The sequence below is a fragment of the Bradyrhizobium sp. AZCC 2289 genome (assembly GCF_036924615.1).
Lineage (GTDB): Bacteria > Pseudomonadota > Alphaproteobacteria > Rhizobiales > Xanthobacteraceae > Bradyrhizobium.
In genome coordinates this window covers 5,838,763-5,896,433 of the sequence record NZ_JAZHRY010000001.1, presented here as the reverse complement: position 1 = coordinate 5,896,433, position 57,671 = coordinate 5,838,763, and the positions used below count along the sequence as shown (strand labels likewise).

The window sequence follows — 57,671 nt, the reverse complement described above, 5'->3', positions numbered from 1 at the left end:
TTCTCCACGTTAGGGTTGGGGTTAGTGTCAGGACGTCAGAACTTTTCTTTGAATGGGCGGACGTCTAGCTCTTGCGTCCAGGCAGACGGATGCTGGAGATGTAGCTGCCAATAGGTCTCAGCGATCGCCTTGGTATTGAGTGCGCCGTTCTCCCCCAGCTGCTCGAAGATGCCCGGGAACAGCGATCGAACCCGATCGCCCTCGATCGCACCGTCGACGATGACGTGCGCGACATGAATCCCCTGCGGGCCGAACTCGCGTGCCATGCTCTGCGAGATTATGCGCAGACCCGCCTTGCTCGCGCCGAAATGGGCAAAGCCCGGCATACCGCGAAGCGAACCCGAGGCTCCTGTGAAGAAGATGGAGCCTCGACCGAGCGGCACAAAACGGCGTGCCGCCTCACGGCCCACCAGAAATCCACCGAGAGTGTTTGTCCGCCAGAAGTCCTCGAAAGTTGAGGCTTCCATTTTCCGAAAATCGATCTTCTGGTTCAGGCCGACGTTATAAGTGACGAGGTCGGCGGGACCACCATCCTTGTCCTCGGTCATTGCTGCCTCGAATAGCCGGATGACATCCTTTTCCTGCGTCGTGTCGACGGCATAGGCGGCCGCGCGGCCACCGCTGTGCCGGATCGCGGCTGCAACTTTCTCCACCTTTTCGAGCGTGCGTCCGGCGACCAGGACGTGTCGGCCATTGGCGGCGTAGCAACGGCTCAACGCCGCTCCAAGACCGTCCTCGGCACCGACACCCACAACGACGGCCTTGGCGGGTGACTCCTTTTCCTCGATTGCCTGCGCCATTTCGTTCTCCTTCGACCCACTCCTGGGTCGACTAGCGGTTGAGCAATCCGACTCAACCTTATATGACGATGTCGATCACAATTGTCTTTGTTGGAAAGTTCCGCTCCGACTGTCAAGCCCCTTGTCTGCTCCTTCGTTCGCGTGACTGTGTTTCGAAAGGACGTTAAGCGCTGCGCCACGAAATAACTGGACGAACGCCCTCCTCCCTCTCAGCCAAAATCTTGCGAGTAAACCCCGATTATCGATTGTATTCACAATCGTGATATGTGAACTTGAGACTGTTAGTGGTGACGATTCGAGGAGAAAGCGTTGGGCGTGTCGAGAGAACGGGCTGCGGAAAACCGCCTCGCGATTGTTGCCGCAGCAACGCAGCTATTCAGAGAACGCGGAGTAGAGGCCGTCGGGCTGAACGAACTGATGAAGCATGCCGGCTTTACACAAGGTGGCTTCTACAACCACTTTGAGTCGAAGGCCGCCCTCGTTGCCGAGGTGCTTGCTTCGGCGATGGTTGAGGGGATTGCCGAACTCGCCGAGAGCGCAAGAGAACCCGTCGATGAATCGACCACCGCTCTTCGGCGCTACATAAATCGTTATCTGTCGCAGACCCACCGCGACGACATCGCCCACGGCTGCCCCGTCGCTGGATTTGCTGGCGATGCTCCTCGCTTGGGCGTCGGAGCACAGTTGCATTTCGCGGGCGGATTGGACGATCAGATAACGATCCTGGCTGGGCTGATCGCCGAAAGTGGATCTATAGCTGCGGCAGGCGAGCGAAGGACGTTGCGCGATCAGGCAATCAGCTTGCATTGCGAAATGGTGGGTGCCCTGGTCCTGTCACGGTCTGTCGCGCAGGCAGCGCCAGCGCTCTCGAACGAGATTCTGGAGAACGCTAAACGAGATGTACTCGCATCTCTGGATCAGCGTTCGAGCTAGACTCGCAAGCCGCACAACAAAAAGTCGTCCGGCGCGAGTATCAGCCCGGTTGGGCTTCAGATCCAGATTCTCGATGATATGAATCCCAAGATGAGCGATCAGAATGAGGTTAAGTTCGAGCGTAATGTCGTGATGGCGCATAAGCTCAAACGCAGCGGTATCGGATCCCAGGGCAAATGTCGCGAGCCACCGACCAGCTTGCACTCCCGGCACAGGCGGAAATCAGGCCGAGATAACGAGCACTAACCCTCGTGTCCTAGAAGGTGGCAAAAATGGCGTTTCCCGCTACTGGGGATCGATCTAGTTGATTATCGGTCGTGAGAAAGCGAATTTGGGAGCGCGCAAGGCGATCTCGCAAGCGACGAAGTTTCGCCGTCTCTCGTCCCGAGAAAGATTCCCCAAACTGAGTCGACAAAACGAAGACCTGTGTCTGTTACTTTAGGAGAAACCGATGGGTGTGGTTGAGGCGGTCAATTTCTCGGGTTATGGCGGGCTGCGGCAGTTTGAATTGCCCAAGCCGCAGCCGGCGAAGGACGGTGTATTGGTCCGCATCACGGCCGCCGGCGTCACGCCGCTCGATCATACGATCCTATCGGGCGGACACCCTCGGGCCAAAGCGCCGCTGGTGCTCGGCAATGAGGGCGCCGGCGTCATCGAAGACCCCGGCGACTCCACCTTTCCGGTGGGCAGCCGCGTCATGTTCACAGGGCCCTATGGCGTTCGTGAGAATGGCGCTTGGCAGGAATGGCTGCTGGTCAGACCCGAACATCTGGCGTTGGTGCCCGAGACGATCGACGATGTGGTCGCGGCCAGCCTTCCCGTAGCCTATCTGACGGCGCAAATCACACTGACGCTCGCCGGGTTCGCACCCGGCAAGACGGTGCTGGCTCCGGGCATCGGCGGGTCAGTCGGCAACGCGACCTATCAGCTCGCGCGGGCACAGGGCGCAGGCAAGGTGATTTCGACGGCCGGCAGCGCTGCGAAGGCAGCGAGGGCTCGGGAGCTTGGCTTCGAGAACGTTATTGACCTCACTACAGAGGGCCTCGCCGAGGGTGTTCGCCGGATAACGGCGGGCGCGGGCGTCGACATCGTTATCGAGAGTATCGGCGGCTCCTTGACTGGCGAGGCCCTGAGCAGCATCGGTCTCGGGGGTGTCCTGATCACGTTGGGTTATTCCGCCGGACGTAAAACCGCCATCGATGTGACAGACCTGATCTGGAAAGGCGCGCGGATGGCCGGCTTCTCTCTATTTGCCCAGTCGCCGCTTGCCGTCGCTACCGCGTGGCGGGAGGTCATACCGCTGATCGTGGGCGGATCCGTCAAGCCCATCGTGGAGCGGGTCTATCCCCTCGGCGAGGCTGGGGAAGCCTTGCGCCATCTGATTGAGGATCGGCCGTTTGGCAAAATCGTCTTGAAGGTTTAACCGAATTGATGAACTTATCGACTCCGGTGCGAGCGGATCGTCCAGTGAAGCTTTTCTCCATGCATCGGAGCACTGGTTGATAGAGAGTGTTGCGTTCGGGTTCGGTCGCCGCCCGGAGATCGCGATCGCAGCGCCTGCCTTCATCAACCGATGTTGACGATCGAAAAGCTCGACGCTGGTAATGCCGATCAACCCACTTGGTGTCCGCCGCAATATCACCGGACCGTGGCATGCCTCAGCTTGGTGAACTTATCGGATCATCCACAGCTAGGCAGGAGATCACGTAGAAAACCGAGCCGCGATTGATGATCTCGCGCTTGCGAGGACGTCGGCCGACAGTTCATGGTTCGACACCGTTGCACGAGCCATCACGATGCCACCGACCATCGCAGCGACTATGCCGATTGCGTGTTTTTTCGCCTGCAGTCTGGAAACGCCATCGTCGACGAGACGACCGGCAATTCTTTCAATATAGTCGGCGACGCCGCGCGCATATTCTCTCTGAACTGCCTTGCCCTGGTTATCGATCCCCGAGGCAAAGGCCGGCATCGGGCACCCCTTTCCGCGGTTGTCTCGGTGCGCGGCCGAGATGTAGCGATCCAGATAAGAGCTGAGCGAAATATCACTGGTCCACGCGCTCAAACGATCTTCAAATGCGATGCGGCAGGCGCTGGCGGCGAGATCCGCCTTGGAACGGAAATGGCCGTAGAAGGCACCATGCGTCAATCCAGCATCGATCATGATTTCGGAAACACTCGGTGCGTCGAAACCACGCTCGCGAAAATGCCGCGAGGCCGACTCCAATATCGCCCGATAATGTTCTTCCGATTTTTCTTTGGTTACTTTCAGGCGGTTTTCTCCAGCGCCGGGTGGGGAGATGATTTTGACTCCACAACCATCGCCACAAACATTACCGACGTAATCATATTCGGTAAGGACGGTCAGCGCAAGCCAATCTGAGGAATTGAAGCTTTGCGTCGTCGTTGAATTCACTGAATCAATTGGTCTGATTCCACTTCCTGCTCCGTGTTTTCCTTTTCTTAGAGCTCCACAGGGGGGTGCTTTGCTTCAATGTCCCGAGAGGCTGTTTTTAAGCCACGCAGGTTCTTGACTACAATGATTATTGATATCATATATACACTTGGGCGTATAATCCTCCCGCGCCAGCGGTCCTCCCCGCCGGCTGCGAGACTACACGCCCGAGACCTCCAGGCTTGGCCGCTGCGGGAGCCCCCCGCGGCGGTCGTTTTCTTATGGTCGGCCTTACCGCCCTCACATATTGAAGCGCGCGAAGAGAACGACCCCAAGTGCTTGATTTCCCGAGCACGCTACAGTGGTCCTTGCTGCAAATCGCGGGGTCATCGCTGCGCTTCAACGAGAAACCGGCAACCCTTTGAAGAGCCGGAGCTTCCTTCGAAACGACAGAAAGTGGTGCTTAGAATGATGTATTTATGTTTGACCGGCGAACCAAACCTTTGACTTCGAAAATTCACTTTCGAGGAACCGCCCGACCTCCCTGGACAGTTTTCTGAGATCGCTCTCCCTTCGGTGCAACAACCAGACATTTACCTTCGCCGATTCTTGCGGTAGGACCCGCACGAGCCCCTCAGCCAGGGCAAACGGCACCGCGAGAAACGCCAATCCGATCCCCTCCGCCGCAGCGGCGAAGTGGTTGGCCATAGGTGCTACCCGGATCACGCTCCTTGCCTCCGGCGCCGCGAAGATGCTTCTAAACATCTTCATTTGGCGAGCGCCGTCATTTTTGAACCCAGGAAATTCCGCGGTCTGTCCGATTATGTGGTGATCGTTTAGTTCGGCAAGCGTGCGCGGCTCCGGATGTTTTGCCAAGTATTCTGCGGACCCGAATATCCCGAATGAAACGTTAGCAACCTTTTTCCCCACCAGTTCATCTTCACCGGGATCGCCCATCCTGATGACGAAATCGAGATCGCTCGTTGCGACGTTTTGCTGATGGAGGGTCGAGACGATTTCGAGCTGCACGCGGCTGTTCAATTCCCTCAAGCGCTTGACGCGAGGCAGCAGCCAATGCTTCGTCAGACCTTCAGTTGCGGATATTCTTACCACGGAGGCTCTTTGGCCGACTTGTGACCGCAGGCGATGCTGAAGCGATTCGAAGGCGACCATCATAGTGCCGGCCGACCGCCGCAACTTTTCGCCTTCCTGCGTGAGGCTGACTCCAGAGGAGGCACGGTAGAACAGGGGCGCTCCAATATGTCGTTCTAACTCCCGCAGACGCCTACTCAATGTCGGCTGGCTCATTCCAAGCTCGTGCGCAGCGCGGTTTACGCTCCCGGACCGAGCGACTGCGAAAAAAAGTCTAAATAGATCCCAATTCGCTTCCGCCAATGTCCATTCCGTGGTTGCATCAGGGTAACAATTTAGGAGACAGCCGTCGTCTCAACTTATTCGGCTTCGACATCTCTGCCAATGCTGTTCGCGATGCTCTGGTTTGAAACCTTGTTCCACTTGCCTTCTCTAGGTTGCGCCGGCTTTTTGAGCGAAACTCCAAGCCGCCCGCGCAAGCGGGACAGATAGCGCCGCCGATTCGGCAGCTTTGTCGCTCGCCGCGGTACCTTCCCTGATCCGCGCGGCAATCCCTTGCGTGATGCCGGCAAGCCGGAAAAGATTGTAGGAAAAGTACCAATTGATATCGGGAATTGACGACTGCCCAGAGGCCCTGCAATAGATCTCTTCCGCCTCTTCGATCCTGGGAATATTCAGTTGCTTTAGATCTGCGCCCTCCAACCCCGGCATCACCCACTGCATCAACAAATAAGTGAAATCGGCCATCGGATCACCAAGTGGGGAGAGCTCCCAGTCCAGCACGGCGACGACGCGCGGTTCATTCGCGTGGAAGATCATATTATCGAGCCGGTAATCGCCGTGCACGACCGACACGCGTTCCTGCTTCGGCACCGTGGGTGGAAGCCACTCAATCAGGCGATCCATTTCCGGAATGACGTCGATTGCCGACGCGCGATACTGCTTGGTCCACCTTCGACCTGGCGGGCGAAATAATTGCCAGGCTTACCGAAGTTGCCAAGGCCTAGCGTTTCCGGGTCGTAACTGTGAAGCTTTGCAAGGGTCGTGATCTTGTCGGTGAAAATTAGTGACCGCTCTTGCGGTGGCTGACTTGGCAGTGTCGGATTCCAGAACACTCGCCCTGGTTCCATCGACATGATGTAAAAGGCCGACCCGATAACTTCATCGTCGACGCAAAGTGCGTAAGGCCGCGCGACCGGAAAGCCCTGCTTGTACAAGGCTGCGATGACCCTGAATTCACGATCGACGGCGTGTGCCGACGGCAGCAGTTTGCCGAATGGTTTGCGGCGCAAGACGTAGGAAGCGCCGCGCGTGTTGAGCCGATAGGTTGGATTCGACTGACCGCCCTTGAACTGAAGGACCGTAAGCTGTCCCAGATACCCGTCAATATTCCCGCGCATCCAGCGATCGAGGCTCGCCTCATCAATGCGATGACGCTCCTCGACCGGCTTAACGCCCGCATATTCCTCGTCCCGCTTTATGCTGTGCGCCACGCGCCCATCCGCCAGGCTATGGAAGCGCCGCGTTGGCGTATTTGCGCAGCTCCAAGCGTGCAATGGCCCGATTGTGAACTTCGTCGGGGCCGTCCGCGAGGCGCAACGCGCGGACACCTGAATAAGCTTTGGCCAACCCCGCTTCGTCAGAGACGCCAGCCCCCCCGAATGCCTGGATCGCATCATCGATGATCTTCAGCGCCATGTTGGGTGCGGCTACCTTGATCATCGCAATTTCGAGTTGCGCGGTCTTGTTGCCCACTTTGTCCATCATATCGGCAGCCTTAAGGCACAGCAGGCGCGTCATTTCGATATCGGTTCGGGCCTCGGCGATCCGCTGCTCCCAGATCGAATATTCAATGATCTTCCTGCCGAACGCCGTGCGCGACGACAGTCGCCTCACCATCTTTTCCAACGCTGCTTCCGCCGCGCCGATCGTACGCATGCAGTGATGGATACGTCCCGGACCGAGGCGGCCCTGGGCTATCTCGAAGCCTTTGCCCTCGCCGAGCAGTATATTGCCCGCCGGGACACGGACGTTTTCGAGCAGAATCTGCCCGTGTCCGTGCGGGGCATCATCGAATCCGAATACTGGAAGCATTTTTTCAATCTTGATACCAGGCGTGTCGAGCGGCACGAGAATCTGCGACTGCTGCTGATGCCTCGGCGCGTTCACATCTGTCTTACCCATGACGATTGCGAGCTTGCAACGCGGGTCGCCCGCGCCTGACGACCACCATTTGCGACCGTTGATGACATATCGTTCACCATCACGCTTGATGCTGGTCTCGATATTCGTCGCGTCGGACGATGCGACCGCGGGTTCGGTCATTAGAAACGTGGAGCGGATCTCGCCGTCCATCAACGGGCGTAGCCACGCCTTTTTTTGCTCCCGGTTGCCATAACGTATCAGCGCTTCCATATTGCCCGTGTCCGGCGCGGAGCAATTGAAGACCTCCGAGGCCCAATAGACGCGGCCCATCTCCTCGGCCAGCATAGCGTATTCGAGATTGGAAACGCCGGCGCCGCGAAACTCTTCATCCTCATGCGACGACGGCGGCATGAACAAGTTCCAGAGGCCTTCGGTCCTAGCCTTCTTCTTCAGATCTTCGACGACCTTGATTACTTTCCAACGGTCGCCGGCGGCGTCCTGCTCCTTATAGATCTCTTCCGCAGGGCGCACGTGTTTTTGCATGAACGAAGAAACACGATGCAACCATTCACGCTGGCGATCAGACATCGAGAAGTCCATCAGGCTATCCTCACTTTTGACTCTTTGAAATTTGTCGCGGCGTTTGGAGCCTCGTGGCCACCGCCTATGACACGTTTGCCGCACCGTCCCGTTCTCTCCGCGACGGAAGCGAAACCATCACTCCCCCGATCGCCGTAGACCCAGCGTAGGACTTTGCCTCGTCCCTGCGATCGCGACCGTAATGTTCGAGATGGAGAAAGGTCGCTCGCAGCAGTTGATTGTGTCCGGCCTCGGCAAGAGAAGCGGGCTCCAATCTACAATCGCTTTCCTTGACTTTCCTTCGGACGCGGCGCCAAGGCCCATTTTTGGATTCTTCAGTTGCTCACTTGATTGTTTCTCCCATTCCGATTCCAGCTTGGGGAGGTCGATTCCGCGCCGCACCAGAGTCAGTTCACACTCAAAGCTTGCGAACAGCGCCAAAATACCCGTGCCGGCGGCGGCGCCAAGCCTATCGCGCCGAGCATACGGTTGCAGGCACTTGCGCGAAACGTCGTATTCACCACCTTTTAGGACATCATCGAGGCGATCCACGCGACGTGCCGGTTTACTATTTTCACTGGTTTTCAGGTCATCTGCTCCGGCGCAATCCAGGCCTCGGAAGAGCAAGCAGGACGCTTGCGCGACAGTTTTATGTTGTACGTGTGCTGTCAGACGCCGACGATCCCAACAACTCGATTGGAGCGGAATTGCAAACGCAGACATTGGACCATGATCCCTTCGGCACCATCATCCTTTCTAACCATTAGATTGATAATGAATGCCAACGAGTATCGACGACTGGCTTTGCGGGTGCCGACGCGTCGTGTCACCCACCAGGAGTTCGCCTTTGCTCCCTGCAGAATGTACCCTCCTGCCCTAGTCATCGTTGAATAGCCGTGATGCAATATTTTGGTAGCAGGACGTTCGCGCGGGCTGCTCTGTTGGTGGCGGCACGCGCTCGTCACCTTCAACGTTTGCGGCGGAGTTCTGCTGCGAAGATGAAGCGCCAGGAACCTCGTGGACGTTTGGGTTTTCACGACTTTCGTCTTCTTCGACGACGCCTGGGCCTATTTTCAATATGAGTCGCGACACGACCAAATGAACACAGGAGAAAACACGGCATGAGCACGACGACGGCTCCGGTGGGGCAAATCCGAACCGAGGTGCACGGACACGTGCTGAAGATCATAATCGACAACCCGGCCAAGAAGAATTCCTTCAGCCCGCAGATGATGTTTCAGATGTCGGACGCCCTCACGCTTCTGGATAAGACAGATGAATATTGGGTTGGTGTCGTTTGCGCGGAAGGTGGCGACTTCACGGCGGGCCTGGACATGCCGAAATTTTTCGGCCCAAAGGCCGAGAACTGGGACTTGAGGGAGGGGACTATCGACGTCTTCGCACTCGCCAACAGGTGTCGCAAGCCGATCGTCACCGCCGTACAGGGTATCGTCTTCACGATTGGCATCGAGATGATGCTTGCAGGCGATATTGTCATTGCCGCCGATGACTGCAGATTCTGCCAGATGGAATCCAAGCGCGGCATCGCGCCGTTCGGGGGAGCGCACTTTCGCTTCCTGACAAGGGCCGGCTGGGGTGACGCCATGTACCATCTTTTCTTATGTGACGAGTTTACCTCCGAACGGGCGTACAAGATCGGTCTCGTGCAGGAGGTTGTGCCGGCAGGCCAGCAGATCGAGCGCGCCATGGTGGTCGCGGAAACAATCGCCAAGAATGCGCCTATCGGAATTCAGGTTACGAAGGAAGCGGCGTTGAAGTTCATCGAGAGCGGCGAGCGGGCGGCCGTCGACTATATTCCGAAAATCAAAGATCGCGTATTCAACAGCGAAGATTTCAAAGAGGGAATACAGTCATTTGTCGAGCGGCGAGCGGCCGTTTTCCGCGGCCGATAGACGTATCAGGGTCGTTCAACTGCTTAGATTAAGGACAAGACATGGGTAGCATAAAGAAAGCTTTTGACCTTGCCGGAAAGACCGCACTTGTCACCGGTGGGTCACGCGGGCTCGGATTGCAGATTGCGGAGGCGCTCGGCGAGCAGGGAGCCAAGATGATTCTGTCGTCACGCAAGACGGCCGATCTGAAGCAGGCGCAGGAGCACCTCGCGGGTCTGGGCATCAAGTCTGATTGGATCGCCGCCGACAATGCCAGGGAGGATGACGTCAAGCGGCTTGCGGATGAGGCAATCGACAAATTGGGCAAGGTCGACATTCTGGTCAACAACGCGGGCGCGACCTGGGGCGCATCCACGGAAGATCATCCCATCGAGGCCTGGGACAAACTGATGACTCTCAACATCCGATCCCTGTTTCTGCTCAGCCAGCGGATCGGGAAACTGTCGATGATTCCGAACAAATACGGCCGCATCATCAATCTCGCATCGATTGCCGGCCTTCGTGGCGGCAACGGCGATATGCAAATGATCGCCTATCACACCAGCAAGGGCTCAGTGGTGAATTTCACTCGCGCGTTAGCCGGCGATTGGGGACGCCACGGGATCACCGTCAACGCGCTCGCACCGGGCTTCTTTCCGTCGAAAATGACGAAGGGCACGCTCGAGGCGGTTGGCGCGGACAAGCTTGCGGCGAGTGCGCCGCTGCGTCGTATCGGCGACCAGGACGATCTCAAAGGCGCTGCGATCTTGTTCGCAAGCGATGCCGGCAAACACATCACGGGACAGATACTTGCCATTGACGGCGGTTTGACCGCCGTCTTGCCGGCTGCCTAGCTAGAGCATGATCCGGACAATTGGGAACCGGTTTTCCGGATCATGCTCAAACAAAATGATAGAGCGTTTGAACACCGGCGTTTCCTGCCGACTAAAAATGCCCAAGCAATGGTTCCGAAAACCACCGCGACGCCAGCCCCTATCATCCGTCAAAACGAGAACCACCTGTCATGACTGAGATGACGCTTGATAACGTAGAACACTTTGTCGGCAAGAACCTCGGAACCTCGGATTGGATCGAGGTCGACCAATCCAGAATAGACCAATTCGCCGAATGTACCGGCGACCGACAATGGATCCACGTAGACGTCGAACGCGCAAAAAGAGAAAGTCCGTTCCAGGCGACGATCGCGCACGGATATCTCAGCCTGTCCCTGGTTACCGCGCTTGCAATGGATTTGGGCTTTGCGCCCAAGGACGCCTCGGTCATCGTCAACTATGGGCTCGACAGGGTGAGGTTCATCACGCCGGTCAAAGCAGGCCAGCGGGTTCGGTTGAAACTCGCTATGGCCGGCATCGAACCTAGGGATAATCGACAGTTCGTGATCAAGAGCACAGCAACACTGGAAATTGAAAACAACCAAGCTCCCGCTCTGGCGGCCGAAATTTTGGTCCTGGTCGTACCCTGACCCGGACTATCGTCCCGCAACGGTATCGACATGATCGGAGGCAACCGGTAGTATCGAATACTCTCGTGCATCCGCACCGGCGCAATTCAGGCCTGAATAGGGGTTTTCTTCTATGTCATGCCTCCATATTGGCGCCGCCGATCGCCGCCCGCGAGCCGCGTGGAAATACGCGCTCGGCAACCACCCTGCGCGACTGGCAAAAGCGGCACCGCAAATTTGCGCAATAACGCGTTTCGGAACGCATATGCGAGTCGACGAGAGCGTGCCGGAAGGCAGAGAGAATAGGCAGCAACGGTCTCAATTACGAATTTGCGCACCAGTGCGCTCAATTCGGTATTTCCGGCGCCCGCGATCCGATGAACGCTCCCTGCAACGACCAACTAAAACCTGGTCGCCACCTTATGCAGCAGGGTTGCCCAAGATGTCCTTGGCAGCTTGCCTTAACCTGACTTTGTCGACTTTGCCGGTAAGATTTCGCGGCAGTACGGAGATGTACTCGATGCGGCGCGGTACTTTGTAGTGCGCCAGTTTCTCGCTGCAATATCCAACCAGAACCGTTGGGTCGACGTCCATTTGCTCGCGCAGCACGACGAACGCAAAAACGTCCTCGCCAAGTTTTTCATGCGGCACGGCGAGAACCGCGGCTTCTCGCACGGCGGGATGCTCGACAAGAACGTTTTCGACCTCGACCGATCCAACCTTGAAGCCCCCCCGGATGATCATATCCTTCATCCGATCGACGTGATAGAAGTAGCCTTCGGTATCCATATATCCGAGGTCGCCGGTGTGAAGCCATCCGCCAGCGAGTGCTTGCGCGGTCGCTTCGGGATCACGGTGGTAGCCGCGCATGACACCTGGTCCGCGAATGAGGATCTGCCCAATCTCGCCCGCCTTGACGTCATGGTCGGTCGCGTCGGCGATTCGCATCTCGCACAGAACCGGTCGTCCTACCGATCCGAGATGTTCGTTGAAAACCTCCGGCGAGAGATAGGAGCCGACAGTTGACGATTCCGTCATCGAATATATCTGGGCCATTTTTATCCACGGGAAGCGAGCATTCACCCGATTCAGCGCCGTCACCGTGATCGGCGCCGAGCCGAAGCAAAACAACCTGACGGTCTCCAGCGAATGCCTGGTCGGGTCGAATTGCTCGGTCATGAAGATGAGGATTGAGGGCACCACCAGCAGGACCGTAGTGCCCTCGGCGCGCGCCCGTGCAAAAGTGATCTCAGAGTCAAACCGGGGATCAATTACCAGCGCTGCACCGGCACAGAACGATCCCATTCTTGCGACAAAGCAGCCGGCGCTGGTGGTGAGCGGTATCGGTGACTGTACGATGTCGTCAGCACGAATTCCCCAGCCGCGGGCCATCGCAAAGCCGCCCGCGATACTATTCGCATGAGAGAGTGTAACGGCTTTAGGTCGCCCTGTGGTACCCGACGTCATGATGACAAACGCGTCGTCTGAAGCGTCTGGGGACGGATGTGTTCTTTCGAGCGGACACGGCGGTGTGAGGAGTTGATCCCACCTGAGCGCACACGGCACACCTGGCGGGGCAACTTCGAACACCGGACCCAAGCCCGGCAGCCGCGCGCGGAGCGCGACGACTTCGGCGGCACACTCCTGTCCGCTTATCACTACCCGGCATTCCGTAAGGCTCAACGTATGCAGCAACTCGTCGCGTTTTGACCCAGGGTTGATCAGAACCGCCACGGCGCCCAGACGAAGGCAGGCAAGCTCCGTGAGCACAAACTCATAGGCTGCGGAGTTTCCCAGAGCGATTCCTACGCGATCACCTTTGACAATGCCGCATTCATGCAGGCCAGCCGCCACATCTTCGGCCCGGCTCGCGAGTTCTTGGTAGGTGAGCCGCTTCACGGCACCGTCGACTGACGGCGCGACCAGCGCAAGCCTCTCCGGATATTGCCTCGCGTTCTCCCGAACGACTTCGACAGCGGTTTGCCATTTGATGTCCTCCGGCATCGGGACAACGGCCTGCAACCGGTCATCTCGCATGTCCATCATGACGCCCTGCCCAAAGCCGGTATGCGCTGGTTGCTGAACGCTGCCATCGCATCGCGATGATTGTCGGCGTCATCGGTCATCAGAAGTTCGTAGCCGACGCCCGCGTCGAGCATGGACGACGCGGGCTGCGCCACGCGCACGTCACGCTCGTCGGCACGTACCGCATGATTAATAAATCCGATGCGGGCCGCCTCTGTTGCCGTCATCGTTCACCTCCCCTACTGTTCGCGAACATCGAAGGGCGTTTGAAGGGCGTTTGCAAAGCAATCGACGCGAATATTACAGAGGTCGATAGTTCCAAAGAAGCGTCATCGGTGTTGGACGGCTGTTCACAATTGAACAATGGCGTTCGGTAGCCCGCGCCCATCGCGCCCGCTGGAAACGCTCATGCTGCCGTGTGTAGTCAGCCCAGGATCAAGTTATTCAGATGGGAATAGTCAATCATCAGGTTTGGTGTTGCCTACGGCGACAAATCTAAACTACCTACCCATCATACGAAGCCGTTGCGTTGAGCGCGACGCGATCATTGACGACCAAAGCAAATTCGGTGGTTGCTGGCCCTGTCGACGCGATCTCGCCGGAACAGTCCTGAAACATGCGGGATGAGAAGTCCCGCTTACGAGGATGCCTATGCTGGAAAATGGCGTGAGCGGGGTTGTGAAAACGGAAATTCGCGACGGGCTCGCGATCCTCACGATCGATAACCCCCCTGTCAACGCGCTAAGCATAGACGTGCGCCGCGGTTTAAGCCAAGCCATCGAGAATGTATCCGAAGATACCCAAGTTCGAGCCGTGGTTATCACCTGCGCCGGTTGCACCTTCATCAGCGGCGCCGATATCCGCGAATTTGGGAAACCGTTCCAGCCCCCGAATTTGACCGACGTGATCAGCCAAATCGACGGTTGCAACAAACCAGTGATCGCCGCCATTCACGGGGTTGCCCTTGGTGGCGGCCTTGAGGTGGCGCTCGGCTGTCATTTCCGGATCGCCACCAAAGACGCAAAACTGGGGCTGCCAGAGGTAAAGCTGGGTTTGCTTCCCGGAGCTGGCGGAACGCAACGTCTGCCGCGCGCGGTTGGCCCGGAATTGGCCGTTAGAATGATCGTGAGCGGCGAGCCCATCTCCGCGGCGGCAGCACTGAACAGCGGCCTCATCGACGAAGTCGTCGATGGCTCGGCTGCTACGGGTGGAGAGACCTTTGCTCGCACCATCCTCGCGGAGGAGATTCCGATACGGCGACTTCGTGATGACGATTCCAAACTTCTTGCAGCGAGGAACAACCGCACGATATTCACGGACGCCGTGGCTGCTGTGAACAAGAAGAATCGTGGTTTAGAAGCTCTGGTTGCAGCTGCCGATGCGGTCGGTTGGAGCCTCGACGTTCCGTTCGACGAGGCGCTGACGCGCGAATCCAATGTGTTTCTCAAGCTGATGAGCGGCGATCAGTCAAAGGCCCAACGCTACGCCTTTTTCGCGGAGCGTGACGCAGCAAAAATCGTTGACCTTCCGGCGGGTACAGAGCCGCGCAGGGTCGCGACCGTGGCGATCATCGGGGCTGGAACCATGGGCGGCGGGATTGCGATGTCATTTGCGAATGCAGGTGTACCTGTCACGCTCCTCGAACTGGCGCAAGAACCGCTCGATCACGGCCTGAACATCATTCGCAAGAATTACGAAGCGACTGCTGCACGGTCTGGCCTTTCCGCAGATTGGGTTTCCGAACGCCTCAACTTAATCAACGGCGCCGTCGGTTTGGCCGAAGCGAAGGATGCCGACCTTGTCGTTGAAGCGGTCTACGAGACGATGGTAGTCAAGCTGGATGTATTCAAAAAGCTGGATCAACTGGCGAAGCCCGGCGCTGTGCTCGCAACGAACACCTCGTTCCTCGACGTTAACAAAATTGGGGCAGCGACGAAGCGGCCCCAGGACGTGATCGGATTGCATTTCTTCAGTCCGGCGAACGTGATGAGGCTTTGCGAGATTGTCAGGGGCTACAAGACCGCCCCCGACGTCTTGGCGACCGGCGTGGCGATCGCGCGACGCATCGGAAAGGTGCCCGCGGTCGTTGGCGTCTGCCACGGGTTCGTGGGCAACCGCATGCTCATGGTTCGGGGCAAACAGGCCGATAAGCTGCTGCTTGAGGGGGTGTTGCCGCAGCAAGTGGATGCCGTGATCACCAAATTCGGGATGCCGATGGGGCCGTTCGCGATGCTCGATCTTGCCGGACTTGATATTGGCTGGCGATCGCGCAAGGACCGCGGTGAGACTTCAGAAATCGAGGATGCGTTGTGCGAAGCGGGGCGGTTCGGTCAAAAGACTGGCAAAGGCTACTACCGATACGAGCAGGGCTCTCGGTCGCCGTTGCCGGATACAGATGTAGAAAATCTCATCACCAACACTTGGGCTCGTCGTGGCCTGAAGCGGCGGGCAGTCAGCGACGACGAGATACTCGATCGCATCTTGTACCCGATGATCAACGAAGGTGCTCGGATTCTCGAAGAAGGAATAGCCGCGCGCGCCAGCGACATCGATGTTGTCTGGCTGTACGGATACGGCTGGCCGATTCATCGAGGCGGTCCCATGTATTACGCCGATGAAATCGGCCTGGCTCAGGTCGCCGAGCGGCTATCTTACCAATCCGCAATCGACGGCGACGCCTCACTGCGGCCGAGCTCACTACTTAGCCGATTGGCATCATCGGGACAGACCTTCGCATCATTTAATCGGTCTAGGGATCATTGAGGTCCGCGCGCACGGGGTTCATCGCGCGCCGCCGAAGACTCATCATGTCCCCCGGGATACCGTAATTGGGTATTGCGTAGCATGACGTCCATAATATATCATCTGCAAAATACCCATTGGAATATCGATCCACCGGGTGGCGTCATTATAGATGGTTGGGGTGGTCCGATCATGACTAAGGCAGTGCCTTGACAGAAGTGATGCGCCCGACGATTTCTTCATCAAGCTGGCCGCGATACAATCAAGATCGTTCGGCATGGTCGTTCCTCAGCGAGTTGCGTCCCTTTGGAGAAAAATGGTGAGAGCGAAGCATTTCCACCTGCCGCCTCGGGGCTTCTTCCCGCACAGTGGAGACAGCGATGCGCTATGCCAAGGGGCATAAGGATCGTACTCGGGGCCGAATCGTCGAAAGTGCGTCCCTAGCTCTGCGCGAAGAGGGCGCCAACGGAGTGAGCGTTGCCGCCTTGATGGATCTCGCTGGTTTGACCCATGGCGGGTTCTACGCCCACTTCGAATCACGCGAGGCTCTCGTCGTCGAGGCGATAGCGATGGCTATGGATCGAACCATATCGCGCTGGCTGCAGGCAATTGAGACGACGCCAGTCCCGGACCGGTTCGATGCGATCGTTGATATCTACATCAATGCCCCACATCGAGACAATCGGGGACTTGGTTGTCCGCTGCCGGCCCTGGCAGCGGACATTGCGCGTTCGAGTAAAACGGCTCGTCGCGCGTTCGCCCAAAAGCTCCAAGAGATGATCGAGATCATGGGCCGCCAACTTCCGAACCTTTCGGCAGAAGATGGCCGCCGGATCGCGACGGCCGCAATCGCGACGATGACGGGAACTATCGTACTTTCGCGGGCGTCGGGCGAGAGAGAACTATCCGATTACATTCTGGAGGCTGGTCGTCAGACTCTACGTCTTCGAACAGTGGCTCGAAAGCCGAACGTCGTGAAAACGAACGCCAGCCGCCGCACCGCTAGGAAGGATCGCGCTTAGTGCCGCCAACGACGTTCAGCATTTTTTCCATAAAGAAAACAGTTCCGACATCAAATGTCGTCTGGGTCATGTGCACCACCGACCGTCTTGTTGCAGCCAGGCCGACTCCGTGGACCGCAAAACAACCAAAGGCCTTTGCGCATCGCGACAAGGGCTAATTCGCTGCGACCATAAGCTTGATCGACATTGCCCAGCCAAGTGGGTATCGATAATGCCGTAGCTTAGGCAAAAGCTCCAAAAAGCGAAGGGTCGATTTTCCCGCTTAGACGTCTACCGAGCTCTGTGGAGAAACGAGCGAGTACCTGCAGCGGGCTATGGTACAGCCGGACGCTTTGAATCAATCCGGCAGCATCGCGCGTCAGTATCGTGGCACCGCAAACGTCGAGGCCGAAGACTTTCCCTTCCCATTCAAGATATGTCTTGTCGTTGTCAACGGTCTCGTTCGTGAAGGCGATGGTGTCGTACATGCTGCTTGCCGTACCAAAAAAAGGCGGCGATGGACTCAACTCCGACACAAGGAGCCCGCAAGACCGACGCCCTGAGTATAGGTCTCTCGACAAAGGCCGCGGCGAATTCGGGCGATCCGTTCTTACGTACAATCGCGATCCAATCTTCTCCGGGCGACCTGTTTGACGCCTTCAATCCGTCGGCCATACGGGCTTCTCCATCGGCGCTAATCGCAGGGACTTCGCAACCTTCGCGGAAGCTAACTTCGGTCCCCTTACGTCTCCAACGTCAAAATTGCAACCATTTAGGCCAACCACTGCGGCCCGGGCAATTGGGCATTGCCACGCATCTTTTTCTCATTTTCGAGCCCGGTTTCCCCGAGAAACATCGCTGGGCCGCTGGGCGTAGGCCAGTAGTTAAGGATCAATCATGCGGTGTTCGGCTCCGAGTTCCGCAGCAGGCACACAATTTTACACTGGTCACCGCCAAGTCGAATCACGTTTGTCCAGACACGCCCGCGCTCACCGGCTTCCCCGTCGCATTCGCCTTTTTGAATGCCGGACGATTGCGCAGGCGGTCAATATAAGCCGCCAGGTTTGCCTGGCCCGAAAGATCGGCGCCGGCCTTAGTGGCGGCCATACATGCTTGACCGAGCATGATGTCGGCCGCACTGAAGTTCCCGGCCAAGAATTTGCCAGCGCGTACGCCGGCATCAACGGCGGCCAACATTTTTGAGAGAACTTTCGTAGCTCGATCCACATTAACTTGGTTCCGACGATCGGGCGAAAGGAGAACCGTTTCCACAACGATAGTGTTAACCGGCGGCATGATCATTCCTTCAGCGAAATGAAACCACTGGAGATACAACGGAAACTCTCGTGAAAGGACATCGGGTACAAGCCGCCCGTTGCCGTATTTCGCCAACACGTATTGTACGATTGCTCCCGACTCGAAGATCGTGACTTCGCCATCGATGAGTGTCGGCACCCGGCCCAGCGGATGAATCCCGAGATAGGCGGGCGATCGCATGCTTGGATCCCCAAACTTGAGGAACTCCAATTCGTAGGGCAAACCCAGCTCCTCGAACAGCCACACTATGCGGACCGCTCGCGTGTCAGGCGCAAAATAGATCTTCATAAAGCGTCCTCCACTTTTGTCGGCATATGCCGACTTCTAAGATGATGTTAATAACTTGTCAATTAGAGGCACCAGCGGCGTACTGGCGGCGCCCCCCAACATGTCTCTTTCGGCGGCCAAAACGCTGCCACGAACGACTGCACTTTCGCACCTCAACTCGATCCGCAGCCCAGATATGCGCACAGAGTTTGCTTTCATCGCTGCGTTGGCCTTGACGCACTCGACGCCTGCCGTTCCTTTACTTTCGATATGGATGCTGGATATGACCGTTCCAAAGGGGGACCGTTCTAAAGCGCCCAGCCATCAGGCTGACCCCGATGTGTTTCTTGCGTGGTGCGCCGCGATGAGCGGGGTGTCTATGTATCAGGCGCAAGGATGCGTCAGACGGGGCTGTCATGTCACATCGGTTGATCTTTATGCCAACCATGCGGATTACCGAAGGCGATCGCAATTGGTCGGTGGTGGGTGCCATCCGATCCGATGCTCCGGGATTGACCTACGTTGTGGGACGTCAGACCAATGCGCGGGCCGTCGACGGGCACGTTGAGTCCAACCACGACTCGAGCGATCGAGACGCTATTCACGATTTAGAGATGGATACTCATTCTAAATGATCTTCAGCCACGAGCTATATCAAGCTTGGAAAACTCGCATTTGGAAAACTCGCATAAAGCCGGAATCGCTCGCGTTGCGGGAAAATAGCCCGCGAAGATATGGAAATCTGTATATTTTCCTTTTTTAACGCGGCAAATGCCTATATTTTTCTGGAGAGGAGATTCACGTTACATGGGCGGTGGAAGACACAACGCCAACTCTACTTGCAGTGCGGTAGCACTCCGGAAAGCGTCGCGGCGTTTGTCTCAGTTTTACGACACGGCGCTTGCGCCGGCGGGACTCACCGTCACCCAGTATAGCCTGCTCACTGAATTGGTGAAACGCGGCGAAAATGCTCCGACTGTGACTGAACTCGCGGAAGCTATGGTGATGGATAGGTCTGGCCTAGGTCATACCCTGGGCCCTCTGGAAAGAGACGGGCTTATCGCGCTTGCAGTGGACAGCCGGGATGCTCGAGCGCGGAATGTGGTCTTGACTGTGAGGGGAAAAGCGCTGCAAAAGCACGCCACCGCGTTCTGGGCACGGGCGCAAAAAAAGTTTACCGAAATCTTCGGAGCTCGCCAAGCTGCTGACCTTCATGCAACTTTGCTTGCGATCGCTCATGACGAACGACTAGGTTCGTCCTAAGCTGAATTTGGCTTAGCGGTGGCGATCCCGTTCTTGGGTCTAGCCTAGCGCAGTTTTCATCCATTCGGCGATGGCTGGGCCAATCTTCTCTCCCGAGTCTTCCTGAATAAAGTGCGAGCCGGCGACTGTGACTTCCCTTTGATTTTTCCAAGTTCGACAGAATTCCCGCATTGGGCCGGTCAGTATTGCTCCAGGATCTGCGTTGACGAACAATTTTGGGATTTCGTTTTCCGCCATCCATTTCGCGTATGCGTCGACTATCGCGACGACGTCGGGCGGATTTCCACCAATCGGGATTTGGCGGGGCCAAGTGAGCATTGGCCACCGGTCTTCGCGTTTCAGGAACGGCCGCCGATATTCTGTCATTTCGATATCTGATAGTTTGCGGATGACGGATCCCGGCAGAACCTTCTCGATGAAGAGGTTGCGGTCGAGGATGAGCTCCTCGCCTTTCTCCGAGCGGAAGCCCTGGAAAATCGGCACTGCGGCTTTGTTCCAGTCGCTCCAATCTTTAATCGGACAGACGATCCCTTCCATGTAAGCGATTCCGCGGACGCGATCGCGATGGTGGTTAGCCCAATCAAAGCCGAGCGCCGATCCCCAGTCATGGATGACGAGGACCACCTTTTCTTTGGGCGAAAGAACTTTGTCGATTAGAGCCCAAAGATACTTGCGGTGTGTCGAAAAGCTATAAGTCGAAGGCCCAGCATCAGGCAGTTTGTCAGAGTCTCCCATTCCGATAAGGTCCGGTGCCACAACCCGACCGATAGACCGTAGACTTGGAACTACGTCTCTCCACAAGTAGGAGGAAGTTGGATTGCCATGTAGAAAGAGAATCGGTGCGCCTTCGCCCGATTGGTGGCATGCCATCCTTAGTCCCAAGGCATCAAAGGTCGTTTTAGTTAACGGTGTTTCACTCATCGCGCAGCTCCTCGACAAAAATCGATTTGTTGCGGCAGGCCTAGCTGCCGGGGCATTTGTGATGTCACCAACCAAGTTGGTCCGGTGCATCGATGGGGCTTTCGTTGCCCGAATCTGTCCGCCATCATCCACGATCGGTGCATCGCGGTTCCTTTGAAAAGTCGGTCTTTTGCGATTCCGATCCACGCCCGTCTTCTCGGAACTGAGCCGGACGGCATCGGTTGCCGAAGAGCTCCCGCTCCCTAAGAGGCGTCCTTTGAAGTCTCCCCCTACTAATGATCAATAGAGGCCCAGGCGCGGGTCCAGCGTGCATACCGTTCGTATGCTCGAATGTGCCAATAACTCTCCGCCACATGATCTGGACTGAGGATCCCGGATTATGGTGCCTTAAGGGCAATCGCCTGCTCCGACTGTGAGAGCGACCGCTGGGCTCATCTCGGGCGTTTGGCGTCATGAAGCAGGCTTCTTGCAATCAAGCTCGATAGGCAATATGCGTATATGCCTATAACTGCCAAGTCAAATAGTATGTCCCGATGGAGGATGTCACTAGTGGCATTCCGCCTAATCGCTTTGAACGCGCGCTGACAAGCCGGCGATGCGAACCGCGCATGAGCCTCGTGGGCACCTTGTAGAGGCGCAAAGACGCTTCGCAATATTGCACTGGACGGAGACGAAAATGACCAGCGTGACACTCAAGATCGATGATGCCCTGGGCGTCGTCACCATTTCCAGGCCTCCGCTTAACCTGTTCACATGGGAGATGCTGGACGAGTTAAGTGACGCGATCGACCAGATTGCGGCAGCTCCGTTGCGCGCCCTGTTGCTAAAAGCGAGCGGACCGCATTTCAGCGCCGGCGCTGATGTTCCAGCCATGTTCGAAGGTCTGTCGGCACACGCTGCCGAAGCCCAACTTGCCAAGCAAGTCCCGCTCATGGAACGTTTGCAATACCTTCCAATTCCTACGATCGCCGCGGTTCGAGGAATGTGCCTGACGGCCGGCCTGGAGATTGTACTTCGCTGCGACATCCTGTGGGCCAGCGAAACGGCACAGTTTGCTCAATTGGAAGCCATGATAGGCGCCACGACGTTGCTTGGAGGCGCCCAGATTCTAAGCGAGCGCGCCGGTCCCGCACGTGCAACGGAGATTTGCTATTCCACGTCCATCTACGGTGCTGCTGATTTTGAGAGATGGGGCATCGTCACCAAGGTTTTTCCAGACGCGGAACTCGACGATGCTGCCATGAATTTCGCGAAACAGCTGGCCGAGGGCCCGACGCGAGCGTTGAGAGCGACCAAACGCCTGATAAGGGCTGCTGCTGAAGGCGGCGCTTCTACTGCTGATCGCCTTTTGGGGGTTGTCGGCGCCCCCCTGTTGGAAACGAACGATATGCAGGCTGGGGTGCGAGCAGTCGCGGAACACGGCGCACGAAACTTCAGAGGCAAGTTCGCCTTTCAGGGGAAATGATTTGATGAACGGCCGCTAGTTCGGAAGTTTTAGCCGATGACCTCAAATCTGTTTTCCGTTGCGGGCAAAATGGCGCTGATTACAGGTAGCTCGCTAGGATCGGCTTTTGCCAAGGCAGCAGCTGCCTTGAGCCAGGTAGGGGGAATATGGGACTCGCCCCAAGCGTAGGGAATTCGCTGGGCAGACTGTCGGATCCTACGGACCACTTTGGTGTCTCGATGAACAAAGCCGATGCCCCGATCGCTGAATACACAGAGGCCGCTTCCCCAACGGAAGTGCTCGGCTGCGTTCACCGCCCATGGCTTTCGGAGCGAGCGCTGTTTCCTTGAATCTCGGGACGCTTCGCGACATCGCCATCCAACGAAGGGTACAATGCGCTCTTCCGACTTGCTACTAGCGCGATGTCGGAGCTAGACCTTGGTTCGGATCTTGCGAAGAAACTCGGCGATACGAAAGACGTATGCGCCGTTCGTGGGGACTGAGGTGAGGCACGGCTATTGCGTTCTAGACGAATCCAGAGCTTGGGTCTGTTCTCTTCACATTCTTCCATATGCGCGCCGTAAGCCCGACGTTAGAAAAGACCGCCGCGGAGATCCCGCGGCGGCCAGGTCTGGTGGTCTCGGGAAGTGCAGGCCTCCACCTGGGGCCGCGAAAACTGCTGGCCCGGGGGGTTACACGCCCAATTATATATATATGATACCAATAATAATTGTAATCAAGGACCGACAGTGCGGTTAGGACGCATTCCCCCGGGTTACGGATAGCAAGCCGCCCCCGTCTAAGCTGGGTTGTGGGCAGGCCTGTTCCTGTTGGTCGGCGTCGTTGCTTCTGCAAGTCCTGCCGCTTTGGGTTTTACGGATTGACTTTGCGGCACACATTCATTATGCTTATCATGAAACGAAAGAAATGATGAGAGGGTTGGATTTATTCATGTGCTCACCAGACGCGTTATACGCTCAGCTACTGCTCTTAAGCCAGGATATGAAGCAAAAAGGCGCTACAGAGGATCCTGCTGATCGTCCGAATGATGATTACGTCCCGCACAAGCGGCTTTTGGGGTCTGTGACATCTAGGCTTCGCGCACTCTCCGGACTTCTGGCCGGCCTGAGTCAAGGGCGGCGAAAATACTTAGAGGGGTTGTCATCCTCTCGGCTTTAGGTCGCTGCACCGGCTCTCTTGCCTCAAATATGGGGGTTGCTACAGTTCGCGCGGGCAGCTGTGCGCCGCGGCCAGCTTGTTGCTCGCTATGGGATCTTCATGCAGTTCACGAAGTTTAGTCGAACTGGTCTAACGGTCTCCCGCCTCTGCCTTGGCACAGGAACGTTCGGCAAACAGACCGACGAAGCTGAGTCCTTTCGGGTCTTCGACAAGGCGACGGACGCCGGCGTGAATTTCATCGACACCGCGGACGTCTACCCGGGCGGCGCAGATCTGCCTGAAGTCGGCCGAGCAGAGGAGATCACCGGCCTCTGGCTGAAAGGCAAACGCAGGCGATTCGTTCTCGGGACGAAGGCCGGAGGGCGGATGGGATCCTCCCCTTGGGATCAGGGCTCGTCTCGCAGGCACCTCCTTGACGCGATCGAGGCATCGTTGCGGCGCCTGAACACCGATTTCGTGGATCTCTATCAACTTCACATAGATGACCCCGCGACACCGCTGGATGAGACCGCTGAAGCGCTTGATGCCATCATCCGATCCGGCAAGGCGCGCTATATCGGCGTTTCGAATTTCCTGGCCTATCGATTGGCGCGGGCTATCGGCCTGCAGGATACGCTGAGGTTGGCGCGCTTCGTCTCGGTACAACCTCGGTACAACCTTCTGTTCCGGGAGATCGAGCGGGAACTGTTGCCGCTGGCTCAAGAGGAAAACCTAGCGGTGATCCCGTTCAACCCGCTTGCCGGTGGCCTCCTTAGCGGGAAATATCAGCAGGACGAGAAGCCGGAAAAGGGACGCTTTTCGGCGGAAGTCGGACAGTTCGGCACCGTGTATCGGGACCGCTACTGGCATCAGCGCGAGTTCGTGACGGTCGGCAAGCTGCGTGAGATCGCTGGCGAGGAAGGCGAAGCGCTGCCGAAACTGGCAGTCGCTTGGATTCTGGCGAACCCGGCTATCACGTCCGTCATTCTCGGTGCGAGCCGAACCGAGCAATTGACCAACACGCTCGCTGCTGCCGACTATAGCCTCGCTCCGGAGCTGAAGACTAAGCTCGATGACCTCTCCGCTGAGTATCGCCGCGGCGACGCAGTGCGTTAGGGGATCACGCAAGCGAGGCTGAATTGTGCCGGATGGGGATCCATCCCTCGATATGACAGATCGACATGAGCGCAATCCACAACTTCGGCACGGTTCGAGGGAAGTGACGACAACTCAGAGCGTCGAGCACAAAGTGCTCCGCTACATAGTTCGCAGCTTTTATTCTGAATGGCGCACCAAACATCTTTCCGCGGAATACAGGGCGCACATCGCCGAGCGGCGCCGATACGTCGAAACCGGCAGACGCGTCAGATTTTTTGCCGCGCATACATCTCGAACGCTAGCAACGTCGCTGGCTTGGCGGACTTCTTCTGGGCGGGCCGGGCGTGGTTGATCCCGGCCGGATGATACGCTGCATCAGCTTCACCGCGCAACTGGAGCTGACTTGAAGTGCCAGTCCATCCGCACCTGGTTTACGACGTGATCCGCACGGATCTGTGAAGCAGATACACCGCGAAGAATTGGAGGACGGCAATGAAGAGTGGCCCAGCGAATTTCCCCAGATCGTGCTGAAACAGACCGATTCCAGCATCCAGCAATTGAATGCCGCCCGCGAGCGTGCCCAGGATCAGCAACGCAGACGTCGCTCGTTTGTAGATTGCCGCCAATGCAAACAAAGCTAGCGGGATTATGCGCGCCGCCGCGTACATCGCCAATAGCAACGACGCCTCCGTTGGAATCGAGCCGGCAGGCACCACGACTTCCGGACGGAAGATCGCCGCGATGGTAAAGCCACTCGCGACCAGGACATTGATTCCCGTGACCAGCGAAGCCAGCCGCATCGCCTTTATTGTTGTCATTGATTTCGCCTTCTGATCGCGGTGCCAGACGCCCCAGCCCTCGAGGCGTTTCCACCAGTTGCATAACCGGCTGCTTAACTAGAGCAGGTCAATCCGGCTCATGATGCAGGCCCAGGGCGATTAGACATCACGCCGACCGAGAACGGCTTCGATCCCGCGGATAAGGTATTAGCGACATGACCGCAAACTCCGAGCCCAAGGAAAGGTGAACCGAAGCGGGATAATGCTTTCTCCGCAACGGCCGGCGCCGCTACGACCTACGCCAGCGCGCCTTCGTCCTTCTTCACGCCGTTGTCGACGAGCATTATCTTAAGCTCTCCGGATTGGAACATCTCCCGCACGATGTCGCAGCCGCCCTGGAACTGGCCTTTCACGTAGAGTTGGGGAACGGTTGGCCAATCCGAAAATTCCTTGATGCCTTTCCGGAGCTCGTCCGACGCGAGAACGTCTATGTCTCTATAGATAACGTCCAGATGGTCCAGAATCTTTACCACCTGCGCGGAGAACCCGCATTGTGGCGATTGTGCTGTTCCCTTCATGAACAGTACGACATCGTTCGATGCGACCTGCTCCGCAATAAATTCCCTAATCTCCACGACTTTTGCTCCATTTGTGCCGCACGGTGTCGATTCTTAATAATTATATCCATAATCTAACATTACAAAGCCCGCTTACAAGACCCCTGCCCGTCACGCTTTCGTCAATCGGGCATAATCCCGATCGACGCGGGCAACGTTCGTAGGCAGCGGCTCTTAGCTCGGCCGAGACCAAGGTTGAGTCCTAAGAATAGTTGTTGACTATAAAGATGATAAATATAATGATTAATACCTTACCGCCGGGCGGCGACGAGGCGCCAGCGTGACCAGAAGTGGGCTTCGCACGCGGACTGCTGCCCTTCGGAAGTGTGCATGGGTTCGAGCGGCCATAAGGAAACGTGCGATGCGTCTGACGAGACGAAAACTTCTATGGGGTGGGTTGCGGCAGCAACAATCGGCGTTTCCTCAACAAGGGGTTGGTGGCAGCCCCGCGATGAGCGCTTCGCCGACATCGGCGAATTCAAGCAGCCGACACTTGTGGTGAACGGCAGCTGCGACATCATGATCTCCACGGTCAATTCGTTCAATCTAGCGCGGAACATACTTAACGCCAGGCTTGTCGTTTATTCGGACGTCGGGCGCGGATCGCTCTTCCAATACCCGGAGTTGTTCCTGTCACATGCAACGCCGCTTCTGGACGCATGATATCCAAGGACGGTCAGTCACATCCGATAAGCAGGTTTACAGAACTGCCGCTCGGCTCATCACAAGTCTCAAAATCGCGGCCAGCGGCCTTTCGTTCGTGATTCGGTGAACGGTCGATGTTCTCTTGTAACCAGCAGTAAAGGTTGGGTGTCGGACAATTTCCCGTTGCCGCTTAAAGGGGACGTCCGAAAGAGGAATCTGCAATGAAGATTGCCGTTGCCAAGGAAATCGATCCGTCCGAGCCGCGGGTCGCCGCTTTCCCCGACACCATCAAGAAGTTCAAGGCGTTGGGCATCGACATCGCGGTCGAGCCGGGCGCCGGCATCAAGTCGGGCCTGCCGGATTCCGAATTCACCGCGGCCGGCGCTACCGTCAGCGCGGACGCGTTGAAGGATGCCGACATCATCATCAAGGTGAAGCGGCCGGAAGCCTCCGAGCTTGCCCAGTACAAGCGCGGCGCGCTGGTCATCGCCATCATGGATCCTTACGGCAATGAGGCCGCGCTGAAAACAATCGCGGACGCCGGTGTCGCGGCGTTCGCGATGGAATTGATGCCGCGCATCACCCGCGCGCAGGTGATGGACGTGCTGTCGAGCCAGGCGAATCTGGCCGGCTATCGCGCGGTGATCGAAGCGGCCGAAGCCTTTGGCCGTGCCTTCCCGATGATGATGACCGCGGCCGGCACCATTCCGGCCGCAAAAGTGTTCGTGATGGGCGTCGGCGTCGCCGGCCTGCAGGCGATCGCGACCGCGCGGCGGCTCGGCGCAGTCGTCACCGCGACCGATGTGCGGCCCGCAACCAAAGAGCAGGTCGAAAGTCTCGGCGCCAAATTCCTCGCGGTCGAGGACGAGGAATTCAAGAACGCCCAGACCGCCGGCGGCTACGCCAAGGAAATGTCGAAAGAGTATCAGGCCAAGCAGGCCGCGCTCACCGCCGAACATCTCAAGAAGCAGGACATCGTGATCACGACGGCGCTGATCCCGGGGCGCCCGGCGCCGAAACTCGTCAGCGGCGAGATGGTCAAGTCGATGAAGCCGGGTTCGGTGCTGGTCGATCTCGCGGTCGAGCGCGGCGGCAATGTCGAGGGCGCCAGGCCCGGCGAGATCGTCGACGCCGACGGCGTCAAGATCGTCGGCTACACCAATGTCGCCGGCCGCGTCGCGGCATCGGCGTCGAGCCTGTACGCCCGCAACCTGTTTTCATTCATCGAGACCCTGATCGACAAGCCCAACAAGTCGCTCGCGGTGAACTGGGACGACGAACTGGTGAAAGCCACCGCGCTGACCAAGGACGGCGCCGTCATCCATCCGAATTTCCAGCCGAAGGCCTGAGGAGAGAAGCCATGGAGCATGTAGCCCAAGTCGTTGATCCCTTTACGTTCCGGCTGTCGATTTTCGTCCTCGCCGTGTTCGTCGGCTATTTCGTGGTGTGGTCGGTGACGCCGGCGCTGCATACCCCGCTGATGTCGGTGACGAATGCGATCTCCTCGGTGATCGTGGTCGGCGCGCTGCTCGCGGGCGGTGTCGGCATGGTCAGTGGCGGCAGCGGCTGGGCGCGCGGCTTTGGCTTCATCGCCCTGATCTTCGCCAGCGTGAATATCTTCGGCGGCTTCCTTGTCACCCAGCGCATGCTGGCGATGTACAAGAAGAAGGCCAAGTGAGCGGCGTGCACCTCGGGGTGACGAAGATAAAGGGGGACCTGAGATGAACGCCAATCTGGCTGCAGTTTTGTATCTCGTGGCGGGTGTGTTGTTCATCCTGTCGCTGCGCGGGCTGTCCAGTCCGGCCTCATCCCGGCAGGGCAATTTCTTCGGCATGATCGGCATGGTGATCGCGATCGCGACCACGCTCGCCAGCCATCCGCCGTCCGACGCCATGTCCTGGATCCTGGTCGTGGCCGGCATCGCGATCGGCGGCAGCATCGGTGCTGTGATCGCGCGGCGGGTGCCGATGACCTCGATGCCGGAACTGGTCGCCGCGTTCCATTCGCTGGTTGGCATGGCCGCGGTGCTGGTCGCCGCCGGTGCCTTCTATGCTCCGGAAGCCTTCGACATCGGCACCCCCGGCAACATTCATGCGCAGAGCCTGGTCGAAATGTCGCTCGGCGTCGCCATCGGCGCGCTGACCTTCACCGGCTCGGTGATCGCGTTCCTGAAACTGTCGGCCCGCATGAGCGGCGCGCCGATCATCCTGCCCGGACGCCACATCATCAACATCGCCCTGGCCCTGGCCCTGGTGTTCTTCATCGTCGGCCTCGTGCTCTCCGGCAGCGCGCTCGACTTCTGGCTGATCACGATCATCGCGCTGGCGCTCGGCGTGCTCATGATCATCCCGATCGGCGGCGCCGACATGCCGGTCGTGATCTCGATGCTGAACTCCTATTCCGGCTGGGCCGCGGCCGGCATCGGCTTCACGCTCGGCAATTCCGCGCTGATCATCACCGGCGCGCTGGTCGGCTCGTCCGGTGCGATCCTGTCCTACATCATGTGCCACGCGATGAACCGTTCCTTCATCTCGGTTATCCTCGGTGGTTTTGGCGGCGAGACGGCGGCAGTAGGTGGCGGCAGCGCCGACCAGAAGCCCGCCAAGCTCGGCTCGGCCGACGACGCCGCTTTCATCATGAAGAACGCGTCCAAGGTCATCATCGTGCCCGGCTACGGCATGGCGGTGGCGCAGGCCCAGCATGCGCTGCGCGAAATGGCCGATACGCTGAAGAAGGAAGGCGTCGAGGTGAAATACGCGATTCACCCGGTCGCCGGCCGCATGCCCGGCCATATGAACGTGCTGCTCGCCGAAGCCAACGTGCCCTATGACGAGGTGTTCGAACTCGAGGACATCAACTCCGAATTCGCCCAGGCTGACATTGCTTTCGTGATCGGCGCCAACGACGTCACCAACCCCGCCGCCGAGGACGATAAATCCTCGCCGATCTACGGCATGCCGGTGCTGCAGGTGTGGAAGGCGGGCACCGTGATGTTCATCAAACGCTCGCTGGCCTCGGGCTATGCCGGCATCGACAACCCGCTGTTCTATCGCGACAACACCATGATGCTGCTCGGCGACGCCAAGAAGGTCACCGAGAACATCGTCAAGGCGATGTGAGGAACAACCAAGCTGTTCTGGTCGAACAGACCGAGGGCCTTGCGCTCGTTATCAAATCGGCCACACAAACGCGCGGTTCGACAAAGGGAGGTTTCATTATCCTTTTGGTTGAACAGAGTTTCCGGTTCGCCGCGATCGTTGCGGACGGCTACTGCAGAGCACGGCAAGATCATCGACGGCTTCACTGACTCTGAACCGCAAGCCCCAGTATCGACACGCTTAACCCCATATCGGCCACCAGAAGCCAACGAGAAAAAATCAAGGAAGAGGAGACAAATATGAAGAATAGAATTTCGGCGCTTTTGCTCGGAACCGCGCTGACACTCGCCACCGGCGATCTTGCTTTTGCGCAGGACAAGACCGTCAAAATCGGTGCGCTATCCGATCAATCCGGGCTTTACGCCGACCTAGCCGGACCGGGCTCGACGCTGGCTGCTCAAATGGCAGTCGAGGATTCCGGTCTGACCGCCAAGGGTTGGAAAATCGACATCATCTCCGGGGATCACCAGAACAAGCCCGATGTTGGCGCCGCGATCACGCGGCAGTGGCTCGACGTCGACAAGGTTGACGTCATCGTCGACGTGCCGAACTCCGGCGTCGCGCTCGCCGTCAACCACGTCGTTAAGGAAAGAAACGGCGTCTACATCAACTCGGGTGCTGCGACCTCGGATCTCACCAACGCGCAATGCTCTCCGAATACCGTGCACTGGACCTACGACACCTACATGCTCGCCCATGCCACCGGGCGGGCACTGGTGAAGGCCGGCGGCGACGCCTGGTTTTTCCTCACCGCAGATTATGCCTTTGGCGCCGCGCTCGAACGCGACACCACGGCCGTCGTCCTTGCTAACGGCGGCAAGGTCGTCGGCAGTGCAAGGCATCCGTTGAATACATCGGACTTCTCTTCGTTCCTGTTAATGGCGCAGTCATCGAAGGCCAAAATCATCGGGCTCGCCAATGCCAGTGGCGATACCACAAACGCCGTCAAGCAGGCAGCCGAATTCGGTATCCTCAAGGGCGGGCAAAAGCTCGCGGCGCTTCTGCTGTTGCTCACCGACGTCAAAGCCATCGGTCTCGAAACTGCGCAGGGCCTGAACTTCACCGAGACTTTCTATTGGGACCTGAACGACCAGACCCGCGGATTCTCCAAGAGATTCGCCGCCCGGATGAAGAATAGCGCGCCCCCGACCATGGTTCAAGCCGGCGTCTATTCGGGCCTGACCCACTACTTCAAGGCGCTCGAGGCGATGGGTGGCGATCCGCATGACGGCGCCAAGGTGGTAGCAAAAATGAAGGAAATGCCAACCGACGATTCGTTGCTCGGTAAGGGACCAATTCGCGCGGACGGTCGCAAGATTCATCCGGCCTACCTGTTTGAAGTCAAGAAGCCGGAGGAATCCAATGGACCGTGGGACTATTACAAGCTGGTCGGAACTACCCCGGCTGATGAGGCTTTCAGACCGCTTTCGGAAAGCGCTTGCCCACTGGTGAGGAAGTGACCTCGATTGCCTACCGGCCCTGCCTCGATGGGACCGAGGGAGAGGTGTCGATCAACGTGCCGGCGATCTGCACCTAGCCTCTGGTAGGGTTGATCAACGGCTCGTTCTATGCGCTGCCCGCTCTCGGGCGCGGCCGAAGCTGTCTGCTCGACCTGATCATTAGCTCTCGAAGCGTCGATACGGACATTCTTTCCTCCGAGAATTTCGTTTGAGCGCTGAGCCGCGGTCGCGTGCCTAGCTACCGACGAAACTCGGTTCGACCTTGTCCTTGAACGCCTTCACGCCCGCAAGGCCGTCATGCGACCGGGACATTTGCACAATCGAGGCCGCTTCATGTTTCATCTGATGTTCGAGCTCCGTGTCATTGCTCAGAAGCAACAGCCGTTTGATGGACCCGTACGCGAGCGTCGGGCCGCGGGCGATCTGTTGAGCAATCTCATCGACAGCCGCCACCAATTCCTCGGGCGCGACCACCCGATTGACCAGTCCCCAAGCCATCGCTTCGTCCGCGGACAACAGGCGGTTCAAAAGGAACAACTCCCTCGTCCGGCGAAGACCGATCAGGCGTGGCATGTACCAGGTCGTGCTTCCGTCCGGAGTGAGTCCGATTTTTGTGTAGGCGCTAGTAAATTTGGCCTTCTGGGAGACAACGGCGAGATCGGCGGCGGCCATCAGGCCGAGGCCGGCGCCCGCGACCATGCCGTTCACCTTGGCTACGACCGGTGCCCGCATGCGCGCAAGTATCGAGATCGCTTCATGGAGATGCGTCGTCATTTCCTTGATCAAGCTGTCGACCCGCTCCGGATCCGCTGCGAAGCCTGCGACATCACCGCCCGCGCAGAACGCACGGTCGCCGGCGCCGGTCAGCACAACACATCGCACGGCCGAATCGGCGCTGCACTGCTTGGCGGCAAGGGCAAGCTCCTTTGCCGTCAGCACGTCGATCGCGTTCAACTGCGCCGGTCGATTGATCGTGATGCTCGCGACACCGTTTTCTATCTCATAAATGAGTGTTTCGTAAGTCATACTATTTCCTTTGCCTGTTATTCCCAGATCATTGGGTCGATCGCTGTTCGATGAGCTGTTGCGTTGATGACCTCACCACATTTGCCACCGTCGAGTATCTGGCGTCCCGCGCGCCGCGAGCGGCGCATCGGTCATCACGATCCAGCCCTTGCCCCTACTCGCTCGCAAAGCAATCGTTTCGACGACGGGAAGCAGGGTCTCATCCACCACGATGAAGGTCACGTCGCTGTGCTGGGTCACAAATCCAGGGTCCTCGGGGCCTAAGCGCGGGTTTCTCTGCGACATCACTGCAGCGACATCAGTGATCGGGCAGTGCAGCTCGAAATGTCGCTGGCTATTCCAGTCCAGGACGCCCGCCCAGTCGCCCGGCATTGAGCCGGGCAGCGTCCCCCATCGTCGACGGAGAGCCTTTGCCTGTCTTTCGATTCAGGACTAATTCTCCCGAGGGCAATCAGCGAGTGCGTTAGAGGTGAAGCAGGTACCTGGCTCCTTTTCTTTGGCCCATGGATCTGTTCAAGCCGTTGGCTGATCCCCGCGCAGGTCGCCCAGGGGTTAGTTGCTTTGGATGAAGAGCTGGATCAGAGCAACGATCGTGTCCGGTACGTCTTCCTGGCTGAAATGCCCTGCACCAGGAAGTTCGACGATAGGGCGATCTGGCCAGATACCCCGAAAATCAGCGATCTGAACTTCGGGAGCGATGCCCCTGTCCTTCATGCCGACCGCAAGCATTGCGGGTTTCGCTTTCAAATTGTCGATGAGGGGGAAACCTTCGCGGACATACGGCACAATACGACCGAGGAGCGCATCCAACGGAAACTCGATGGCACCAACACAGTCCGCTTTGCTAGGAAACGGTGCGCTATACGCCGCGACCCAATTGGCGTCCACCACGCCCGAATTCTCGAAGCCGATAGCTTTCATGATGCTGAGAACGTTCGTACCGAGGTGCCCCAGCACTTCATGGAGCGTGTTGGCTTCATGATGACTCTTAATGAACTGAAACCACGGCGTTAGCTCGGTGGGTTTTGCCCGCCCATAGCCAGTGAGGGTATTGAGGAAGAACAACCTTTTGACTCGTTCTGGATGACGCAACACATAGGCCGCTCCGATGGGGCCGCCCCAGTCCTGGATTACAAAGGTAATGTTCTTGAGATCGAGTTCATCGATGAGGCGCGTCAGATTTTCTACGTGGGTCTTGAGCGAATACTCGCGATCAGGAGGCGTCTCGCTCTTACCGAAACCCATGTGATCCGGCACTAGTACCCGGTTCGCCTTTGACAAGGGCGGAATGAAACGTCGATAAAGATAGCCCCAGGTCGGTTCTCCGCGGAGGCAAATGATGGGCTCACCGTTCCCCTCGTCGACGTAGTGCATCCGGAAACCGTTGCCTTCGAAATAATGTGGTGCAAACGGCCAGGTTCCACCAAAGTTCTCGCGCTCTGGAATCATATCAACCCCTTGTTCCGGTCGGTTAGGTGTCACACTAGGTGGTCTTTGGCGACCGCCCGCAAAGCGACCATATTCAAGACGACAATCTCACGCCTGCCCTTCACGACTACTAGTCGCGACTCTTCGCGGCTCGTGGTCACTCGTGTCACGCCAATCAGATCGACAAGTGATGATCGCTAGAGAAGGTTGAAGCAACCATCACGACGTACAGCGTCGAGCGCGGCTATTTTGAGGGAAGTCGCGGATACGCATGCGACCACCCTTGGACCTAGGCCCCTGGCAAGACGGCCGTAGAACCGCCGTCGATGGCAAGTATCTGTCCCGTGATGTGTTTGCCGGCATCGCTTGCGAACAAGATCGCAGCGCCTTTGAGATCGTCCTGGTCGCCGATACGACGCAGCGGCGCACTCGCCGCAAGCTTGTCCGCGCCAACCGCCTCGAGCGTGCCCTTCGTCATTTTCGACGGAAAGAAGCCCGGTGCGAGCGCGTTGACGGTAATCCCGTGGCGTCCCCAATCGCCGGCTAACGCGCGAGTGAAATTCACCACTGCACCCTTGCTCGTGTGATAGGCGATCATTTGCATATCGCCATTGCCGCCACGAAGACCGGCAATCGATGCGAGATTGATGATGCGGCCGTATTTGTTCGGAATCATCGACAGTTTTCCGATCCGCTGGCTGAGCAGAAATAGGGACCGGATATTGAGATTCATCAGCTTGTCCCAGGCCTCGATGGGATGATCTTCCGTGGATGCGCCCCAGGTCGCGCCCGCGTTGTTGACCAGAATGTCGACCTTGCCCAATTTGTCGATTGCCTCGTCCGCAAGCCGCTTGACGTCATCCTCCCTGGCATTGTCGGCGGCGATCCAATCAGACTTGATGCTCAGGCCCGCGAGGTGCTCCTGCGCCTGCTTCAGATCGGCCGTCTTGCGTGATGACAGAATGATCTTGGCTCCCTGCTCCCCGAGCGCCTCCGCGATCTGCAATCCAAGCCCGCGTGACCCACCGGTGACAAGTGCGGTCTTTCCGGCAAGGTCAAAAGCTTTCTTTATGCTACCCATGTCTTGTCCTCGGTAATGACAATATCACCCGCGAGCATCATCTCGACGCCGACCGTGTAAGCGGCACATCAAGTACCGCTCCGCTTCAGTCGATTAATCGGCGACTCGAATAAGCAGCTTTCCAAAATTACGCCCCTCGAGCATGCCCATGAATGCAGCAGGTGCGTTCTCAAGACCGTCAACGACGTCTTCTCGCTGATGAATCGATCCGTCTTTCAACCCAGCGCCAATCTCTCGCTCGAAATCTGGAAACAGCTCGGGGTAATTGTCGACGATGAACCCGCGTATGGTCAAACTTTTCGAAAGAATCTGACGGATCGTTGCCGGAACTCGATCCGGACCCGGGGGAACCGGCGCACCGAATTGCGCAACTAGTCCGCACACCGGTACGCGCGCAAACTGATTCAGCAACGGCCATACCGCCGTCCAAACGGCGCCACCAACATTCTCGAAATAGACGTCGACACCTTTCGGGCAAGCCGCCGCGAGCCGTTGCTCGAAATCAGCTGCACGATGGTCGACTGCCTCGTCGAAACCAAGCTTGTCCTTAATGAAGGCACACTTTTCGGCTCCTCCGACGATTCCTACTGCGCGAGCGCCCGCTCTGCGCGCAAGCTGGCCTACGAGTGAGCCGACCGCCCCGCTCGCTGCGGCAACCACTACGGTTTCACCGGGTTTGGGTTGACCAATTACCCTCATTCCGATGTAGGCGGCAGAGCCGGGTATCCCAAGAACTCCAACAAAAGCGGTCGGGGGAGCAATCATAGGATCTAGTTTCCGCAGGTCCTTGCCATTTGAGAGGCTCAGCGTTTGCCACCCGGCCTTGGCGAGCACGATATCGCCCACACTATAAGCCGGATGGTTCGAGACCAGCACTTCCGAGATGGTTCGGCCAAACATCACCTCGCCGATCGCCGTAGACGTAGCGTAGGACTTTGCCTCGTCCATGCGAGCGCGAATGTAAGGTTCGAGCGAGAGAAACTTTGTCCGCAGCAGTAGCTCATTGTCACCGGGTTGGGCAACAGAACCGGTCTCAAACCTAAAATCGCTTTCCTTAGGCTTGCCGATCGGACGAGCTGCCAATACCCATTTGCGTGCGCTCCAGTTACTCACCTGATTGTTTCTCCCGTTCCGATACTACTTTATGGAAATCCACGCCGCGTCGCGTTGCTCCAAAGTCAACTCTCGCTCTGCGACCATCGCTAAACGCTCGCCCCGGCGGCGGCTCAAGCATATCGCACCGAACATACGGTTGCAGGGACCTGAGCGAAACGTCATATTCGCCACTTTTTAGGACATCACCAGATGAGTTTCGTGAGGCAAAGCGGACACTTGCTCGACCGTTATACGTTGCGTGCACGAGCACTTCTGCGCACAGCCGGATTGAAGCGTAAATTCAAATCCGTACTTCGACGGCGTCCCCGTCGATAGCATCATCGTCGTTGGGGCTCTCAGGGCAATGTCGTCCGGGCCTTTTTCCGACCCGCTTCGCCGGAATGAACCGACTACCGTTCAAACGGCTGCAGTTCGTTCAGCGAATAATCTGGTGATCAATTTTGTGACCACGCCGATGCATACTTTGAGCAAGTCGCTGTTGGAAGGATCCAAGGCGAACTCTCGAGTACGCAGACAAAGCATTTTTCGACCTGGCTTCAATACTCTGCACGTGAGAGTTCCTGCGATCGAAGAGTTGCAGGGTCGGACGCTTTTCGCACGCACCCTAGCAATTCCCTCCTAGTGCGCCCGTTGAGCATCCAACATGATGCATTCTTTCCAACGTTTCCGGCAGATCGCTATTTATCCGCCGATGACAACGTGGTTCGCGACAACTCAGCTTCCTGAAGTTGGCGCCACATAACCTTACCGGACGCATTCTTCGGTAGCGCCTCCACAAACTCAACAATGCGCGGCGTCTTATAGGCGCTGACCTGGGTTCGCGTCCAATCAATGATGTTTTGTTCGGTCAACTCGCTGTATGCCCCCTTGCGCACGACCACGGCCTTGACAGTTTCACCGCGATACGAATCGTTGACGCCGATGACACATACCTCCTGTATTCCAGGATGATGGAACATCACGGCTTCGAGCTCGGCGGGCCATATCTTATAACCGGAAGCGTTGATCATGCGCTTCAGCCGATCCATGATGAAGAAATATCCGTCCTCATCTCGATATCCCAAATCGCCGGTTCGCAGAAACCGTTTCCCGTCGATCGTTACGAATGCCGTCTCGGTCGCTTCCTCGTGGCCCCAATACCCGAGAAATACCTGCGGACCATGAATGACGATTTCACCCTTCTCTCCGATGGCTTGCACAGCGCCGGACTCGACGTCGATCACGCGCGCGTCCACGCCGATGAATGGCACACCGAGACATTGCAGCTTCGGTGCATCGCAAGGATTGAAGATCGTTACCGCCGCTGTTTCTGTAAGACCGTAGCCCTCCACAAAGCGGAGCTGGAACTGGTCAAACAGCCGTTCGGCGATGGCCTGAGGCATAGCGGATCCCCCACCACCGATATAAACAAGGCTGGAAAGATCGTACTGTTCGAGCTTTGGACTTCCCATCAGATCTATGATCATTGTTGGTATACATGTCCAGTGGCTCACACTGTGTCGCGACACGAGTTGGCTTGCTAACTCGCGATCCCAGCGGGGCATGAGCACCATCGTGCTTCCCGCGTAGATGCAGGCATGCAATACACAAACGAGACCTGTGATGTGAAATAACGGCAGAACTGCTAGTGCAACGGTTTCTGACGTCATGTCGAGCCAGAGGCTTGTCGCGATCGCGTTAAGCACTAGATTTGCGTGGGTCAGCATGCATCCTTTTGGCGATCCTGTCGTACCACTGGTGTAAGGCAGCAAGGCCAGATCATCGCGACCAGTGAGCAAGGAGGATAACTCGTCCGTGGATTGCATGACTTCCTGCCAATCATGCACGTCGCCCTGCGACAAGCTCGGAAGCGGATGGCGCTCGTTCAACCAATTCCGCCATTGTGATGGTATGGCGGACTTGTCTGTTCCTTTCAACACATCATCAAACTGGGTCACGATTAGATGGCGAAGTCGTTCCCCATCGATCCCGTTGCTCGCTGAGGCGACCTCGAGAGCGAGGTCGCCGGTCGTGATAGCGACACAGGCCTTTGCGTCTGTAATATAATGGCGCAACTCTTGCACGCGGTTCATGGGATTGACCGGCACCACCACGGCATTGGCACGCGCTATTGCATAGTGCGCAACAATCAGTTGCGGGCAATTTTGCATGACAACGAGTACACGATCTCCGCCTTCAACGCCGAGCGCAGCTAGGCGTGCAGCGAGGCGCTCGGCAGCGGATAGGAGTTCGACGTAGCTGATTTGACGATCAAAGAAGATCAACGCGGATCTGTCTGGATACCGCTTGGCGCTAACGACCAAGCAATCCCATAGCGACACCGCAGGCGGCTCTAACACCAGCGGTAACCGAGCCGGCCATGCCTTCAATCGATTTTGCCCCATCCTCACTTTGTCCTCATGTTACGAAACTGTTCCCAATACCTCACTACGGTGCTTCAACCCGTCCGTGTCGGAGATCAGCGCGTTAACGGAGCTGATCCCCGCACTGCCGTCGTCTTCCGAGCGCCGAGTGACGGTCGCACCGTCCGGCAACACGGGATCGACGCATCTTGTGACCTTCTACACGGTGCCGCCGATGGCGTGGCTGGGTCTACGCGGCAACCGCAAATTGGAAGCTCCCGAACAAATGTCGGATTAGCGATGCTTCTAGAGCCCAAGATGCAAGCTGCTGGCGACGTTGGAGCATCAGTAATCCCTGCAAGCCTCGGACATCGGGTTTCTATGACGGTGACGTGTTCTTGAGTAATTCCTGCATCATGAGTTGATGCACGAGCTGAATGGCCTTGAGTGGGCGTATCATGACCTTAAAACTCGTTATTTTATCGTCGTCGTTCCAGGAAATGATATCCACTCCGTTGATCGAAATCCCGTTGATCACAGTCTGCAGTTCCAACACGCTGGAATTGGAGGCAGTCCACTCACGCACATACACAAAGCTTGGATTGTGAAAGACTCGTTGCCCTGAGTATAGGTATTTCACGGTGATCGCTTTGCCGACTTGCGGCGTATGCACGACCGGTGACTCGAAGATCACTTCCTCGGCGAGACAAGCTTCCAATTCAGGGAGCGCGCCAGTGGAAAAGAATCTCTTCCAGTTGGTGATTGCAATTGGTTGCATGCGCGTCCTATTCTTGTTGCAGGGGACCAGCGCTGGCGTATACGGCGCGAACCATATAGGGCTGCAGGACACCTGTGCGAAACGTCATATCCGCCACTTTTTAGGACATGACGAAGATGACATCCGAAACCCCGAAGCCCAACGCGAGATCGCTTTGTGATGTACGCTTGCCTCTCCTCGGCGCGTCACGGTTCACTTCGCGAAGCCTCGACGTCTTTCTCGACAACGTCGCGCACACCGCTGCCGATCACGCCTGCCTCGAGTCCGGTGGTCATCGCGGCCAGGTCGTTCTGCAGGTTCTGGAGACCCAGGCCGTTGGCCAGTCGTCGTCAGGTGACGGAGCGTGCTCCGTCGACGAGCAAGACTTGGCCCGAGATGTATGAGCCCGCGGGCGAAGCAAGCAGGATTGCGGCGCCTACCACTTCCTCGGCCTCGGCGATGCGACCTGCCGGAGTTCTGGCCATTCGCACTTTCTCCCGCTCCGGATCGCCCCAAAAATCCTTGGAGAAGGCGGTCCGAACCATTGATGGTGCGATCGCGTTCGCCCTGACGTTAGACGCACCCCACTCGACTGCGATGCTCCGAACGATTCCGTTCAAGGCGGCCTTCGCGGCGCCGTATCCACCCAAAAGCGGGCTCGCGCGTTGCGAGGCGATGCTCGACATCATTACTATGCTTCCGTAGCGACGTTCGGCCATTTCCGGCAGGAACTGTCGGGCAAGTGCGAGATTGCTGCTGACCGTTGAGATCAGCAGGTTATCCAGTGCGTCCAAATCGGATTCATGCACGGGCCCTATGGACACGGGGCCGACGGCAACGCAGAACAGGATGTCTACCTTACCGAATGCGCGTTTAGCTTCCGTGCCGAATTGCCCGATATCTCGTCTATCGGTGATATCGCATCGCACGCCCGCAACATCGAAGCCTTCCTTGGACAGCGCATGTGCAGCTTGTTCAGTGTCTTCCTGCGTGTTGCTTGAGACTACGATTTTGGCGCCACACTGAGCGAGGCCTCGCGCAATTGCAAAGCGGTCGAGCCGGTAAGGGCGGCAACTTTGCCGGATAGATCGAACCCTTTGTACATATCGTTTACTCCCTAGTTGCCGACGGAGATCAATCATTAACGCCCGGACCAGGGCGAGTGGCGAGCTTCGGATCTCGTTCTGAGATTTCCCTGGCTGCGGTGCTACTGAGCAAGCATACCCCCGTCGACTGGAAGAATGTGGCCTGTCACCATTGCCGAAGCTGGGCTCGCTAGGAAGAGAACCGGACCGGTGACGTCATCTACCTCCGCGAGCCGGCCAAGGGGCGTCAGTTGCTCGAATTTGGAGACGAGATCTGGTTGGTCGGTGAGCGCGGCGATGAAAGGCGTCCGCACAGGGCCGGGAGCCACGGCATTTACCCGGATCCGAAGAGGCGCCCACTCGATCGCCCATGATCGAGTCATATTCACCACGGCCCCCTTGGTCGCTTGGTAGGCTATGTTGGGGTACCAACCTCCGGACAACCCCAGCATCGAGGCCGTGTTGACGATGCGGCCGCCCGGTACCATGTGCCGAACCGCCGCCCGGGCACAGATGAACATGCCGGTCATGTTAACGGCTACCACGGCATTCCAGTCGTCCAGGGTCAATTCGAGCGACGGATGGCGACGGTTTATACCAGCATTGTTGAACAGAACGTCGATCTGACCGTATCGAAGCGCGACGTCGGCGAAAGCCCGTTCGATCGCATCCGCCTCCCTCACGTCGGCCGTGATCGCTTGGCCGGAGATCCCAATTTCGTCCGCGACCTGAGTCGCTGCTGCCTCACGGGCGTCGAGAACCACGACCTGTGCGCCCGCCGCAGCGAAGGCAATCGCCACTGCTCTACCAATGCCGCTGCCGCCGCCAGTCACGACAGCAATTTGACCTTCAAGTAGAAAATTCGGAAGGGGGAGCATGTTCTTTTCCTCTCGCAGTTGGTCTCGAAGTCCACTCCTTGTCGAGTTCTTCCGGCTCCCGCCCCCCTCTCCGACATTGAGGCGGAAGGTTTTGCATCCGGTGAGCCAAACGCTTCGCAGACATGATTTACGTCAGACAGTCACGACCACTTTTCCGAACTGCGCGCCGGTTTCGAGATAGCGATGGGCGGCAACGATCTCATCGAACGGAAAGGTTCTTGCAATGATTGGCCGTAACGCGCCGGAGGCGAGTCCTTCGCCGATGAACAGCTTGAGCGCCGCAAGCTTGTCGTCGAGCGCTACCGCGGTCGGGAGAACAAATCCTCGGATCGTCAAATCCTTCCACAAGACATTCGCGAGCGGCAGCGGGGTGACGTCGGAACTGAATCGACCGTAAGGGATCAGCAAACCTCCGATCGCCGTCGCCTCGGCAAGTTTTTCAAAGGCTGGCCCACCCACTGCGTCGAACACCACCTCGGCGCCCTTGCCGCCGGTCAACCTAGCCACCTCTGTAACGATGTCCTGTTCCTCGGTAGCGATTACATGCGCAGCTCCCGCTTCGAGTAGTGCGGCCGCCTTCGCGGAAGTCCGGGTCAATGCAACCGGTTTCGCGCCGACCTTGCGTGCGGTCTGGATCGCAGCAAGTCCCGCACTGCTTGATGCTGCGGTAATCAATACCGTCTGACCGGTTGAAAGGCGGGCGATGTCGATCAGCCCGACCCACGCGGTGCCTAACGCCATCCAGGTCGCCGCCGCCTCCTGCCAACCCTGATTGGGGGGTATTTTGACGAGTGTCCTGGCCGGCGCGAGGGCAACCTCGCCATAGTAGCCGCGCCCCAGATCACCAGGGATGACTGCCACCCGGTCGCCCACCGCAAGACCGTCCACGTCCGATCCAAATGCTTCAATTATGCCGGCTGCCTCCACGCCAAGCTGCGCAGGCAAAGTTGCCTTGGTTGCGGATTTGCCAGACCGCATCAGAACTTCACCTCGATTCAGGCCGATAGCCCTTATCCGTAAGCGGACCTCCTTAGGACCAGGTTCGGGCACGACAACGTCTTCGATCTTCAGTACATCCGGACCGCCGAACTCGTGGAATCGAACGCTGCGTGACATTGGGCTCTCTCCTGATCGACAATTAAGTAGATCGCTCGCCAGTAGCGGGGAACGCCATTTTTGCCACCTTCTAGGACACGGCAGCTATAGTTCGGTCGTATTGTGAGTGCCGAAAACCGCCGAACGCTGCCGTTTAAGGAGCACGCCATCTTGGTCGGTCGTGACGTCCATACTCCCGCACACGCGAGAGGCGACCAATCCATCACCTTCGTTGCTGGCGTTCCTTCTGAGGCTCATGGGTTTGGAGGCTGATCGCCGCCGCATCGCAGCAGAAGGTACGGTAGAGATTCTCGACAACAGATTCGATATGCGACGTTGCCAACAGGTTCTGGAGAGATCGGAATGGGTAGTTCGCCTGCAAGGGCTCCGTGTCAGAAACGTCGACTGCCGCTCCCGCGATTGTTCGTCCGCGCAAGGTTGTCGATGAGCGCTTGCTCATCGACCATCGGGCCGCGCGACGCGTTGACCAACCGCGTTGTGAGCTTCTTGAGCGCCAGCTCGACGCCTCCGACGTTTCGAGGCTTTCAAAACATCGAAGTCGGTCCGCAGTCCCAGCAAACGGCCACAGAAATGGCCGCATCCTCATAAAGTTCGCACCTTTTACGCGGACGGCGGACCGATCCAAATTCAAATTCGATTCATTGCTGATCCCGAAGAGAACACCGATTTCGCATACCGTCGCGGCGCCGATATTCGAGTTTTTCCAACCTACATGTTCCTCATCAGAAGTCGCCGGTCCGTTGCCGTTTTGCGGCGATGACATCGCGAGCCTCGCGTGGACGCTGGAGAACCACTTGTCGGCGAGGTACCTTTAGCATAGCGCGCATACCCGCCAGGCGTGCCGGCTTCACTGCGCTACTATCCGGCCCGATGCTTGCCAACGACGAGTTATGATCCTTCACGGCCGATTTCTAACATCGGGCTACCGAAAAATTGGATCGCTGCGGACGTGCGTCTTGCCGACGGCGTCCTCGCCAAACATTGGGATATGTTGCAGGACGAAGTGACCAGGGCCGAGTCGCGAGGCGGATTGCCTATGTTCGGCGAGAAATTCTCGGAATGACGGCGCGTCGCCTTGCAGGGTGGCAGGCTGCTGAGTGACCACCAGATCGGCATCCCGGAGCGCGGGCAAGGAGCCGGACGGGATATCATGAAGCAGTTGCGCCTCCCTCCGCGTCTGGCGCCGCATCGCCTGCGGTGGCAGCCCGAATGCGCGCACGAACGCCCGCCGCATTCTTTCGCGATCCGCAAAGCCCGTCTGCCACGCGATACTCTCGATTGGATGCCGGCTGTCTTCCAACATCAACCGGGCGGCTTCAAGACGAAGCCTCTCGATGGCCTTTGCCGGCGACTCGCCGGTCTCGGCCGCAAACGCCCGCGTGAATTGACGGGGACTCAAATGGGCGGCGTCCGCCAGCTTTTCAACGGTAAGCTCGGTATGCAGATTTTTTCTCGCGAATGCGAGAGCGGTTTGAATTCGGTCGGACTTTGGCTCGAGTTGGAGAAGGGCCGAGAACTGCGACTGGCCGCCGGCACGCCGATGATGGATCACCATTTTCTTTGCGACCGAACTAGCAATTTCCGGTCCCATATCACTTTCGACCATCGCAAGCGCTAGATCCATCGTCGCTGTCATACCCGCAGAAGTCCATATCGATCCATCGATCACGAATATCCGGTCTTCCTGCACCTTTACTTTCGGGTAGCGTCTCTGAAGTTCTCGGGCGTAGTCCCAGTGCGTTGTCACCCGCTTGCCGTCGAGAAGGCCCGCTTCGGCAAGCGTGAATGTGCCGACGCAAGTCGCAGCCATCCTTCGGCAAGTCTCGGAAGCCTTCCGCAGGAACGCCAGCATTCCCTCGGACGGCCTGAACGACTGTTCCGTACTGCCCCCGACGATAAGCGTATCGAAGAGGGAATCGTCGAACGGCTCGGTCTCAACCACGAGCCCGGCCGACGTCCGTACTCTCCCCCCGTTCTCCGACAGAAAATGAACGTCGTAGCGGTGTTCACCAAGCTCCGAGTTCGCGACCTCGAAGATAGACATCGCAGCAAGGCTCATCACGTGAAAGCCAGGAAAGGTCACCACTCCTATTCGCTGCAAGGGAACCTCCCCCATCTGTTATAGCGTTGTTCAGGGCGACGGTTGTCCTCGCCGTGCTATCCGATTTACGCTTGGCGATCGCTTGCTGAAACGTCCACCGCTGCAATTCCGAGCTCTACGAGCTTGTCCAGCTCGAGCCAAGCTCGCATCGGGTATCTTCTCTCGCCAAGGACTGCTGCATCACCGGCGCCAGCAAACCGTTCGAGAGGATCGGCTATCTGTAAGCAGGCACGGTTCGATAGGGCCACCGGGTCAACCGATCCGCCCACCGACGTGAGATTGACCGTCAACGCGAAGCTTAGATTCTGCTTGCATCTCGCCCCGCCGGTTCGATTGACGATTGCCGGAACCAATGGCGTTGCCTGAGAAACGCGGTTCTGAATGTCGACCGTGGCGATATCGATCGGATACCCGACGTCAAGTGTGGTCCTGACCTTTGTCGAGCCAATGATCCGCTGCTCGAACGGCGTCTTTTCCGTATCGGCCACTACCTGCGCGCTGGCGCCGGGGTACGGCGCGCTGACGACGACCTGCGACGGCGCAATGTTCGGAAGCTGCGGGATCGGGTCAGGGGCCGGTTTCGATAGGGCCGCTGCGCCGTTCCGGAATTTGCCGCTTGACTTACAAGCACTGCCACGCCGACGGACCCGCTGCTGCCCAATCGTGTGCTCGTCCGGGGCAGATATCTTGCAGTGCAGCATTTCGAGCTTCATCGGCAAATCACTGACCCAGCGCAGGTTTTCAAAGACCCACCCTTCATCGCCCGATACCGCACTTTGGACCATCTTGACGTGACGGCAGCAGGAAGGTTAGGGGTTATGGTTATGAATAGTTACTGACCGGTCACACACATGTCAAGGCGCAGGCCAATGATTTCTGAAGGAGTGTTTATGGGGAGCGGCCGGACTTCGCCTCGCCCGCGCGAGCGGATCGTTGCCACTGCGCGAAACCTGTTTCATCAGCATGGAATCCGTGGCGTGGGTATCGACACGATAGCCGAGGCGGCGGCCACGAATAAGACGACACTGTATCGTCACTTCAATTCGAAGGACGAATTGATCATCGAGTGTCTGCGGTCCAGGGCCGAGGAAGGCAGAGAATTTTGGGCCGAGATCGAGGCGAGTAGCCCTGAGGACGGTCTTGCGCAGCTAAGATTTTGGGTGGGGCGCGTGGCAATGCGCCTTGTCAACGACTGCCGCGGCTGTGATTTCACGAACGCCGCTGTCGAACTGACCGAGGAAGACCATCCGGCACGCAAGATCGTCGGGGATATCAAAACCGAATATCGAGACTGGCTCGCCAAGCTTTGTCGCAAGGCCGGGATCCCGAGGGGCGAACTCCTGGCCGATACATTATCACTACTGCTCGAAGGGGCCCGCACCAGCCGGCAAAGCGTTGGACCGGAAGGTCCAAGTTCCCAGTTCCAGACTATAGCGGAGGCAATCATCGAATCCTTTCGATGATAAGAAAGGTAGAAGCTCCAAAGTCCCTGGCAGAAATCGCGACGGCCGCTCACAATCTCGTGCAATATCGTCGAGCAACGTGATAGCTCTGATTGCTCGAGCGCTTTTCCAGTGAATTCACCGCCTCGATGATTTTCACCTGCGGACAGACGTGAGTTCCTGTGTGCGCCTCAATCGGCCGCATCGCCCGCAGGAACCCTAGTCGTGATCGCAACGTTAAAGCCTCGCGGACAACGGCTGATCTAGGAAGATCGTCCCCGGGGCGAGAGTTCAAGAAGCAGCCGCAAGACCGATGCAACATTCCACGACGCCACACTTACGTTTGCTGTCGTGCCGCCGCCATTGCAGCACATGCTTTATGTCCCGAAACGTGGGCTAAACGTCATTTAACGCACCGCTTTGATCGCCTAGCTTTCGCCTATCCAAAACGCTGCCCGCTAAGCGTCTTCGGAGACGACGAGAGCGCCTGATGAGATGTTAGAGGTTAATGGCGATATCGAAAAGATGGTCGAACTGCTGGGGGCTGCGCGGAGCGAAATGGTCACGCAACTGGCGGTCGCCATGGCCATTACGCGAGACGCCCGGCTTCGGGGGCGACTGGGCGAAATCGCCGCAATCGATCCGGGTCAGGAGTTCGTGATCGGTCAGCTAAAGAAACAGAGCTGGCTCAAGGTCGGAGGGAACGGGTACACCGTCGATCGCAAGCGACAGGACGGGCTATCAGTCATAGATCTTGATGAAGTGCTTCGGACGCTACCGGAATTCGAACGATCGCTGCAGGATTCGATGCAGCGGACGCACGCAACGAGAGATTCGTACAACATTCTTGAGGCTCTCTTCGAACCGTCGCCTATTCAATCGCGATCAAACTTCAACGAGATATTCAAGTGGGCGCCTCTATTGGAACAGATCGCCTACAAGGCTGCGATGCGGATCCTTCAGATCCTCGATACGCTTCGGTCCGTTGTGCGGCTCGAACTGAGCGGAGCGCCCGGAATCGGCGCCACGAGCCTGCACACCTATTGGCAACTCGTCCATGCACTGGGCCAACTCACTTTGGTTGCCTCAAACAACGAGGCTCGCCCCTGGCTTGCAGATATGGCCAATAGCTTCATATGGCAGAGGTGGACGCCAAGTTTCGTGCTCCTGAGAGAACGTACGTTTTGGCTTGCTGCAATCGCGGCGAGGTCGGCGGCCGCCTTCGGCGACGCCGTCGTGGAAGGCTATCTGAGGAGGCTGTCGCAAGCCGAGCATCCCATGATGGTCTTCGACGCACTCTTCGGTTTGACGGCTATAGCCTTGGCCAATCCTTCGTCGAAGGCTTCGATCCTGACGGAACTCTACGGATTGAGAGACGCCAATCTTGCACTCACCCGGGACCATAGCGCCTATCTCATCTCGTACGAAAGCTCTGTCCGCGTACTGTCCCGACCGCCGGTCGAACTGCGGGAGTTCCGTGAACTGCACTGGCGTGTGGGCAGCCCTAAGGGCATGGCCACGCGCCCTGCCCTTGTCGGCGATCCGACTGCACTTTCCGCGGCTGGAGAATATCTCGGGTTTTCGATGCTGCCATTCGTTGCCTATAGCTTCCATGACGAGCATTTCCCGAAATATTCGGGCTCCTCCGAAACGGAAATATCCCGAGGGAAGGTTGCGGCCATTTTTCGTCGCGCATGGGTCCCGGAGCCGGTGACTTCCGTTCGGCATCTACTGAATTGAATAAAACAGGTCTGCAGAAGCGGCTTAGCCTCGGAGGATTTTCATGAGCGACCAAAAGCGCGTGCTATGCTCGAGCTGCGACATATATTGTCAGGTTCTGGCCGAGGTTTCCGATGATGGCGCCGCGCGAATCAAGGCCGCCGACAACGCGCCATTTCGGGCCAATATATGCATGAAGGGCGTTCATGCGCCGGAGGGATTTCTGCATCCGGACCGAATTAGGTTCGCGCTCCGCCGGGTGGGCGAGCGAGGCTCCGGACAATGGGAGCGGGTGACCTGGGACCACGCATTGGACGATATCGCTGCGCGCCTTTCTGCGGTGATCGAGCAATACGGACCCGAAGGGTTTGCCGTGTCGGCCAGTCCCTGGAATCTTCAGTCCGACAATGGCGTTGGTCGCCGCTTCATGAATCTAGTGGGTAGTCCGAACTGGATGAGCGGGGTCGCCCTTTGCGCCGGTAATACCGGCGCGATTAACCGGATGGTCTACGGTTGGTTTCCTTACCCGGACTATACGAAGACGAAATGTATCGTGCTGTTCGGCCACAACCCTCGAAAGCACAGCTGGACGCCGGTCTACAATTCAATTCGCGCAGCGCAACAACGCGGCGCAAAGTTGATCGTTCTAGACCCAAGACGCAGCGAAAATGCCGAGCTTGCGGATATCTGGCTTCCGTTGCGGGTCGGTACGGATGCGGCGATGTGCATGGGGTGGCTTAAAGTTATCATCGACGAAGGCCTTTACGATCAGGACTTCGTTGCGCGGTGGACGACAGGGTTTGAAGAGTTTCGCGCTCGCGTAAATGAGTTTCCGCTCGAACGCGTAGCCCGCATCACGGGAGTTCCGGCTGACCAGATTGCCGCAGCCGCACGCATGTATGCGACTGCAACTCCAGGCGTCATTCCATGGACGCCCATCACGGACCAGCAGCGTAACAGCACGTCTGCAATTAGGCTGCATTGCGCCCTTCGTGCGCTAACGGGAAATCTTGACGTCGCTGGCGGAGAGGTCTTGCACGGATTCCATCCGGATATCGTCTCGGAAAGTGAGATCGAACTCCACGAGGAACTTTCGGAAACTCAAAAAGCTAAACAACTCGGTTCACAAAAACATCCCGCATTTACCTATCGGGGAATGGAAGCCCTGCGAGAGCCAACCAAACGGGTCTGGGGTCTGGAGTACGCCAACCTGATATCAGGCAGCTATATGGCCAACCCTTCTGCAGTCTTTACAGCCATGGCGGACGGCGCACCGTACCCAGTAAAAGCGTTCTTCACGCTTGGCAACAATACTTTATTGAGTTTTGCCAATTTGCAGTTGATCTACCGCGCGCTTATGAATCAAGACTTGGTAGTATCGTTCGAGCATATGATGACGCCGACTTCGCAGTTGGCAGACTACGTTTTGCCGAGTGACAGTTGGCTGGAGCGTGCGAGCCTCTCCGACGGATTCGGATGGACCTCGATCTTTCGTCCTTCGCAGAAGGCGATGGAGCCGCCTGGCGAGTGCCGGAGCATCTACGATTTTTGGCGCGGTTTGGCGGCCCGAGTGGGAATTGCCGACAAGTTTCCGTGGAAGAACGCCGAGGAGCTACTCGATTTTCGGGTGGCGGCGCTCGGTATGAATTTTTCGCAATTCGCCGAGAGACATCCGTACCACATGAGAAAACTGGCCTTCAAAAAATACGAAAAGACCGGCTTCGCCACGCCGTCCGGCAAGGTCGAACTCAAATCGTCCGTCTTGGAGTCGCTGGGCTTTGATCCATTGCCCTATTACCGCGGCGAACCGACGCCGGATCCCGCGTTTCCGCTCATGGCATTCACCGGGGTGCGCGAGGACGAGTTTTTCCAGACCGGTCATCGCCACATTGCCTCGTTGCGTTCGCGCCGTCCCGAGCCTGAGATTTTTCTGCATCCTGACGATGCCGTCATGATCGGGGTAACGGGAGGTGAATGGGTTGAGGTTTCGACGAGCCAAGGGCACTGCAAGGGACGGACAGCTATACGGGACGACATGCCGAGAGGCCTGGTCCGCGTTCCCCACGGATGGTGGAAGCCGGAAATGCCGAAAGGAAAAGAAGGGCTATCTGGTGCCTGGGATTTTGCAGACGCACAGATTTGCCCCGATGATGACGACTACCTGGATCTCGAGCAGGGAATACCTCATTTGAAAGGCTTACCTTGCTCGGTGCACAAGCTGCCAACCTTACGCGCGTCCGAGAGCATAGCGGCGGTGTTGCCGGATTCGTTGCGGCCAAATAAATACTGACTGGAGCGATCTATCCGCCGCCTGAAGCGGCTCGCCAAGAGGCACGGGGTGAGGCTGCGCTAATCCTATCTGCGTGTCGAAGTAGCACGAGGCCACCGCCTCCAACCACCGCGCGAAGATCCGGTCGATCCGGCAAAGGACACCATGTCCACATGTGGAGCCTCCATTTTCCAATGCCCGCTTTTCTGTGCGTCGACATAGGCGGGACGGCTGAAGTCGCGGGATAGTCGCGAAGAGCGACGCGTGTAGATCCAACATCGAGCACAGGCTGCGAGACAACCCTCAAAAGGAGCCGAACCGATTCACACGACGGCCCAGCGCTGGGATCTTCACTTGGGGCCGCGCGAGTAGTCCGACGGCTGTGATGGCGCCGCATGCAGCGGTGGCGGCCATCGCAAGCGCCCATGTAGCGTACAATCTGCGATCGATAAGTGCGCCGCTCAGAAGGGGGGCTATGATGTTGGCGCTCGACATGAGCGACTGGTTGAGGCCCATGATCACACCTTGACGATTGAGTGGGACGCTTCGCGACAACTCCGCCGTAAGCGTCGTTCGAATGAACATCGTGCCGAGGATGATCAGCGTCAGGGAAAGGGCGAGAAGACTGATCCTTTCCACAACGGCGATTCCCAAAAATCCCGCTCCCATACACGCAAAGGCGATCGTAACGATGATCCTGTCAGGCGCATATCGACTGGCTCGTGTGATCAATAGGCCTTGGACAAGGATATTGATGAAGCCAGCGTAAGCGAACACGCCGCCGAGCTCTTTGGCACCGAACGGATGCCCCTGCCAGCTAAAGCGAGCGGAAAGGAACAGTGCAATCTGGGATAAGAACATCGAGTTCACTAGGAAAAATAAGATCAGAAGGCCGAGCAGGACCCACGCGGACGGCATCACCAGCAAATCCCGCGCACTCTCCGGTTCGGGTGCGGAATGGATGTCGAGAACTCCCGACTCTGGGTGGTCCGGCGGAAGCAGACCGATCGTGGCGATGATGCTGATCAGCGACAACAATGCAGCCGCCCAGATCGGGGCCGTGCTTCCGAATTGGACCAGCAGTCCCGATAGGGCGGGACCTACCAGCATACCGGTTCCGATCGCGCCACTTGTCGTCCCGAGCGCTTGCTTGCGCGTCGACGGCGCGCTGTGCTCGGCCGCATACGCGTGGGCGACCGAGATATTGCCTGACGTCAGCCCGTCGATGATTCGTGCCAGGAAAACCACCGTCAGGCTGTTCGCAGACGCAAGCAGCACAAATCCAATCAGGGTTCCGATCTGGCTGACAATCAGCACACCTCTGCGTCCGTATCTGTCTGACAACGTGCCGACCACCGGACCGGCAATCAGCTGACAGAGTGCATAGACGGAGATCAGAGCGCCAATGGTGAAAGGAGTCGCGCCGAGCTGTTGTGAGTAGAACGGCAACAGCGGCAGGATGATTCCCATTCCCGTAGCATCTACCGCCACGACGATGAATGTCGGGATCAGCGCTAGGACCTCCGTGCGGCATGCAACGGGTAAATCGTGCTGCGGTTTCATGACATCGCTCCGACGTGACGAGCGGGAGGCCCCTTGATCAGGGATTGCGTGGCCTGCTCGTCCTTTGGATGCATCTTATGCTATGTAGTTGCAGACTTCTAATTTGAATGCTATCTAATTTCGCATGGCTCTATCCCAAGCAAAAATCCATGCTGAAATCGGCCTCCTGATCACGCGGATTGGGCGCCTGTGGCGTCGGGAGGCGGATCAAGCGCTGGCTGCGCATGGCCTGTCTGAGGCGACGGCAATCCCTCTAATTGTACTGTTGCGCAGAGGAAAAAGCGCGCGGCAATGCGTGCTGGCCGAGGAAGTGGGCATCGAAGGGCCCTCCCTGGTCCGACTCGTCGATCTGCTGCAAGCCGAGGGGCTGGTGGAGCGCCGCGAGGACCCGACGGACCGGCGGGCAAAAACGCTCCATCTCACGGCATTGGGCGAAAAAAGAGCCAACGAGCTTGATGGGATATTGCGTCGCGTTCGGGCCCATCTGTTGAAGAACATTTCGGGCGAGGACCTTGCCGTGACGTTCGAGGTTTTGCAGAGGATCGAGCAGCGGGCCAGCCGTTTACTCGAGGCTGCTCTGGAGAAAACTCAGTTATGAGTTCGAATCAGCCGTTCCTGGTCCGTCACGCGAGCATCGTCTTCTCTCTCAAGACCTTCGCGGCGGCGATGCTGGCGCTGGTCATCGCGTTTTGGATGGATCTGCCCCGCCCTTATTGGGCGATGGCGACGGTCTATGTCGTCTCGCAGCCGCTTGCCGGCGCGACCAATTCCAAGGCGTTCTACCGCCTATTGGGGACAGTGATCGGCGCATCGGCCACCGTGGCAATCCTGCCCAACCTTGTCGATACACCGGAACTGCTAAGCTTGGTCATTGCGCTTTGGGTAGGGCTTTGTCTCTATCTTTCGCTGCTCGACAGCACGCCGCGCGGCTATGTGTTTATGCTCGCTGGATACACGGTAGCCTTTATCGGCTTTCCGCAGGTCTCGGAACCGGCGAGCATCTTCGATACGGCGTTGGCGAGGGTCGAGGAGATCGCGCTCGGCATCATCTGTGCCAGCCTAGTGTCGAGCATCGTGTTGCCGCGCAGCGTAGCCCCCACCGTTGCTGCGCGCGTCGACAAATGGCTATCCGATGCACAGCGCCTCAGCCAGAGCGTACTCGCCGGACTTGGCTCGGAACAGGTGTCGCTGAATCAACGGTTACACCTTGCTGCCGACGCGGTCGAAATCGACACTTTGTCGAGCCACTTGGCTTACGATAGGTCGATCGATGTCATTGCCGCGCGCGGGCTGCGTACGCTTCATTTGCACATGCTTGCGCTGCTACTACTGCTGGCCTCGATCGGTGATAGCATCGCGGCGCTCGGGGACAGATTGCGAACGACGCAGCCGGCCCTCGGCGGTCTGCTCGTCGATTTGGCGAACTGGGTTGCGACTGATGGCCATGAGCAGCAACCAGTCGACCGACTTCGTGCCGCGATCGCTGCGCAGAAACCGAAGCTTGATGCTAACGCATCGTGGGATCGGATTCTGGTCGCCAGCCTGTTGATAAGGCTGCGTGAACTGGTCGATCTCTCGCAAGATTGCAGGGCTCTCCGCCTCGCCATCGCGGCCGGTCACGACGCATCGCATGTGGAACTGGCGTTCCGTCCCGAGGCCGGTGCCGCGCGGGTCAGACACCGCGATCACGGTATGGCGGTTTGGTCCGGAGTAGGCACCATAATCTCGATCTTGATCTGTTGCGGCTTCTGGATCGGAGCCGGCTGGCCCGACGGCGCAACAGCACCGATGATGGCCGCCGCAGCCTGCTCTCTCCTTGCGGCTCAGGACGATCCTGCGCCTGGGATCCGCGGCTTCGCCTGGTGGTCGATCGTCTCCATCACCATCGTCGCGGTCTACCTGTTCGCCGTGCTGCCGATGGTCTCGAATGTCGAGATACTCATCGTGGTGCTTGCACCGTCTTTCCTAGTGTTCGGCGCCCTTCTCGCGCGCCCGGCCTCGGCCTTCGCCGGTTTGGCACTCGCAATCATCACCACGACGCTGCTGGCGTTACAGTCGACATACAGCGCTGATTTTGCTGCGTTTGCCAACTCCGGACTATCGATTGTGATTGGTTTAGCGACAGCTGCCGTGATGACAAGACTGACGCGTTCGGTTGGCGCCGAGTGGATTGCGAGACGCCTGATAAGAGCGAACCGGATGACATTGGCCTCGGCCGCTGAGCGGCGAGGCAGGGGCGACAGGGCGGCATTTGCCGGTGTTATACTGAATCGTCTCGGACTACTCGCTCCACGCCTTGCCGCCATTCCCGACAGCGATCTTCGCGATGTGGACATCCTCGGCCAATTGCGCGTCGGCCTCAATATCGTCGACCTGCGCCGCGCCCGCGATGGGCTGGCTCCACGCACGCTGCGCGCGATGGATGAGATGCTGGACCGGCTTGCCGTTGCGTTCCGCAGCCATGCCGGTGGGCCCATGCCGCCGGAGCTGCTCATGCACATCGATCTCGCGCTAACTGAGGCGATGACCGAGTCCCGCGATAACGTGAGGGAAGATACGCTGATCGGTCTGGTGGGGATTCGCCGCGGGCTATTTCCGGATGCGCCGGCCTGTCAGGCTAAGACTCCGGATCCATCAACTTTCAGGGGCGTCGCCGCATGAGGTACGAAATCGACGTCTTTGGAGTCCTTGTCCCCTCGCTGCTGCTATGGCTTCTCGTCAGCTATGCCCTGTGCGCGATGCTACGTCCGGTTTTCCAACGAACCGGCCTTTATCACCTTGTATGGCATCGCGCGCTGTTCGACCTTGCTCTGTTCGTCTGTCTGCTGGGGGGCGCTGTTTACCTGTCCTCGGAGTTTCTGCCGTGAAAAACACTTTCAGATTGCTGAACCGGTTCACCGTCACGGCTGTCGCCATTGTGGCTGCTCTCATCGTCGGAAACCATCTGTGGGCGTACTACATGGACGCGCCATGGACGCGCAACGGCCACGTCCGCGCCGATGTCGTCGCTATTGCGCCGGATGTGTCGGGCTTCGTGACCGAGATCCTGGTCCGCGACAATCAACAGGTGCGCCGCGGCGATGTCATTTTTCGTATCGACCGGGCGCGCTTTGCGTTGGCGTTGCAGCAGACAGACGCCGTTGTCGCTGGCCGCAAGGCCTCGCTCGATCAGGCGACGAGCGACCTGAAGCGCTATCGCGGGCTCACTACGGACGCCGTCTCACAGCAAAAACAGGAACAGGTGCTGGCCGCCCAGTTGCAGGCCAAGGGCGCCTACGATCAGGCGGTGGCCGACCAAGCAGTAGCCCAGCTCAATCTCGATCGGAGCGAAGTCCATGCTGCGGTGAACGGCACAATCTCCAATATGGACCTCCGCCCCGGCGCCTATGTGACAGCAGGCAAAGGCGTGATGGCTTTGGTCGATACCGACACGCTGCATGTGGATGGCTATTTCGAGGAAACCAAATTACCACGCATTCATGTCGGTGATCGGGTCACCATCCACCTCATGGGAAATGCAGCTCGACTCGTGGGGCACGTCGAGAGCATTGCTGCCGGCATTGAAGACCGAGATCGCGGCGAGGGAGCAAGCCTGCTTGCTAACGTCAACCCAACATTCAGTTGGGTGCGTTTGGCGCAGCGTGTTCCAGTGCGCATCTCGCTCGACAGTGTGCCGGCCGACGGAACCCTTGTGGCGGGCCGCTCAGCGACTGTAGAGATCCTGTCGCAGGAGCCGATTGGCTTTCCGTGGTTTCGCTACCGGTCCGCTGCAGCTCAACAGCCAGAACGTCTATAGCGGCGCCGGTCAGATCCAGCGCAGCCTCCAGCATTTTTATAAGCAAACAATGAGAAGCACTTTACCAACCCTCGTAACTCTCTAGAGACCTCTGGAGATGCCCCACCGGAGGTCCTATTCATTCCAGGGGCGCCGATCCAGAACTTACCCCAGCGCTTCCGCTCGAAAATCCGGATAACCGGAACTATCCGGACCCGCATGTTGCTGCAGTGATTTTCCCGGAAGCGATCAACATTTAGCGGCGGAGGTCATAAATAAGCGTCATGGCAAGACCCCGCAGCTTCGATCCGGACGAGGTCCTAGATATTGCTCGCGATGTTTTTTGGCGTAAGGGCTTTCAGGCGACCTCCCTGGATGAGATCACCGCAGCGAGCGGCATTGCGAAACCCAGCCTCTATGCCGCTTTCGGCAACAAAAACGCACTCTTCTTGAAAATTCTCAATCGTTACCACGAGGGTATTCTTGCGCGTACTGAGGGGGTTTTGTCCCGACACAGCTCGGCGCGTGAGGCCATTAGGCAATGGCTCAACGGCCTCTTGCAGAGCTCCCGTATCAAGGGACAGCGAGGGTGTCTGTCAATTAACGCTGCGACAGACGGCGCGCTCGATCAAGATGAGTACCGCACAAGCATCGCGAGATATAATAGGCGTCTCGAGGGGCTATTGCGAGCCCGCCTTCGAGCCGATCGCGCCCAATTCAACAAGAACTTTGACCCGGATCTTACCGCGCATGCGATCATGGTCGTGCGTGCGGGTCTAATGTCGCTCGCACGTCAGCCTCCCGAGCCAAAGAAAGCTAAGGCAATCATTTACCATCTGATGACGTTGCTCGCTTAGGCTGCCGTCACTTCGTCGAGGGGACGCAACCGGCGAACATGCGCGAAGGGATGCGTCCGAACCGCGAAGTCGGACGAACCAGATCGATCGGGATACTTTGGGCCCACGTGGTCAGAAAAACTACGACAAAGGTTTCGTCACGAAGGTTGGCGGTGCCGGACCTGTCCTCACAAACGTGCCGGCTCAAGTATCCAGAAAGAGCTGGGTATGCGCCACGAAGAGCGCGGGATACTGGAATAGCGCTCCATGCCCGGAGTCCGGATAAACAATCAATTGAGAATTAGGAATATGCTGCGAAAGCGTGAACGAGTTGATGGTCGGCACCATGATGTCGCTATTGCCGTTTACCACGAGCGTCGGTTGTTTGATGGTCTTCAAATCAGCATATCGTTCGCCGCGTGGCCGAATCCATTCCATCAGAGCCGCTTGCTGCGCCTTCATTGTTTGAACCGACGACGGAGTATCAGCATCCTTGCGCTGATGACGCCGCTCCCAAAATGCCCTCCCGGCGGCCTGACCTGCTTCTGAAGGCGAGAAGAAGAGAAACAGAAACTCCTCGCAGACGGGCACGGGATTTCCGGCGACTTCCGAAACACGCGGATTCATCCTCGGCTCGCCATCACGCGGCCCCGTTCCCGCAAGCACGAGGCGCCTAACGAGATTTGAATGACGCATCACCAAACTCTGCGCAACGTAGCCTCCGAGGGAGAAGCCCAGCACATCGACCTGAGACAATTCCGAGGCATTGACGAATGCAGCGACGTGGTCGCCCATCGCGTCGACCGTCTCCGGCGTTTCGCCGCTCGAACTAGCGACACCTGCATTATTGAAGAGGATCACGGGACGTCCTTGTGCAAGACCGTCTGTAACCCGCGGATCCCAGTTATCTAAGCCGCCACGGAAGTGTTGAAGGAAGACAAGGGGCGTTCCACGTTCTGAGCCGAAGCGCCTGTACGCGTATCGGATTCCGTTTTCTTCGACGAAGCGGGTCGGAGCCGTGAAGTGGGTTTCTTTCGTCATATTCATTCCTTTGGCTACTGCGGAAGCGGCCGCCAAGCATCCTGGCCTCAGTCGCCCACCCGCATTAGCACCCGACCAAACGGCCGGTCCTCGATCAGGTGGCGAACCGCGTCCGCCGCATCGGAGAGCGGAAACACTTTGGCGACAGTTGGTTGGATCGCACCTTCAGACAGATAGCCGATGAGTGTCTTCTGCGCAGCGGCCAACGTCTCCGGCGCAAAGGCCCTAAAAGTGAAGCCACGTATCTTCGCTGCCTTCCAGATGATGTCGGTGAGGTTGACGCTCGCCTCGCGACCGCCGGCGTAGCCGATCACCGCGTACGTCCCTCCGGGAAGCAGGCAACCGAGAGCCTCGCGCGTGAGCTTTCCGCCCACCCCATCGATAACGACGTCCACGCCGCTGCCACCCGTCAGCCTCATCACGCCGTCTCGCAGGCTCTCGCGCGAGAGGTCGATGACGTGCTCGTAGCCGGCAGCATGCGCCTTCTCCGCTTTCGCGCTAGTGCTGGCGGTGGAAATCGCGAGCGATGCGCCAAGCTTGCGGGCAATTTGCACACTCTCCATACCCACCGCGCCACCTATACCGGGAGCGAGCACGCTCTGCCCCGGTTTGAAGGCAACAAACTCCGTCAGCACGAGATACCCTGTCAGATAGCCAGCGCCGGCGAGGAAGGCCGCGGCGTGATCGTCATCGATATGCGACGGGATTGGCATCAGGCCCGCGGCGGGTACGGTAACCAGTTCTCGCCAAGTGCCGTCAGCAATAATGCCAAAGCCAGGCCCGGTGACGAACACGCGGTCACCGATTTTAAATCTGGGGCTCTTCGTCTCCACGACTGTGCCCGCCCCCATCTGACCGCCAATACGCGGCAAATTCTCTGGCGTGGCCGCATAATGGTGGCCC

50 protein-coding genes and 3 pseudogenes (1 of these 53 running past the window's edge) are annotated in these 57,671 nt (G+C 58.0%); 24 read left to right on the top strand and 29 right to left on the bottom strand.

Annotated features, from left to right (window positions below; all coding sequences use genetic code 11):
- Nucleotides 1-35: 35 nt before the first annotated feature.
- The gene (locus V1289_RS27960; RefSeq protein WP_334400625.1) at nucleotides 36-800 is read right to left on the bottom strand and encodes an SDR family NAD(P)-dependent oxidoreductase; all 765 of its coding nucleotides are present in this window, start codon (nucleotides 798-800) and stop codon (nucleotides 36-38) included.
- A 315-nt stretch (nucleotides 801-1,115) separates the two neighbouring features.
- Here V1289_RS27960 and V1289_RS27955 point away from each other — a divergent pair, with 315 nt between their 5' ends.
- Nucleotides 1,116-1,733, top strand: a complete 618-nt coding sequence (locus V1289_RS27955; RefSeq protein WP_334407719.1) for a TetR/AcrR family transcriptional regulator — start codon at nucleotides 1,116-1,118, stop codon at nucleotides 1,731-1,733.
- Between the two features lie 451 nt (nucleotides 1,734-2,184).
- Nucleotides 2,185-3,156, top strand: coding sequence for a quinone oxidoreductase family protein (locus V1289_RS27950; RefSeq protein ID WP_334400624.1), 972 nt, complete (start codon nucleotides 2,185-2,187; stop codon nucleotides 3,154-3,156).
- Between the two features lie 279 nt (nucleotides 3,157-3,435).
- Here V1289_RS27950 and V1289_RS27945 read toward each other — a convergent pair whose 3' ends face one another.
- The 5 genes and pseudogenes from V1289_RS27945 to V1289_RS27925 form a co-directional block, all read right to left on the bottom strand.
- Nucleotides 3,436-4,149, bottom strand: coding sequence for a TetR/AcrR family transcriptional regulator (locus V1289_RS27945; protein WP_334400622.1), 714 nt, complete (start codon nucleotides 4,147-4,149; stop codon nucleotides 3,436-3,438).
- 456 nt (nucleotides 4,150-4,605) lie between these two features.
- Complete coding sequence (locus tag V1289_RS27940) at nucleotides 4,606-5,523, bottom strand: LysR family transcriptional regulator (protein WP_334400620.1); 918 nt, start codon at nucleotides 5,521-5,523, stop codon at nucleotides 4,606-4,608.
- 129 nt (nucleotides 5,524-5,652) lie between these two features.
- Nucleotides 5,653-6,713: pseudogene (locus V1289_RS27935) on the bottom strand (phosphotransferase family protein).
- Between the two features lie 16 nt (nucleotides 6,714-6,729).
- The gene (locus tag V1289_RS27930; protein ID WP_334400619.1) at nucleotides 6,730-7,965 is read right to left on the bottom strand and encodes an acyl-CoA dehydrogenase family protein; all 1,236 of its coding nucleotides are present in this window, start codon (nucleotides 7,963-7,965) and stop codon (nucleotides 6,730-6,732) included.
- 117 nt (nucleotides 7,966-8,082) lie between these two features.
- Entirely contained in the window at nucleotides 8,083-8,667 is a 585-nt protein-coding gene (locus V1289_RS27925; RefSeq protein ID WP_334400617.1) for a hypothetical protein, read from the bottom strand.
- A gap of 398 nt (nucleotides 8,668-9,065) precedes the next feature.
- Between V1289_RS27925 and V1289_RS27920 the strand changes: the two genes are divergently transcribed.
- The 3 genes from V1289_RS27920 (at nucleotide 9,066) to V1289_RS27910 (ending at nucleotide 11,319) form a co-directional block, all read left to right on the top strand.
- A complete protein-coding gene (locus V1289_RS27920) occupies nucleotides 9,066-9,857 on the top strand; it encodes a crotonase/enoyl-CoA hydratase family protein (RefSeq protein ID WP_334400615.1) in 792 nt (263 codons plus the stop codon).
- A gap of 41 nt (nucleotides 9,858-9,898) precedes the next feature.
- Nucleotides 9,899-10,690: an SDR family oxidoreductase gene (locus V1289_RS27915; RefSeq protein WP_334400613.1), complete on the top strand. Its 792-nt coding sequence runs from the start codon at nucleotides 9,899-9,901 to the stop codon at nucleotides 10,688-10,690.
- 170 nt (nucleotides 10,691-10,860) lie between these two features.
- On the top strand, nucleotides 10,861-11,319 hold the full coding sequence (locus V1289_RS27910; protein ID WP_334400611.1) for a MaoC family dehydratase: 459 nt from the start codon (nucleotides 10,861-10,863) through the stop codon (nucleotides 11,317-11,319).
- 399 nt (nucleotides 11,320-11,718) lie between these two features.
- Here V1289_RS27910 and V1289_RS27905 read toward each other — a convergent pair whose 3' ends face one another.
- Complete coding sequence (locus V1289_RS27905) at nucleotides 11,719-13,344, bottom strand: class I adenylate-forming enzyme family protein (RefSeq protein WP_334400609.1); 1,626 nt, start codon at nucleotides 13,342-13,344, stop codon at nucleotides 11,719-11,721.
- The gene (locus V1289_RS27900; RefSeq protein ID WP_334400606.1) at nucleotides 13,341-13,550 is read right to left on the bottom strand and encodes a hypothetical protein; all 210 of its coding nucleotides are present in this window, start codon (nucleotides 13,548-13,550) and stop codon (nucleotides 13,341-13,343) included. Before V1289_RS27900 ends, V1289_RS27905 begins: the two co-directional genes overlap by 4 nt.
- A 439-nt stretch (nucleotides 13,551-13,989) precedes the next feature.
- On the opposite strand from V1289_RS27900, the gene V1289_RS27895 reads away from it, so the two are divergent.
- Both V1289_RS27895 and V1289_RS27890 read left to right on the top strand, forming a co-directional pair.
- Entirely contained in the window at nucleotides 13,990-16,086 is a 2,097-nt protein-coding gene (locus tag V1289_RS27895; protein ID WP_334407717.1) for a 3-hydroxyacyl-CoA dehydrogenase NAD-binding domain-containing protein, read from the top strand.
- Between the two features lie 359 nt (nucleotides 16,087-16,445).
- Nucleotides 16,446-17,087 carry a TetR/AcrR family transcriptional regulator gene (locus V1289_RS27890; protein WP_334400604.1) on the top strand — a complete coding sequence of 214 codons (642 nt, stop codon included), beginning with the start codon at nucleotides 16,446-16,448 and terminating at the stop codon, nucleotides 17,085-17,087.
- 221 nt (nucleotides 17,088-17,308) lie between these two features.
- On the opposite strand, the gene V1289_RS27885 is transcribed toward V1289_RS27890, so the two are convergent.
- Together V1289_RS27885 and V1289_RS27880 are read right to left on the bottom strand one after the other, a co-directional pair.
- Nucleotides 17,309-17,554, bottom strand: a complete 246-nt coding sequence (locus V1289_RS27885) for a hypothetical protein (RefSeq protein ID WP_334400602.1) — start codon at nucleotides 17,552-17,554, stop codon at nucleotides 17,309-17,311.
- A gap of 475 nt (nucleotides 17,555-18,029) precedes the next feature.
- Nucleotides 18,030-18,671 carry a glutathione S-transferase family protein gene (locus V1289_RS27880; RefSeq protein ID WP_334400600.1) on the bottom strand — a complete coding sequence of 214 codons (642 nt, stop codon included), beginning with the start codon at nucleotides 18,669-18,671 and terminating at the stop codon, nucleotides 18,030-18,032.
- Between the two features lie 750 nt (nucleotides 18,672-19,421).
- Between V1289_RS27880 and V1289_RS27875 the strand changes: the two genes are divergently transcribed.
- Entirely contained in the window at nucleotides 19,422-19,913 is a 492-nt protein-coding gene (locus V1289_RS27875; protein WP_334400598.1) for a MarR family winged helix-turn-helix transcriptional regulator, read from the top strand.
- Between the two features lie 39 nt (nucleotides 19,914-19,952).
- Here V1289_RS27875 and V1289_RS27870 read toward each other — a convergent pair whose 3' ends face one another.
- Nucleotides 19,953-20,834: a haloalkane dehalogenase gene (locus V1289_RS27870; RefSeq protein WP_334400596.1), complete on the bottom strand. Its 882-nt coding sequence runs from the start codon at nucleotides 20,832-20,834 to the stop codon at nucleotides 19,953-19,955.
- A 676-nt stretch (nucleotides 20,835-21,510) separates the two neighbouring features.
- Here V1289_RS27870 and V1289_RS27865 point away from each other — a divergent pair.
- Together V1289_RS27865 and V1289_RS27860 are read left to right on the top strand one after the other, a co-directional pair.
- On the top strand, nucleotides 21,511-22,299 hold the full coding sequence (locus V1289_RS27865; protein WP_334400594.1) for an enoyl-CoA hydratase/isomerase family protein: 789 nt from the start codon (nucleotides 21,511-21,513) through the stop codon (nucleotides 22,297-22,299).
- Between the two features lie 1,218 nt (nucleotides 22,300-23,517).
- On the top strand, nucleotides 23,518-24,552 hold the full coding sequence (locus V1289_RS27860) for an aldo/keto reductase (RefSeq protein ID WP_334400592.1): 1,035 nt from the start codon (nucleotides 23,518-23,520) through the stop codon (nucleotides 24,550-24,552).
- Nucleotides 24,553-24,965: 413 nt separating this feature from the next.
- On the opposite strand, the gene V1289_RS27855 is transcribed toward V1289_RS27860, so the two are convergent.
- The gene (locus V1289_RS27855) at nucleotides 24,966-25,334 is read right to left on the bottom strand and encodes a hypothetical protein (protein ID WP_334400590.1); all 369 of its coding nucleotides are present in this window, start codon (nucleotides 25,332-25,334) and stop codon (nucleotides 24,966-24,968) included.
- 275 nt (nucleotides 25,335-25,609) lie between these two features.
- On the bottom strand, nucleotides 25,610-25,948 hold the full coding sequence (grxD, locus tag V1289_RS27850) for a Grx4 family monothiol glutaredoxin (RefSeq protein WP_334400588.1): 339 nt from the start codon (nucleotides 25,946-25,948) through the stop codon (nucleotides 25,610-25,612).
- Between the two features lie 312 nt (nucleotides 25,949-26,260).
- Here grxD and V1289_RS27845 point away from each other — a divergent pair, with 312 nt between their 5' ends.
- The 5 genes from V1289_RS27845 (at nucleotide 26,261) to V1289_RS27820 (ending at nucleotide 31,193) form a co-directional block, all read left to right on the top strand.
- Complete coding sequence (locus V1289_RS27845; RefSeq protein WP_334400586.1) at nucleotides 26,261-26,593, top strand: alpha/beta fold hydrolase; 333 nt, start codon at nucleotides 26,261-26,263, stop codon at nucleotides 26,591-26,593.
- A 203-nt stretch (nucleotides 26,594-26,796) separates the two neighbouring features.
- Nucleotides 26,797-27,924: a Re/Si-specific NAD(P)(+) transhydrogenase subunit alpha gene (locus V1289_RS27840; protein WP_334400584.1), complete on the top strand. Its 1,128-nt coding sequence runs from the start codon at nucleotides 26,797-26,799 to the stop codon at nucleotides 27,922-27,924.
- 11 nt (nucleotides 27,925-27,935) lie between these two features.
- Nucleotides 27,936-28,253, top strand: a complete 318-nt coding sequence (locus V1289_RS27835) for a proton-translocating transhydrogenase family protein (protein WP_309179824.1) — start codon at nucleotides 27,936-27,938, stop codon at nucleotides 28,251-28,253.
- Between the two features lie 43 nt (nucleotides 28,254-28,296).
- Complete coding sequence (locus tag V1289_RS27830) at nucleotides 28,297-29,694, top strand: NAD(P)(+) transhydrogenase (Re/Si-specific) subunit beta (protein WP_334400581.1); 1,398 nt, start codon at nucleotides 28,297-28,299, stop codon at nucleotides 29,692-29,694.
- A gap of 278 nt (nucleotides 29,695-29,972) precedes the next feature.
- Nucleotides 29,973-31,193 carry an ABC transporter substrate-binding protein gene (locus V1289_RS27820; RefSeq protein ID WP_334400579.1) on the top strand — a complete coding sequence of 407 codons (1,221 nt, stop codon included), beginning with the start codon at nucleotides 29,973-29,975 and terminating at the stop codon, nucleotides 31,191-31,193.
- Nucleotides 31,194-31,427: 234 nt separating this feature from the next.
- Here the strand turns inward: V1289_RS27820 and V1289_RS27815 are convergent, their stop codons facing one another.
- The 6 genes from V1289_RS27815 to V1289_RS27790 all read right to left on the bottom strand — a co-directional run bounded on the left by V1289_RS27815 (nucleotide 31,428) and on the right by V1289_RS27790 (nucleotide 38,228).
- A complete protein-coding gene (locus tag V1289_RS27815) occupies nucleotides 31,428-32,219 on the bottom strand; it encodes an enoyl-CoA hydratase/isomerase family protein (RefSeq protein WP_334400577.1) in 792 nt (263 codons plus the stop codon).
- A gap of 72 nt (nucleotides 32,220-32,291) precedes the next feature.
- Complete coding sequence (locus tag V1289_RS27810; RefSeq protein WP_334400575.1) at nucleotides 32,292-32,591, bottom strand: hypothetical protein; 300 nt, start codon at nucleotides 32,589-32,591, stop codon at nucleotides 32,292-32,294.
- A 180-nt stretch (nucleotides 32,592-32,771) separates the two neighbouring features.
- Nucleotides 32,772-33,668, bottom strand: coding sequence for an alpha/beta fold hydrolase (locus tag V1289_RS27805; RefSeq protein WP_334400573.1), 897 nt, complete (start codon nucleotides 33,666-33,668; stop codon nucleotides 32,772-32,774).
- 268 nt (nucleotides 33,669-33,936) lie between these two features.
- Nucleotides 33,937-34,728, bottom strand: a complete 792-nt coding sequence (locus V1289_RS27800) for an SDR family oxidoreductase (protein WP_334400571.1) — start codon at nucleotides 34,726-34,728, stop codon at nucleotides 33,937-33,939.
- 93 nt (nucleotides 34,729-34,821) lie between these two features.
- A complete protein-coding gene (locus V1289_RS27795; RefSeq protein ID WP_334400569.1) occupies nucleotides 34,822-35,841 on the bottom strand; it encodes an NADP-dependent oxidoreductase in 1,020 nt (339 codons plus the stop codon).
- 680 nt (nucleotides 35,842-36,521) lie between these two features.
- Nucleotides 36,522-38,228, bottom strand: a complete 1,707-nt coding sequence (locus V1289_RS27790) for a long-chain-fatty-acid--CoA ligase (protein WP_334400567.1) — start codon at nucleotides 38,226-38,228, stop codon at nucleotides 36,522-36,524.
- Nucleotides 38,229-38,355: 127 nt separating this feature from the next.
- Between V1289_RS27790 and V1289_RS27785 the strand changes: the two genes are divergently transcribed.
- Nucleotides 38,356-38,484, top strand: a complete 129-nt coding sequence (locus tag V1289_RS27785) for a hypothetical protein (protein WP_334400565.1) — start codon at nucleotides 38,356-38,358, stop codon at nucleotides 38,482-38,484.
- A gap of 81 nt (nucleotides 38,485-38,565) precedes the next feature.
- Here the strand turns inward: V1289_RS27785 and V1289_RS27780 are convergent, their stop codons facing one another.
- From V1289_RS27780 to V1289_RS27750, 7 genes and pseudogenes are all read right to left on the bottom strand, one after another.
- Nucleotides 38,566-38,964, bottom strand: a complete 399-nt coding sequence (locus tag V1289_RS27780; RefSeq protein WP_334400563.1) for a nuclear transport factor 2 family protein — start codon at nucleotides 38,962-38,964, stop codon at nucleotides 38,566-38,568.
- Nucleotides 38,965-39,293: 329 nt separating this feature from the next.
- Entirely contained in the window at nucleotides 39,294-40,085 is a 792-nt protein-coding gene (locus V1289_RS27775; RefSeq protein WP_334400561.1) for an SDR family NAD(P)-dependent oxidoreductase, read from the bottom strand.
- Nucleotides 40,086-40,150: 65 nt separating this feature from the next.
- Complete coding sequence (locus V1289_RS27770; RefSeq protein ID WP_334400559.1) at nucleotides 40,151-40,906, bottom strand: SDR family NAD(P)-dependent oxidoreductase; 756 nt, start codon at nucleotides 40,904-40,906, stop codon at nucleotides 40,151-40,153.
- A gap of 132 nt (nucleotides 40,907-41,038) precedes the next feature.
- Nucleotides 41,039-42,022, bottom strand: coding sequence for a zinc-dependent alcohol dehydrogenase family protein (locus V1289_RS27765; RefSeq protein WP_334400557.1), 984 nt, complete (start codon nucleotides 42,020-42,022; stop codon nucleotides 41,039-41,041).
- A gap of 202 nt (nucleotides 42,023-42,224) precedes the next feature.
- Nucleotides 42,225-42,785, bottom strand: coding sequence for an NAD(P)-dependent oxidoreductase (locus V1289_RS27760; protein ID WP_334400554.1), 561 nt, complete (start codon nucleotides 42,783-42,785; stop codon nucleotides 42,225-42,227).
- A gap of 396 nt (nucleotides 42,786-43,181) precedes the next feature.
- Nucleotides 43,182-44,123, bottom strand: a pseudogene (locus V1289_RS27755) (GlxA family transcriptional regulator); the annotation flags it as partial.
- An 89-nt stretch (nucleotides 44,124-44,212) separates the two neighbouring features.
- Nucleotides 44,213-44,689, bottom strand: a pseudogene (locus V1289_RS27750) (efflux RND transporter permease subunit); the annotation flags it as partial.
- A gap of 303 nt (nucleotides 44,690-44,992) precedes the next feature.
- On the opposite strand from V1289_RS27750, the gene V1289_RS27745 reads away from it, so the two are divergent.
- The 3 genes from V1289_RS27745 (at nucleotide 44,993) to V1289_RS27735 (ending at nucleotide 49,574) form a co-directional block, all read left to right on the top strand.
- On the top strand, nucleotides 44,993-45,586 hold the full coding sequence (locus V1289_RS27745) for a TetR/AcrR family transcriptional regulator (RefSeq protein WP_334400550.1): 594 nt from the start codon (nucleotides 44,993-44,995) through the stop codon (nucleotides 45,584-45,586).
- A 474-nt stretch (nucleotides 45,587-46,060) separates the two neighbouring features.
- The gene (locus V1289_RS27740) at nucleotides 46,061-47,305 is read left to right on the top strand and encodes a hypothetical protein (protein ID WP_334400548.1); all 1,245 of its coding nucleotides are present in this window, start codon (nucleotides 46,061-46,063) and stop codon (nucleotides 47,303-47,305) included.
- Between the two features lie 43 nt (nucleotides 47,306-47,348).
- Nucleotides 47,349-49,574 carry a molybdopterin-containing oxidoreductase family protein gene (locus V1289_RS27735; RefSeq protein ID WP_334400546.1) on the top strand — a complete coding sequence of 742 codons (2,226 nt, stop codon included), beginning with the start codon at nucleotides 47,349-47,351 and terminating at the stop codon, nucleotides 49,572-49,574.
- Between the two features lie 282 nt (nucleotides 49,575-49,856).
- On the opposite strand, the gene V1289_RS27730 is transcribed toward V1289_RS27735, so the two are convergent.
- Nucleotides 49,857-51,116 carry an MFS transporter gene (locus tag V1289_RS27730; RefSeq protein WP_334400544.1) on the bottom strand — a complete coding sequence of 420 codons (1,260 nt, stop codon included), beginning with the start codon at nucleotides 51,114-51,116 and terminating at the stop codon, nucleotides 49,857-49,859.
- 124 nt (nucleotides 51,117-51,240) lie between these two features.
- Here V1289_RS27730 and V1289_RS27725 point away from each other — a divergent pair, with 124 nt between their 5' ends.
- The 5 genes from V1289_RS27725 (at nucleotide 51,241) to V1289_RS27705 (ending at nucleotide 55,748) form a co-directional block, all read left to right on the top strand.
- The gene (locus tag V1289_RS27725; RefSeq protein ID WP_334400542.1) at nucleotides 51,241-51,714 is read left to right on the top strand and encodes a MarR family winged helix-turn-helix transcriptional regulator; all 474 of its coding nucleotides are present in this window, start codon (nucleotides 51,241-51,243) and stop codon (nucleotides 51,712-51,714) included.
- Nucleotides 51,711-53,777 carry an FUSC family protein gene (locus V1289_RS27720; RefSeq protein ID WP_334400540.1) on the top strand — a complete coding sequence of 689 codons (2,067 nt, stop codon included), beginning with the start codon at nucleotides 51,711-51,713 and terminating at the stop codon, nucleotides 53,775-53,777. The genes V1289_RS27725 and V1289_RS27720 overlap by 4 nt, the downstream gene beginning before the upstream one ends.
- Nucleotides 53,774-53,983, top strand: coding sequence for a DUF1656 domain-containing protein (locus V1289_RS27715; protein WP_334400538.1), 210 nt, complete (start codon nucleotides 53,774-53,776; stop codon nucleotides 53,981-53,983). Before V1289_RS27720 ends, V1289_RS27715 begins: the two co-directional genes overlap by 4 nt.
- A complete protein-coding gene (locus V1289_RS27710; protein WP_334400536.1) occupies nucleotides 53,980-54,912 on the top strand; it encodes an HlyD family secretion protein in 933 nt (310 codons plus the stop codon). The genes V1289_RS27715 and V1289_RS27710 overlap by 4 nt, the downstream gene beginning before the upstream one ends.
- A 263-nt stretch (nucleotides 54,913-55,175) precedes the next feature.
- A complete protein-coding gene (locus tag V1289_RS27705; protein ID WP_334400534.1) occupies nucleotides 55,176-55,748 on the top strand; it encodes a TetR/AcrR family transcriptional regulator in 573 nt (190 codons plus the stop codon).
- A gap of 183 nt (nucleotides 55,749-55,931) precedes the next feature.
- Here the strand turns inward: V1289_RS27705 and V1289_RS27700 are convergent, their stop codons facing one another.
- Nucleotides 55,932-56,768 carry an alpha/beta fold hydrolase gene (locus tag V1289_RS27700; protein WP_334400532.1) on the bottom strand — a complete coding sequence of 279 codons (837 nt, stop codon included), beginning with the start codon at nucleotides 56,766-56,768 and terminating at the stop codon, nucleotides 55,932-55,934.
- Between the two features lie 47 nt (nucleotides 56,769-56,815).
- Nucleotides 56,816-57,671, bottom strand: the 3' portion of a protein-coding gene (locus V1289_RS27695) for a quinone oxidoreductase family protein (protein WP_334400530.1). Its footprint extends 143 nt past the window's final position; only the last 856 of its 999 coding nucleotides appear in the window; its start codon lies off the right edge, out of view; it ends in the stop codon at nucleotides 56,816-56,818.

Excerpts from the sequence above, each read along its gene's own strand:
- V1289_RS27960 (WP_334400625.1), bottom strand. The coding sequence starts at position 800 with ATGGCGCAGGCAATCGAGGAAAAGGAGTCACCCGCCAAGGCCGTCGTT.
- V1289_RS27950 (WP_334400624.1), top strand. The coding sequence starts at position 2,185 with ATGGGTGTGGTTGAGGCGGTCAATTTCTCGGGTTATGGCGGGCTGCGG.
- V1289_RS27930 (WP_334400619.1), bottom strand. The coding sequence starts at position 7,965 with ATGGACTTCTCGATGTCTGATCGCCAGCGTGAATGGTTGCATCGTGTT.
- V1289_RS27925 (WP_334400617.1), bottom strand. The coding sequence starts at position 8,667 with ATGTCTGCGTTTGCAATTCCGCTCCAATCGAGTTGTTGGGATCGTCGG.
- V1289_RS27920 (WP_334400615.1), top strand. The coding sequence starts at position 9,066 with ATGAGCACGACGACGGCTCCGGTGGGGCAAATCCGAACCGAGGTGCAC.
- V1289_RS27915 (WP_334400613.1), top strand. The coding sequence starts at position 9,899 with ATGGGTAGCATAAAGAAAGCTTTTGACCTTGCCGGAAAGACCGCACTT.
- V1289_RS27910 (WP_334400611.1), top strand. The coding sequence starts at position 10,861 with ATGACTGAGATGACGCTTGATAACGTAGAACACTTTGTCGGCAAGAAC.
- V1289_RS27905 (WP_334400609.1), bottom strand. The coding sequence starts at position 13,344 with ATGATGGACATGCGAGATGACCGGTTGCAGGCCGTTGTCCCGATGCCG.
- V1289_RS27900 (WP_334400606.1), bottom strand. The coding sequence starts at position 13,550 with ATGACGGCAACAGAGGCGGCCCGCATCGGATTTATTAATCATGCGGTA.
- V1289_RS27890 (WP_334400604.1), top strand. The coding sequence starts at position 16,446 with ATGCGCTATGCCAAGGGGCATAAGGATCGTACTCGGGGCCGAATCGTC.
- V1289_RS27885 (WP_334400602.1), bottom strand. The coding sequence starts at position 17,554 with ATGTACGACACCATCGCCTTCACGAACGAGACCGTTGACAACGACAAG.
- V1289_RS27880 (WP_334400600.1), bottom strand. The coding sequence starts at position 18,671 with ATGAAGATCTATTTTGCGCCTGACACGCGAGCGGTCCGCATAGTGTGG.
- V1289_RS27875 (WP_334400598.1), top strand. The coding sequence starts at position 19,422 with ATGCCTATATTTTTCTGGAGAGGAGATTCACGTTACATGGGCGGTGGA.
- V1289_RS27870 (WP_334400596.1), bottom strand. The coding sequence starts at position 20,834 with ATGAGTGAAACACCGTTAACTAAAACGACCTTTGATGCCTTGGGACTA.
- V1289_RS27865 (WP_334400594.1), top strand. The coding sequence starts at position 21,511 with ATGACCAGCGTGACACTCAAGATCGATGATGCCCTGGGCGTCGTCACC.
- V1289_RS27855 (WP_334400590.1), bottom strand. The coding sequence starts at position 25,334 with ATGCGGCTGGCTTCGCTGGTCACGGGAATCAATGTCCTGGTCGCGAGT.
- V1289_RS27845 (WP_334400586.1), top strand. The coding sequence starts at position 26,261 with ATGGGTTCGAGCGGCCATAAGGAAACGTGCGATGCGTCTGACGAGACG.
- V1289_RS27840 (WP_334400584.1), top strand. The coding sequence starts at position 26,797 with ATGAAGATTGCCGTTGCCAAGGAAATCGATCCGTCCGAGCCGCGGGTC.
- V1289_RS27835 (WP_309179824.1), top strand. The coding sequence starts at position 27,936 with ATGGAGCATGTAGCCCAAGTCGTTGATCCCTTTACGTTCCGGCTGTCG.
- V1289_RS27830 (WP_334400581.1), top strand. The coding sequence starts at position 28,297 with ATGAACGCCAATCTGGCTGCAGTTTTGTATCTCGTGGCGGGTGTGTTG.
- V1289_RS27820 (WP_334400579.1), top strand. The coding sequence starts at position 29,973 with ATGAAGAATAGAATTTCGGCGCTTTTGCTCGGAACCGCGCTGACACTC.
- V1289_RS27815 (WP_334400577.1), bottom strand. The coding sequence starts at position 32,219 with ATGACTTACGAAACACTCATTTATGAGATAGAAAACGGTGTCGCGAGC.
- V1289_RS27810 (WP_334400575.1), bottom strand. The coding sequence starts at position 32,591 with ATGCCGGGCGACTGGGCGGGCGTCCTGGACTGGAATAGCCAGCGACAT.
- V1289_RS27805 (WP_334400573.1), bottom strand. The coding sequence starts at position 33,668 with ATGATTCCAGAGCGCGAGAACTTTGGTGGAACCTGGCCGTTTGCACCA.
- V1289_RS27800 (WP_334400571.1), bottom strand. The coding sequence starts at position 34,728 with ATGGGTAGCATAAAGAAAGCTTTTGACCTTGCCGGAAAGACCGCACTT.
- V1289_RS27790 (WP_334400567.1), bottom strand. The coding sequence starts at position 38,228 with ATGGGGCAAAATCGATTGAAGGCATGGCCGGCTCGGTTACCGCTGGTG.
- V1289_RS27780 (WP_334400563.1), bottom strand. The coding sequence starts at position 38,964 with ATGCAACCAATTGCAATCACCAACTGGAAGAGATTCTTTTCCACTGGC.
- V1289_RS27775 (WP_334400561.1), bottom strand. The coding sequence starts at position 40,085 with ATGATTGATCTCCGTCGGCAACTAGGGAGTAAACGATATGTACAAAGG.
- V1289_RS27770 (WP_334400559.1), bottom strand. The coding sequence starts at position 40,906 with ATGCTCCCCCTTCCGAATTTTCTACTTGAAGGTCAAATTGCTGTCGTG.
- V1289_RS27765 (WP_334400557.1), bottom strand. The coding sequence starts at position 42,022 with ATGTCACGCAGCGTTCGATTCCACGAGTTCGGCGGTCCGGATGTACTG.
- V1289_RS27760 (WP_334400554.1), bottom strand. The coding sequence starts at position 42,785 with ATGTCATCGCCGCAAAACGGCAACGGACCGGCGACTTCTGATGAGGAA.
- V1289_RS27745 (WP_334400550.1), top strand. The coding sequence starts at position 44,993 with ATGATTTCTGAAGGAGTGTTTATGGGGAGCGGCCGGACTTCGCCTCGC.
- V1289_RS27740 (WP_334400548.1), top strand. The coding sequence starts at position 46,061 with ATGTTAGAGGTTAATGGCGATATCGAAAAGATGGTCGAACTGCTGGGG.
- V1289_RS27735 (WP_334400546.1), top strand. The coding sequence starts at position 47,349 with ATGAGCGACCAAAAGCGCGTGCTATGCTCGAGCTGCGACATATATTGT.
- V1289_RS27730 (WP_334400544.1), bottom strand. The coding sequence starts at position 51,116 with ATGAAACCGCAGCACGATTTACCCGTTGCATGCCGCACGGAGGTCCTA.
- V1289_RS27725 (WP_334400542.1), top strand. The coding sequence starts at position 51,241 with ATGGCTCTATCCCAAGCAAAAATCCATGCTGAAATCGGCCTCCTGATC.
- V1289_RS27720 (WP_334400540.1), top strand. The coding sequence starts at position 51,711 with ATGAGTTCGAATCAGCCGTTCCTGGTCCGTCACGCGAGCATCGTCTTC.
- V1289_RS27715 (WP_334400538.1), top strand. The coding sequence starts at position 53,774 with ATGAGGTACGAAATCGACGTCTTTGGAGTCCTTGTCCCCTCGCTGCTG.
- V1289_RS27705 (WP_334400534.1), top strand. The coding sequence starts at position 55,176 with ATGGCAAGACCCCGCAGCTTCGATCCGGACGAGGTCCTAGATATTGCT.
- V1289_RS27700 (WP_334400532.1), bottom strand. The coding sequence starts at position 56,768 with ATGACGAAAGAAACCCACTTCACGGCTCCGACCCGCTTCGTCGAAGAA.